Origin of the sequence: Pseudomonas sp. St29, assembly GCF_001547915.1 — a bacterium.
Lineage (GTDB): Bacteria > Pseudomonadota > Gammaproteobacteria > Pseudomonadales > Pseudomonadaceae > Aquipseudomonas.
In genome coordinates this window covers 3564302-3620877 of sequence record NZ_AP014628.1, presented here as the reverse complement: position 1 = coordinate 3620877, position 56576 = coordinate 3564302, and the positions used below count along the sequence as shown (strand labels likewise).

Genomic DNA, 56576 nt, shown 5'->3' with positions numbered 1-56576 from the left:
TTGTCCAGGCGTATCGGCTGGCGACGGCTACGCTTGCCCATGGCTGGCAGGAGCCCGGCGCCGCGGATGCCGCCCTGGCCCTGTTCAGCCTGGAGAAGGCCGCCTATGAGTTGGCCTATGAAGCGCAAAACCGGCCCACCTGGCTCCACGTGCCCCTGCACGGCCTGGTCGGGCTGTTGAGTGAGCTGCAAGCTTTTTCCGAACTTGAGCGTGGTGGAGAGCAGTCATGAGTGTCTCGAACAAGGAACAGGGAAAGCCCACAGCGGCATTGCTGCCCTCGGCCAAGGCCATCGAAGCCCTGGTACGGGCAGAACATCAGGACCCGTTCGCCATTCTCGGCCCCCACGGCGACGGCGCGGGCGGTCAGTTCATTCGCGCCTTTGTGCCCGGGGCACTGAGCGTGCAAGTGCTGGACCGGGACCAGCAGCAGGTCCTGGGCAGCCTGCAGGCCGCCGAGGCGCCGGGGCTGTTTGTCGGGCATTTCGACGAGTGCCGGGCCTATCTGCTACGGGTGCAGTGGGCCGGAGGCGAGCAGGTCAGCGAAGACCCCTACAGCTTCGGCCCGTTGCTGGGGGAGATGGACCTGTACCTGTTCGCCGAAGGCAATCACCGCGATCTGAGTGCATGCCTGGGCGCCCAGGTGATGTGCGTGGACGGCGTCGCCGGGGTGCGCTTCGCGGTCTGGGCGCCCAATGCCCGGCGCGTCTCGGTGGTGGGGGACTTCAATATCTGGGACGGGCGCCGCCATCCGATGCGCCTGCGCCATCCTTCCGGGGTCTGGGAGCTGTTCATCCCGCGGCTGCAGGCCGGCGAGGCCTACAAGTACGAGATTCTCGGGGCCCAGGGCATCCTGCCGCTCAAGGCCGATCCCATGGCCCTGGCCACGCAACTGCCGCCGGAGACCGCCTCGCGGGTCGCCGAACCGCTGGATTTCGACTGGCAGGACCAGTCGTGGATGGCGCAACGCAGCCAGCTGCAGCGGCCCGACGCGGCACTGTCGATCTACGAGCTGCACGCCGGCTCCTGGCAGTGCGAGGTGGACGACCTGGGGGAGGTGGCCCGCCAGTACAGCTGGGCCGAGCTGGCCGAGCGCCTGATTCCCTACGTCAAGGACCTGGGGTTCACCCATATCGAACTGATGCCGATCATGGAGCATCCCTTTGGCGGCTCCTGGGGCTACCAGCCGTTGTCGCAGTTCGCCCCCAGCGCCCGCTATGGCAGCCCGCGGGATTTCGCCGCCTTTGTCGACGCCTGCCACCGGGCGCAGCTCGGGGTGATCCTCGATTGGGTGCCGGCGCATTTTCCCACCGATGCCCACGGCCTGGCGCAATTCGACGGCACTGCGCTGTATGAATACGGCAATCCCCTGGAAGGCTTCCATCAGGACTGGGACACCCTGATCTACAACCTCGGGCGCACCGAAGTGCACGGTTTCATGCTGGCTTCGGCGCTGCACTGGCTCAAGCATTTCCACGTCGACGGCCTGCGGGTGGACGCCGTGGCCTCGATGCTCTACCGCGACTATTCGCGCAAGGCCGGGGAGTGGGTGCCCAACCGCCATGGCGGTCGCGAGAACCTGGAAGCCATCGATTTTCTGCGCCACCTCAACGACGTGGTGGCCCTGGAAGCGCCAGGGGCCCTGGTGATCGCCGAAGAGTCCACGGCCTGGCCCGGGGTCAGCCGGCCCACGGACCAGGGCGGCCTGGGCTTTGCCTACAAATGGAACATGGGCTGGATGCACGACTCGCTGCATTACATCCAGCAGGACCCGGTGTACCGCGCCCATCACCACAACGAGCTGAGTTTCGGCCTGGTGTATGCCTGGTCCGAACGCTTCATCCTGCCGATCTCCCACGACGAGGTGGTGCACGGCAAGCATTCGCTGATCGACAAGATGCCCGGCGACCGCTGGCAGAAGTTCGCCAACCTGCGGGCCTACCTGAGCTTCATGTGGACCCATCCGGGCAAGAAGCTGCTGTTCATGGGCTGCGAGTTCGGCCAGTGGCGCGAGTGGAACCACGATCAGCAACTGGACTGGTACCTGCTGCAATACCCCGAGCACCGCGGGGTGCAAAAGCTGGTGACGGACCTCAACCAGCTGTATCGCCAGTACCCGGCACTGCATGACCAGGACGACGTGCCCCAGGGCTTCCAATGGCTGATCGGCGATGACGCGATCAACAGCGTGTACGCCTGGTTGCGCTGGAGCCGCAGCGGCGAGCCGTTGCTGGTGGTGGCCAACTTCACCCCGGTGCCGCGCCAGGCCTACCGGGTCGGCGTGCCCCTGGCCGGGCGCTGGAGCGAACTGCTCAACAGCGATTCGCAGCTGTATGCCGGCTCCAACTACGGCAACGGCGGCGAGGCGTTCAGCCAAGAGCAGGGCAGCCATGGCCAGGCCCTGTCCCTGGTGCTCAACCTGCCGCCCCTGGCGGTCCTGGTGCTGCGCCCTGACCGTGGCGATGCCCCGTAGAAGCCGGCTTGCCGGCGAACCGTGCGCGGCGCCCGGTGCGGCCACGGTGCACGCCGTCGCTGGCCGGCCCGCACCTGCGGCGGTTGCCCGCGCACCCCTGGCGGGCCGGGCAGCGAGCCTCGGCTAGAGGTGCACTTCCACCGCCAGGGGCAGGTGGTCGGAGAGGTGGGTCCAGGGTTTGTTGCCGAGAATCTGCGGTCGATGGCTGCTGGCGTTGCGCAGGTAGATGCGGTCCAGGCGCAGCAACGGCCAGCGGGCCGGGTAGGTCTTGGCCGGGCGGCCGTGATGGCGCTCGAAGGCTTCGTGCAGGTCGTCCCGTCGCCCCAGGGTGACATTGCCGTGCATCTGCCAGTCGTTGAAGTCGCCGGCGATGATCACCGGCGCCTCGGCGGGCAGGGATTCGAGCAACTGGCACAGCAGGGCCAGTTGCTGTTGCCGATGGCTCTCCAGCAGGCTCAGGTGCACGCAGATGGCGTGCACTTCGGCGTGGCCCGGCACATCCAGTACGCAGTGCAGCAGGCCCCGGCGTTCGGGGCCGGTGATGGAGACATCAAGGTTGCGGTACTGGCGGATGGGAAACTTCGACAGCAGGGCGTTGCCGTGATGGCCGTCGGGGTACACCGCATTGCGCCCGTAGGCGTAATCGCTCCACATGCTGTCGGCGAGAAATTCGTATTGCGACTGCTCGGGCCAGTTGTTCAGGCGTGAGGCGTGGCGCTCATGCTCCCCCTGCACTTCCTGGAGAAACACCAGATCGGCCCGGGTGCTGCGTACCGCCTCGCGCAGCTCCGGAAGAATGAAGCGCCGGTTGAGGGCGGTGAAGCCCTTGTGAGTATTGACGGTCAGCACCCGCAGGCGGCTGATGCCTGGTGGGTCGGGCTGAGGGGGGCAATCGATGCTCACGCGGGCTCCTGTGTTTCCGTGGCGGTTACTGATGGGACTGACGGCAGGCGCTCGCGTTCAGCTGAATGTGCATCGGCCCCGGTCTACATCAGGATGATCTCGTAGGGCAGGCGCAAGCGCTCCAGCAGCACCGGAGACAGCGCCGGCTCCAGGCCGATCTCCGGCTCGCCCTGCAGCTGGCTGGCATAGGCGTGGGCAGCATGCCGCTTGCGGGCCACGGTCCAGGTGTCCAGGCGCAGCTTGCGGGCCCGCTGCCAGGGGATCTGATGCTCCTCCCGCGACGGCCAGTGCCAGGCCCACAGCGGAATTTCGTAGAAGCGTGCGCCCACCAGGGCCGTCGCCTTGGCCGTCGCCCGGCCCACCGCTTCGTGATCGAGGTTGCCGTCGGCGCGCCAGGTGCTGAACACCACGTCGCTGTCGCGCAGGTAGCGGCTGATGAAGGGCACCAGTTGCTGCTCGCGCTCGCTCAGGGCGTTGTCGGCAAAGCCGCCGCGAATCCACTTCAGGCTGTGCAGCGGCAAGCCCAGGCGACGCAGGGCCTCGGCGCTTTCCTGGGGGCGGAACACGCTGAGGCGGCGCTTGGGCCAGCGTTCCGAGCCCGGGTGGCTGGCACTGCCGTCGCTGATGGAGATCAACTGCAAAGGGTGGCCGTGGTGGGCCAGCACTTGCAGCAGTCCGCCGCTGGCGACCACCTCGTCACCGGGGTGGGGGGCGACGATCACCGCCCGTGAGCCTGGCGGAACCAGGCTGGCCAGGTTGATGGCCGGGACCTCGGCCAGTCGGCGGGCGGAGTTCCATATCTGGCTGGACCAGCTGTTGTCTACTGCGGGTATGGCTTTCATGAGGTGTCACGTCCCTGTTTGTCGGGTCGCGGCCTGGGCGGTGGAACCACCGTCGAGCCGCGCCCCTGGGTTTGTCCGCACGCTGATTCCGGCATCCGCCTCAGCGTGAAGTACCGGCGCTCCATCCCTTTGGGGCGCCGCGATGCGGGGCTCATCATACACAGCCTGGAACCGTCCACGCAGGGGCGGCCCAAGCTTTGTTCAAGCATTACGAACCCTGTCACAGGGTAGACGGCAATTGCTCCCCGGGGGAGGCCACAAGACGAAAGTCGTGCGCTACTTCCTCGCCCTTCAAGGTTCGACCAGGCTTTGCAGGTAATCGCCAAAGCCGCCCCGGGCCCGGCTGTCCAGGCGCCCGCTGGTAATCACCTGCGGGTGCCGGCTCCAGGCGATGCTGGCGCCGCTGCGCTGCAGCTGTCGCACCAGTTGCACGTCCTCGTGACACGGCAGGGCTTCAAAACCGCCGGCGCGAACATAGGCCGCGGCGCTGATGCCCAGGTTGGCGCCATGGACATGCCGATGCTCATCGGCGCTCTGGTAGGCATCGTGGTAGCGGGCCTGGGCCTGGGGCGCGAAGCCTTCGCTCCAGCAGTCGACGGTGACCGTGCCGCAGACGGCGTCGGTGCCCTGGGCCAGCTGGGCCACCAACCAGTCCGCGGGCACCCGGCTGTCGGCGTCGGTGCACGACAGCCAGCGTGCCCCGGCCTGCAGCAGCCATTGCGCGCCGGCGGCGCGCGCCCGTCCGACATTGCGCACCTGCAATTGCAGGTGCTGTACGGCGTACTGGCGGGCGATGCTCAGGGAGCGGTCGGAACAGCTGTCGAGCACCACCAGGATCAGCACGTCCTCCTTCAGGTCGGGGTGGCTGGCGGCTGTCAGGGCGCATTGCAGGCAGTCGGCCAGCAGTTGCTCTTCGTTATGGGCGGGAATCACCACACCGATCATCGCAGGCCCTCCAGGGTCGCGACCGAATCCGCGTCGCGGCCCCAGAGGTCGAGGAGAAAATCCGCATCCTGATGTTCCAGCAGGCGTGGCAGCTGCAACTGCCGGTGGAGCATTGCATGCACTTGCCCGCCCTCCAGGGGACAGCCAGCGATGGGCGGACGCCAATGACAGGCCAGCAACTGACCGTCGGCGGCCAGGGAGTCCAGGGCCCGAGTCACCAGGCGCGCCAGATCCCCAGGGTCCAGGTAGTAGCCAAGCTCGCTGATGACAATCAGCTCGAAGGGGCCGTCGGGCCAGTCCTCGGGCAGGCGCGCGCATTCCACCCGGGCCTGGGGCATCGAGCGCAGGCGTTGCCGGGCCAGGCTGACCGCAGTCTGTGCGGTGTCGCAGCACAGCAGGCTGTCGCAACGGGTCGCCAGTTCGGCGCTGAGTTCGCCGTTGGCGCATCCGGGTTCGAAAATGCTCCGGTAATGGCGCCGCGGCAGGCTGGCCAGGGTGATGGCGCGCTTGCGCTGTTCGTACCAGCGTCGGCGAAAGGCCCAGGGATCCTGGTCCCGGGCGAACAGCCCTTCGAAATAGTGACTGTCGACGCTCATAGGAATACCACCTCGAAGGGTTGCAGCAGACGCTCGATGATGTGTGGCGCCAGTACCGGTGCCAGGCCAATGTCCGGGTCGCCCTCCAGCTGGCTGGCGAAGGCCTGGATGGCGTGACGCTTGCGTGCCACCTGGGCGGGGCTGAGCAGCACCTTGCGGGCGCGCTCCCAGGGCAACTGGCGGCCCTCGGGGTCGGCCCAGTGCCAGCCCCAGATGGGTAGCTCCCTGAGGCGCGCACCCGCGGCCCGGGCGGCCAGGGCGCTGGCCCGGCCCACGGCCTCGTGGTCGCAATGGCCGTCCTCGCACCAGGTGCTGAACAGCACATCGTCCGGCCGCAGGCGCGCCTGGATGTAGCGCGCTAGGGCCGCTTCGTCCCGGGCCACGCGGCTGTCTTCGAAGCCGCCGCGCAGCCATGTGATCCGCGCCAGTGGCAGGTCCAGGCGGCGCAGGCCTTCGGCGGACTCCTGGGGCCGCACCAGGCTCAGGCGCTCGATGGGCCAGCGCGGTGAGCCGGGATGGCTGGCGCTGCCATCGGTGACCGAAATCAGCAACAGTTCCCGTCCCGCGGCCGCCAGCAATTGCAGGAGGCCGCCGCAGCCGAGGATTTCGTCGTCCGGGTGCGGGGCCACGATCACCGCCCGCGAACCGGGCGCAACCAGGGTCTGGATATCCACGCAGGCCATCGCCCGCAGGTGCGAGGAGGCCTGCCAGGCCTTCAGTGAAGTGCCGCGGCCGACAATCGGATTGGCTTTCACAGGCACCATCCTCCCCGGTCCGCCGCAGCGGCTTCGCCGGCCAGCTGTTGGCCGAGCTGGGCCAGGTCGCGTTCGGCATGGCTCTGGCGGATAAACACCGGCAGGTCGGCCAGCAGCCGGGCGAAGTGTCGGTCCAGGCAGTAGGGGCCCGCGCCCAGGGCCCGACCGACATGCCGCAGCAGGCTGTCGACGCTGGCTTCGGTCACGGCCCGGGTGCGCCGGGCCAGCAGTTGGCAATCGGCGTCGGGGGCCTGGTCCAGCTGCCGGGCACTGTGGCGCAGGACGCAGGCGGCCTGATGCAGGGCGCTGTCCACCGCCCCCAGATGCGCCTGGGCGTGGGGCTCGTCGTGCTTGGCGCAGTGTTCGCGCAGCGGCAGCGCGATGGCCTGGGCCGCGCCCAGCCAGCAGGCGGCGATGCCCATGGCGCCCTGCCAGAAACCCGGGCGCTGCAGGTAGTCGTCCGGCCCGCCGACCCAATGGCCCCGTGCCTGGTCGAACCGCACCTGTCGGCTGTCGGTATTGGCCATGCCCACCGCCTGCCAGCCGCCGCGCTCGACCTGCACCCCGGGCTGGTCCAGGGCCACCGCCACCAGGCGCTGGCGCCCCGCGCTGTCCCAGGCGGTGAGCAGGGCATGGCTGAGCACCGCGGCTCCCGAGCACCAGGCCTTGGTCCCGCGCAAGCGGCAGTGCGGGCCGTCGGCGTCGGCCTGAACCCGTGCCCGGGGCGGTTCGGCGGCCCAGGTGCCCCAGGTGGTGCCGGGGGCGACGGTGCAGTCCAGCTCTTGCATGATCGCCAGGGCATCGGTGTGTCCCTCGTAGAGCTTGCACAGGCCCAAGTCATGTCCGGCGACCCGGGCCAGGGCCTGCCAACGCTGCAGGGTGGCACCGCCCGCCGGCCGCGGCAGGCGATCCAGGCCGGCGGCCACCAGAGCCTCCAGGCACAGGCCCAGCGCCGGGGCATCGGCGTGCCCCAGGTCGGGGTAATGGCGCAGGAAGGCTTGCAGGTCCATTTCAGTCTTCTTCCTCATGCTGCAACTCGAACAGCAGCAGCGAACGCCCGGTCACCGAGTAGCTGTGGCCGAAGGCGAAGCGCTCCTGGCCGCGCACCGCCGGCTGGTTGGTGTCGAGCATGCAGCTCCAGAACTCGCCGGCCGGCACCTCGGGCAGGCGGAAATTGACGATGTCGTGATGGGCATTGACCACCAGCAGCACCGTGGCGTCGGCCCCGGGGCGCAGGATCCCGGTTTCCTGGGCGCGGCCGTCCAGCAGCATGCCCAGGCAACGGCCGTGGGGGTCTTGCCATTGTTCGGTGCTCATCTCGTTGCCGTCCGGGGCCAGCCAGGTGACGTCCTTGACCCCGAGGTCCTCGTTGTAGCTGCCGACCAGGAAGCGCCCGCGGCGCAGGATCGGGTAGTTCAGGCGCAGCTTGATCAGGCGCTTGACGAACTTGAGCAGCGCCTTGCCGTCGGCATCCAGCTCCCAGTTGACCCAGCCGATCTCGCTGTCCTGGCAGTAGGCGTTGTTGTTGCCGTGCTGGGTGCGGGCGAATTCGTCGCCGGCCACCAGCATCGGCGTGCCCTGGGCCAGCAGCAGGGTGGCGAAGAAGTTGCGCATCTGGCGCAGGCGCAGGGCGTTGATCTCGGGGTCGTCGGTGGGGCCTTCGACGCCATGGTTCCAGGACAGGTTGTTGTCGCTGCCGTCCTGGTTGTTCTCGTCGTTGGCCTGGTTGTGCTTGTCGTTGTAGGACACCAGGTCGCGCAGGGTGAAGCCGTCGTGGGCGGTGACGAAGTTGACCGACGCATAGGGCCGCCGGCCGCGCTGGTTGAACATCTCGCCGGAGGCGGTCATGCGCCCGGCGAAGTCCGCCAACTGGCCGTCGTCGCCTTTCCAGAAGGCCCGCACGGTATCGCGGAAACGGTCGTTCCATTCCACCCAGCCCGGCGGAAAGCGCCCCACCTGGTAGCCGCCGGGGCCGCAGTCCCAAGGTTCGGCGATCAGCTTCACCTGGCGCAGCACCGGGTCCTGGCGGCAGGCCACGAGGAAGCTGTGGCGCTCGTCGAAACCATCGTGGTAGCGGCCGAGGATGGTCGCCAGGTCGAAGCGGAAACCGTCCACGTGCATTTCCGTGGCCCAGTAGCGCAGGGAGTCGGTGACCATCTGCAGCACGCAGGGATGACTCAGGTCCAGGGTGTTGCCGGTGCCGGAATCGTTGATGTAGAAGCGCTTGTCGTCGGGCATCAGGCGGTAGTAGGAGGCGTTGTCGATGCCGCGCATGGACAGGGTCGGGCCTTGTTCGTTGCCTTCGGCGGTGTGGTTGTAGACCACGTCCAGCAGCACCTCCAGCCCGGCTTCGTGCAGGTGCGCGACCATTTCCTTGAATTCGGCGATCTTGCCGCTGGCCAGGTAGCGCGGGTCCGGGGCGAAGAAGGCGATGCTGTTGTAGCCCCAGTAATTGGTCATGCCCTTGTGCAGCAGGTGCTGATCGTTGACGAAGGCGTGGATCGGCAACAGCTCCACCGACGACACCCCCAGCTTGCGAATGTGCTCCAGCACGTCGTCGACCATCAGCCCGGCAAAGCTGCCCCGCAGGTTTTCCGGCACCGCGGGATGGCGCATGGTGAAGCCGCGCACGTGGGTCTCGTAGATGACCGTCTTGTCCCAGGGCACGTTGATCTGCTGGTCGTGGCCCCAGGTGTGGGCCGGATCGATGACCTTGCACTTGGGCACGAAGGGCGCGCTGTCACGCTCATCGAAGCTCAGGTCGGCATCCGGGTGGCCGATGGTGTAGCCGAACAGCGCCTCGGACCATTTCAGTTCCCCCACCAGTTGCTTGGCATAGGGGTCGATCAGCAGTTTGTTGGGGTTGAAGCGGTGGCCGTTGGCCGGGTCGTAGGGGCCGTACACCCGGTAGCCGTAGATCAGCCCGGGGTGGGCATCGGGCAGGTAGCCGTGGAAGATCTCGTCGGTGTATTCCGGCAGTTCGATGCGCTCCAGTTCCACTTCGCCGGTGGCGTCGAACAGGCACAGTTCGACCCGGGTGGCGTTGGCCGAGAACAGCGCGAAGTTGACGCCCAGGCCATCCCAGGTGGCGCCCAGCGGGAAGGGCAGGCCTTCACGGATGCGCGAGGGTTCGTGCTCGGGAGTCTGCTTGGATCGGCTCATGGTTGCTCCTGCAGGTCTGATGACAAGTGCTGATACCCGTGTTGCTCCGGTTTTTTCCGGGCGAGACAAACCCTTGTGGCGCCATGACGCGCCACGGGTCGGCGGTGATCAACGGGTGGGGAAGGGCGTCAGTGGGCGGGCGGCTTGCGCGGGGCCCGGGGTTTCTTCGGCGCCGGCTTCTCGCCCGGAGGCAGGACCACGGCGGCGGCCGGCTTGGCCTTGGGCTTGGCGGCGGCGGTGCGGGTCCTGGGCTTGGCGACCTTGGCCGGGGGCGGCGGCGCCAGGGCTTCGGCTTCGGCCAGCTTGCGCGCCATGTCCCAGTGCCGGGCTTCCTGGCCCTGGGGTTTGCCTTCCGATTCCCAGATCTGATAGGCGAATTCACGAATGCGTTTGTCGTCGGTACTCATCGCAATGCTCCTGGACTGGATTCAATGTTGAATCAAAAGATTGAGCGGAAAGTCTTGCAATACGGCACTGATCAGCAACTCCTTATGGGGTGTGACTGCTCCGGTTGAAAAAAGTCCATTCAGGTTGCGGCGCGAGGCGGTGAACGGTAGTTGCACCCGGGTATCGCCCCATCGTTGTGCATCGACCTTGGGCACTGCGCTGTCCTCCAGCAGCGCGGCGACCCGGATCGGCACTACCACCACCAACCGTTGTTCCCGGTATTCACGCATGAAGGCCAGAACCCGTCCCGCCTCCTGGCCGAGCACCGGCAAGGGCCGGTAGTGGCCGCGCCGGAACAGCTCCGGGTACTGGCTGCGCAGGCCCAGGGTCCGGGCGATCAGGCCTTGCTTGATGCGCCCGTCGCGCCAACCTGTGAGCCATTCGCGGGGATCGCGCAGGCGGTTCAGCGCCTGTTGCCGGGCCCCGTAGTCCACCGGCCGGCGGTTGTCCGGATCCACCAGGCTGAAGTCCCAGAACTCGTTGCCCTGATACAGATCCGGCACCCCCGGCACTGTCATGCGCAGCAAAGTTTGCGCCAGGCTGTTGAGGGCGCCGGCGGGGGCGATGGCATTCACCGCATCGGCGATCGAGCGACGCAAGGGCAGGCCCTCGGGTGCGCACAGCAGGCGCTGGATAAACCCTTGCGCGGCCTCTTCGTACTCCGGGTTCGGCGCGGCCCAACTGCTGTGCAGCTTGGCCTCGCGCAGGGCCTTGAGTTGCCACTGCCCGATCCGCCGGGCGTAGTCGGCCAGGGCCGGTTGATCATCTGCCTGCAGGTCCAGGGGCCAACTGCCCAGTAGGGTCTGGTAGAGGATCAGCTCATCCGCCGCCGATGGCCCGTCGCGGCCTTGGCGCAGCGGCTCGGCCAGCGGCCGCCATGCCTGCACCTGGCGCACGTACCAGGCGGCGCGCTCGCTGAGCACCGCCAGGCGCGCGCGACTGTCCTCGCCGCGCTTGTGGTCGTGGGTGGCGCTGGTCAGCAGGTTGTCGGGGAACCGCTCCAGGCGCTGTTCGCAGGCGCTTTGGAAGGCCGCGGGCGGCGCGCTGAACTGCTCGGTGTCGAAGCCCACGTCATTGCGCGCCAGGAGCACCGCCGAGCGATAGAAGGCGGTGTCCTCCACCGCCTTGGCCGCCGCCGGCGAGGTCAGTTGCTGGAAGCGCACACAGGCGTGGCGCAGCAGTTTGCGTGGGCGACCCGCCGGCTGTTGCCGCCAGCCCTGGCCGCCGAGCCAGCGCTCCAGGTAATCGAGCACCGGCCAGTCGGCTTCGCCCAGGCTGGCCCGGGCCCCCTGCATGGCCTGCTGGAAGAACCGCTGGTCCTGGGGGCCGCGGCCGCGGGCGCTGATGTAGGTGCGATACACCGGGAAGTGCACGATCAGTTCCTGCAGCGCCCGGCGAATGGCGCCCAGGGTCAGGTCGCGGCTCATCAGGTCCAGGCGCGCCACTTGCAGCAGGGCCTGGGCCACGCTTTCAAAGTCGCCGGCCAGAGAACCGTTGAGGATCTGCTGACGGGCCAGCAGCGCCTCCCGGGCAAACTGCGCCGGCCGCCGACTGTACCGGCTCCAGAGTTCGGCCAGCAGTGGCCGGCCCGTGGCGGCCTGTTGCAGCAGCGACAGCTGGTTCATGAATTCGTAGCCGGTGCTGCCGTCCACCTGCCAGTCGCGGGCCAGGGTTTCTTCGGCGCCGAGGATCTTTTCGACGTAGATTGGCAGGTGCTGGCCGGGGCGCAGGCGCTCGACCCGGCGCCGCAGCTTGCGGCAGTAGGCCCGGGGATCGGCCAGGCCGTCGATATGGTCGATGCGCAGGCCGTCCACCAGGCCTACTTCGATCAGCTGGAAGATCTTGGCGTGAGTGGCCTCGAACACCGCCGGGCGCTCGACCCGCAGGCCGCCCAGCTCGTTGACGTCGAAGAAGCGCCGCCAGTTGATGTCATCGGCGGCGGTGCGCCAGCTGGCCAGTCGGTAGCTCTGGCGCTCCAGCAATTGATGCAGACGGCTCAGGCCTTCGGGCTGACGCCCGTCGTAGCCTTGCAAGTGCTCGGCGACCGCTTGGCGCAGCGCCGGCTGTTGCAGCAGGCGCGCCAGGGCCTGTTGCAGGGGCCGGGCCTGGGCCTGGGCATCGCTGTGCAAGCGCAGGGCGTCGAAGGCGTCGGCCAGGGCCTTGAGTTCGCCCGCGGCCGCCAGCGCCAGGGGCGATTCGATCCGCAACAGCTCCCCGTAGTCGGCAGGGCAGATGGGAAAACGATGCTCGTGGTGCTGCACATGAAAGCCCGTCAGATCCTCGTCCAGCTGCAAGGGCAGGCTGCCTTGCTGCAGTGCCACGCCGTAGTCACTGGCCAGAAAGGGCACCAACAGCTGGCCTTGCATCAGCGGGTCGGTGGAGTGCCACTGGATATCGAAGAATTCGCCATAGGGGCTCAGGCGCCCCCACTGCAACAGGTCCAGCCACCAGGGGTTGTCACTGCCGCCCACCGCCATGTGGTTGGAGACGATGTCCAGGATCAGACCCATGCCCTGGGCGCGCAAGGCACTCACCAGGCGTCTGAGGGCCGCTTCGCCGCCCAGTTCCGGGTTGACCCGGGTCGGGTCCACCACGTCGTAGCCGTGCATCGATCCGGCCCGGGCGCACAGCAGCGGCGAGGCATAGAGGTGGCTGATGCCCAGGCGGGCGAAGTAGGGCACCAAAGGCACGGCGTCGTCGAGGCTGAACCCCCGGTGGAACTGCAGGCGCAGGCTGGCCCGCAACAGGGGCAGGGGCTGGGGCAGGGTGCTGGAGTTCATCGGTCACGCTCTAGGGCTTGCTGGCGGGCGCAGGCCAGCAGTTCCAGACGCCGGGCGGCGTCGCTGTCCTCCAGCAGGCGGCGGCTCGCGCTGGCCAGGCGCCGGCGCCAGTTGGGGTGGCTGTCGAGGGTGCCGGGCAGGTTGGCCTGTTCATCGATGCCCAGGGCGTCTTCCAGGGGCAGCAGCACCAGTGGCGCCCGGGTGTGGCCGAGAAAGCGCACGGCAGCGTCGATCACCTGCTCGGTTTCCTGGCAGTCCTGGCGAAAGTTCTGCGGGTCCCGGGCCAGGGCCTGGCGCAGGCCGTCACGCTCGCGCTGGCGGTGTTCGGCCCATTGCCGGGCGCCGTGTTCGTCCACCATGCCCAGGCGCAGGTTCCAGTCGATGTCGCGGCCCTGCCACCAGCCATTGAGGGTCGGCAGGTCGTGGGTGCTGGTGGTGGCCAGGGCGTTGTCCGGCCAGTCGAGGATCGGCCTGAAGTGGCAGCCGTGGTCCTGTTCGAACAGCAGCACGCGCATGCCGAGCATGGCCCGGGCGGCGAGCTTGTCCCGCAGGCCGTCGGGCACCGTGCCCAGGTCTTCGCCGAGAACGATGGCCTGATGGCGGTGGGACTCCAGGGTCAGCAGGCGCAGCAGGTCGTCCACCGGGTAATTGAGGTAGGCGCCGTCGCTGGGCGGCGCGCCTAGGGGAATCACCCACAGGCGTTGCAGGCCCATGACATGGTCGATGCGCAGGCCGCCGGCGTGGGCGAAGTTGGCCCGCAGCATTTCGATAAAGGCACGAAAGCCATGGCGCTGCAGGCCCTCGGGGGAGAAGGCGCAGATGCCCCAGCCCTGGCCCTGGCGATTGAGCACGTCCGGTGGCGCGCCCACGGTCAGGGACGCCAGCAGTTGCTCCTGGCGGCTCCAGGCCTGGCTGCCGCCGCCGTCGGCGCCCACCGCCAGGTCGGCGATCAGGCCGATGCCCATGCCGCCGCTGCGGGCCGCGCTCTGGGCCCGTTCCAGGCCGCGGGCAATCAGCCACTGGCAGAAGGCATGAAAGCCGATTTCCTCGGCCTGCTCCTGGGCAAAGCGGGCCAGGGCCGGGCTGGCCGGGTTGCGCCATTGTTCTGGCCAGTGGCGCCAGTCCAGGTCTTCGCCACGGGCCGCCCGCTGGGCCTGGATGGCTTCGAAGCGGCAGTGGTTTTCCAGGGCTTCGCCGGCGGCCCGGCGATAGCTGGCGAAGTCCTCGTGCAGTGGGTGCTGGCCGTGACAGAAGCCCGCATACAGGGCCCGCAATGCCAACTGCTTGGCCTTGGCGGCCTGGGGCCAGTCGATCAGCGGTTCATGCTCCAGGGCCTGCAGCTGTTCGCCGACCCCGCAGGACTGGATGGCGGTGCGCCAGGCCCGGTCCCCGAGAATGGCCGCCGGCGCGGCGTACAGACTGTTGAGAAACAGCCGGCTGGAGGGCGAGTAGGGGCTGTAGCGCTGGGGATCCGCGGCGAACATGGCGTGCAGCGGGCTGATGGCCAGGGCGTCGGCACCGCGCTCGGCGGCTTGGCGGGCCAGATCCTCCAGGGCCTGGGTGTCGCCAAAGCCGCCATCCCCGGGACGCCGCAGGGCATACAGCTGCACCGTCAGGCCCCAGGCGCGGGGCGTGGCCTGGTCCACGGCGTCGGCCACGCTGTAGCAGCGTTCGGGGGCCACGGCGAGGACGAAGTGTTCGTCGTTCACCTGTATCCCGTGGTAGCCCACGGGCAGCACGCCGGGCAGCACGCTGGCCTGATCCAGGGACAGGGACAGCGGGTTGCCGTCTTCCAGCTGGATGGCGCAGACCGTGTGCGCCGGAAAGTAGCGGGCCAGATCCAGCCCCTGGCCGACGTCGACAGTGAGCAGCGGCGGCAGGTGGCGACTGTGTTGCAGTTCCTCCAGTTGCTGCAGGCTGTGCCGGATTTCCTGGTCGTTGTCGGCAGGGTGGCCCAGGCCCGCCAGCACTGCCCGCAGGACCCGGGGCTCGACCTTCTGCCCACGGCCGTTGGCATCGATCCAATCCACGGCCAGGCCGGCGCGGCTGGCCAGCAGTTCCAGTTGCGCATCGCTCATAGGCGTTCTCCATCAGGGGCTGTCGGGGCATGTATGTCGTCCAGCTGGACCACCACGCTGAAGGCCGGCAGCCAGCCTTGGCGCCAGTGGTCGAGGCTGTGGGGCGGGTGTTCGAACCAGAGTTGCCCCGGAGGCTCGGGCGCCAGCTCGACCCGGTGCGGGCTCAGGTTGAGGTCGATGCGCAGGCGGCTGCCATCCCCCAGGCGCCAGTGCGCGCTGAGGGCGCCCTCGGCCAGCACCCGCGTGCCCAGGGCCTGGGCGGCGGGCAGGCGCGGGAGCAACTGGCGGTGACGGATCTGCAGCAGGCTCTGGTACAGCGCCCGGGGCGCGGCGGCCTGGTCGGAGCGCGGCTGTGGCCGCGAGGCCTGGAAGGTCGAAAGGGCATTGGGGTCGGGGATGCCCTGGTGCTGCCGGGCATCGGCAAAGGCCCTGAAGGCGGCGAACTCGTTGCGCCGGCCCTCGCGCACCGCCTCGGCCAGTGGTCCCTGATGACTGGTGAAGAACAGGAAGGGTTCCTCGGCGGCGACCTCGTCGCCCATGAACAGCAGCGGAATCATCGGGGACAGCAGCAACAGCGCGGTTGCGGCGTGCAGGGCCTGGGGCGGTGCCAGCTGGTTGAGGCGCTCGCCGAAGGCCCGGTTGCCGATCTGGTCGTGGTTCTGCAGGAACAGCACGAAAGCGCTGGGGGGCAGGTGGCCGCTGGGTTCGCCCCGGGCCTTGCCGTGGCGGTCGACATGGCCCTGGAAGGCGAAGCCCTGGCTCAAGCAGCGGGCCAGTTGCGTGGTCGGGTCGTCGGCGAAGTCGGCGTAGTAGGCCTCGGTTTCGCCGGTCAGCAGCACGTGCAGGGCGTTGTGGCCATCATCGTTCCACTGGGCATCGAAGCCCTGTTGCAGCAGGCTGGCCTGATTGCGTTCGTTCTCCAGGTTGAGCCACACATGGCGCTCGGGAGGCACGGCCTGGCGCACCCGCCGGGCCAGTTCGAGGAGAAAGTCCGGGTCGTCGATGGCGTGCACCGCATCCAGGCGCAGGCCGTCGAAGCGGTATTCCAGGAGCCACATCAGCGCGTTGTCGATAAAGAAGTCGCGCACCGGGCGGCGGCGAAAGTCGATGGCCGCGCCCCAGGGCGTGTGCAGGTCCTGGCGAAAGAAGCCCTTGGCGTAGTGCGGCAGGTAGTTGCCGTCGGGGCCGAAGTGGTTGTAGACCACGTCGAGAATGACCGCCAGGCCCAGGCCGTGGGCGCAGTCGATCAGCGCCTTGAGCGCTTCGGGCGGGCCGTAGGAGGCTTCCGGCGCATAGGGCAGAACCCCGTCGTAACCCCAGTTGCGCGCGCCGGGGAATTCCGCCAGGGGCATCAGCTCGATGGCGGTCACACCCAGTTCCACCAGGCCCGGCAAGGCCTGTTGCACCGCCTGGTAGCCGCCCATGACGCCCACATGCAGCTCGTAGATCACCGCCTCGTGCCAGGGCCGGCCAGCCCAGGCCGGGTGCTGCCATTGATAGGCGTCGGCGGCGACCACCAGGCTCGGGCCGTGGATGTCGCCGTCCTGGGCCCGGGACGCCGGGTCCGGCACCTGCAGCTGTTGGTCGATCTTGAAGCGGTAGCGGCTGCCCGGAGGACAGGGCGCCTGGAGCACGAACCAGCCATCGGCCTCGGCCTGCATGGGCAGCGACCGGCCCTGGTCGAGTTCGAGACTGACGCTGCGCGCATCCGGGGCCCAGAGGGCGAAGCGGGTGCGCGCAGCGTCCAGGACAACCGCGCCGTGGCTCGCGGGGGGGCTGAGTGACATGGGGCCGGCCCCTACGGCCTCACGGCCTGCCCCAGGGCCTTGGCCACCAACTGTTCATAGAGCTCGGCGTAAGGTTCCACCGCCTTGCACCAGTTGAACGGCGCCGCCATGGCCCGGCAGCGCATGGCGTTGAGCAGCGCCGGGTAGGCAAACACCTTGAACGCCCGGGTCAGGGCCTCCTGGTAGCTGGGGACCGTGGATTCGTCGAAGAGGAACCCGGTGACGCCATTGTCGATGGTGTCCGCCAGGCCGCCGGTGTTGCGCGCCACCGGCAGCGAGCCGAAACGCTGGGCGTACATCTGGCTCAGGCCGCAGGGCTCGTAGCGCGAGGGCATGAGCAGGAAGTCGCTGCCGGCGAACATGCGCCGGGCGTCGGTTTCGTTGAAGCCGATATGCACCCCGATGCGCCCGGGGAAGCGCCGGGCCAGGGCGCGCATGGATTGCTCCTCTTCCGGTTCGCCGCGGCCGATGATGGCGATCTGGCCACCTGCTTGCACGATGAACTCGGCCACCGCCTCGGTGAGGTCCAGGCCCTTCTGGTAGACCAGCCGCGAGACCACCGCGAACAACGGGCCGTTGCTGGGGTCGAGGCCGAACATCTGCCGCACATAGGCGGCATTGGCCGCCTTGCCTTCCCAGTCGCCGATGCTGAAGGGGCGGAACAGATGGCTGTCGGTGGCGGCGTCCCAGCTCTCGTCGATGCCGTTGGGAATGCCGCTGAGCAGGCCCTGTTGGGTCTTGCTGGCAAGGAAGCCGTCCAGCCCGCAACCGAAGGCCGGGGTGGTGATTTCCTGGGCATAGGTGGCGCTGACCGTGGTGATGTGGCTGGCGTAGGCCATGCCGGCCTTGAGGAACGACAGCTTGCCGTAGAACTCCATGCCTTCCTGTTGCAGGGCGTGTTCAGGAATGCCCAGCTCCGGGCAGGAGGCCAGGCTGACCACGCCCTGGTAGGCCAGGTTGTGGATGGTGAACAGGGTCGGCGTGCGTTGTCCGCGCCAGTGCATGTAGGCCGGGGCCAGGCCGGCGGGCCAGTCGTGGGCGTGCACCAGATCGGGGCACCAGTGGATCTGCGCCAGGTTGGCGGCGATATCGGCGGCGGCCAGTCCCAGGCGGGCGAAGCGAATATGGTTGTCGGGCCAGTCGCGGCCATTGTTGGCGCCGTAGGGCGTGCCTTCGCGCTCATAGAGCTCCGGGCAGATCAGCACGTAGATCACCAGGCCGTCGGGCATGTCCATGCGCCCGATCTTGCACGCCGGCAGCGCCGCGTGGCCGCCCAGCTCGCCGATGATGTGAATGGGGTTCTCGCTGTGCAGCACCTGGGGATAGCCGGGGATCAGCACCCGCACATCGTGCAGGTGGGCCATGGCTCGGGGCAGGGCCGCGGAGACATCGCCCAGGCCGCCGGTCTTGACCAGATCGGCGATTTCCGAAGTGACGAACAGCACCCGCTTGCGGTTGGGATTGTGCCGGGCCAGCGGCAGCACCGTCTTGCTCCCCGAAGTCGGCTGGGCGGTGCGTTCACCGGCCTGTGGTTGAGGATGCTCTCCCTGAGTATTCAATACGGCGCTGATCATGGGTCTCTCCCGTTTTTATTGAAGTGCTGTCGGCCAATTCCTGTGGCCGGGCGCAAACGCGCCACACATCGATCAGCCTGAGCTGCTCGAGCGCTGAAGCAGAAAGGGTGGATCAGCCGCTGCAAGGAATGCACCAGTGGCAGCGGCCCTACCTTTAACCTGACCCTGGGCCGAAGCGAAAAGTTTCGACTTTTTCAGTGTCAAAGTGACCGGCCGGTCACGGGGCGAAATTCAGTCTAGGACAGAACCTAGAGCGTCGCCGTGGGCCCCGGGGTTTTCCCCCGGAGGGCTGGCGGGAGCCACGACATCTCCCGACGAAAGGTCGTGGCTGCACCGTCGGCGAGCGTGGCCGTGCAGCCCTCGGCGCGAAAACGGTGAGGCCCTGCCAGCCGCTGGTGCAGGGCCTGGGGCGCGCTGCCCGAAAATGGGCCGGGGAGGCGGCGGGTCAGTTGAGCAGACGGATCGGCCGGCCGGCGTGCCAGGCCTGCAGGTCCTCGATCATCTGGCTGAAGAACAGTCGGTAGTTCTGCTCAGTGACATACCCGATATGGGGCGTGGCCAGGACATTGGGCAGGTGCCGGAACGGATGCCCGGCGGGCAAGGGCTCTTCGGCGAACACGTCGAGGGCGGCTCCGGCCAGCCGGCCCTGTTCCAGGGCGGCGATCAACGCCGCCTCGTCGACGATTGGCCCCCGGGCGGTGTTGACCAGCAGGGCGTCGGGCTTCATCCAGGCCAGGGCTTGGGCGTCCACCAGGTGGCGGCTGCGTTCACTGAGCACCAGGTGCACCGAGAGCACATCGGCCTGTTCGAACAGGGCCTGCTTGCTGACGTGGATCACCCCCGCGGCGGCCGCGCGCTCGGCGCTGAGGTGCTCGCTCCAGGCAATCACCCGCATGCCGAACACCTGACCGAACTGCGCCACCCGCTGGCCGATGTTGCCCAGGCCGAGCAGGCCCAGGGTCTTGCCGTACAGATCGCCGCCCAGGCCCTGTTGCCAGTGGCCGGCACGCAGGGCATTGGCCTCGTTGAGCAGGTTGCGGGTCAGGGCCATGAGCAGGGCCCAGGTCAGTTCCGGGGCGGCCTGCCGGTAGCTGTCGCTGCCGCAGACCTGGATCCCCAGGGCCTTGGCGGCTTCAAGGTCGATGGCGGCGTTGCGCATGCCGCCGGTCAGCAGCAACTTGAGTTGGGGCAGGCGTTGCAGCAGATCGGCGTCGAACAGGGTGCGCTCGCGCATCACGCAGATCACCTGGTACGGCAGCAGGCGCTGCACCAGAAGCTCGCGCTCGCCAGGGTAGTCATGCAGGAAGCTGACCTGGCCGATGCTCTGCAGCACCGACCAGTCGACCACCTCGCGGGCCACGTCTTGCCAATCGTCGATTACCGCAATCTGCAGCGTCATGTACGGGCTCCTGATTCGGGGGGGGCGGATCAAGCGGCCCGGCGGGGCCTGCTGAGGCTGCCGATCATGGCGCAGATCCGCCGCCCCGCGCACGCAGATTTCGCTGGCGTCGGCTGCTCGGCGAGCAGGTCCCAGGAGGCGCATGGTCCTGGCCGTACCCTGGCTGGCCAGCCCACTACGGGTGTCAGTCAGGCGCCCGGGCCGGTCAGCCAGCCCAGGGTCAGCCACACCAATACGGCGTAGCGCGCGCCCTTGGCCAGACTGACCAGCAACAGGAAACGCTTGAGGGGCTCGCCCATGACGCCGGCCACCAGGGTCAGCGGGTCGCCGATCAGAGGCATCCAGCTCAGCAGCAGCGACCAGTGGCCGTAGCGCTGGTAGTGCTGGCGGGCCCGCTCCAGATGCCGCGGGCCGACCGGGAACCAGCGGCGCTCCTTGTATTGCTCCAGGCGGCGTCCCAGCCACCAGTTGACCAGGGAGCCCAGGACATTGCCCAGGGTCGCCACCAGCCACAGCCCGAGCACGCTCAGTTGGCCGTTGTGCAGCAGGCCCACCAGCAGGGCTTCCGATTGCAGGGGCAGCAGGGTGGCGGCGGCGAAGGCCGCCAGGAACAGCCCGAGGTAGGCGCCGAGGATCAACGGGCCGGGTAGTCCGCCACCAGCACATCACGGCCGTCGCGGGTCAGGCCGATGATCTGGAAGGCTTCGGCGCCCATGCCGTCCATCTCCATGCCGGGGGAGCCCATGGGCATGCCGGGGGCCGCGATGCCCAGCAGGTCATCGCGGTTGCGCAGGGCCAGCACCTGCTCGGCCGGTACGTGGCCCTCGACGAACTTGCCGTCGATGACCGCGGTGTGGCAGGAGCTCAGGCGCGGTGCCACGCCCAGGCGCTGCTTGACCGGGCTCATGTCGGCCTCGACATGATCGCGGACGTTGAAGCCGTTGGCCTGCAAATGCTCGATCCACTTCTTGCAGCAGCCACAGTTGGCGTCCCGGTGGACATCGATGTCGATGCTGCCGGCGGCCTGGGCCAGGGAGGTGAGGAACAGGGCGGACAGGGCCGCCAGACGCAGTGTGTGTTTCATGGAATATCTCGTGTGGATGCGCGGGCCATTGCCGGGTGCCGCGCATTTTTGCGGTTTTTGCCGGTTTGTGGCGCCCGTGTATGTATCAAGGTGATACAAAGCCGCTGCCCGGGCACCACCGGCTGCGGACCTGATGCACCGATGGCTTGTTGCAGGGCCCTGCATGCCGATAGAGTCCTGCGGGTTTGGCACAGCCTAAGCGGCGCTGGCTGTCAGCAACCTGAGGCCTGGGTTACAGATTTGTCAGGTGGGCTGGCGGCCAGGGCGAACATTCTTATACAGGGCCGGGCGCACGGCCCGCGGCACACAAGCGAGGTTCCATGAAACCCTACCTGACGTTGTTCCTGCTGTTGTTGGCCACTCCGGCGCTGGCCGGGTACAGCGCCCAGGAGCAGGAGAACCGGCGCAATGTGCTGGCGTTCTATCAACTGGCCCTGAACGACAAGGACTTCGCCGCTGCCCGACCTTATCTGGGCGCGCACTACATTCAGCACAATCCGGCCGTGGCGGACGGCATCGAGGGATTCAAGACCTTTATCGAGTTTCTCAAGCAGCACTACCCGCAATCGCGCAGCGAGATCAAACGCCTGTTCGTCGATGGCGACTTTGTGATCGTGCATGTGCGCAACACCGGCCGCGAACCGGGGGTGGTCAAGTCGATCATCGATATCTATCGCCTGGAGCAGGGCAAGATCGTCGAGCATTGGGACACCAGCCAGGTGCTGCCGGACCAGGCCGCCAATGCCAACGGCGCCTTCTGATCAGCCGGTCGCGGCTTCCAGGCGCTGCTTGAGATTGCCCAGGGCCTGGGCCGACAGCTGCTCCATGCGCAGGCGCAGGCCGTTCAGATGCAGGTCGGTGGAGAACGCCAGGGTCCGGCGCAGCAGTGTGCCGTCACCCTGTTTGCTCAACTGGTAGTGAATCGAGCCGTCCAGCGCGGCGGAGCTGAACACGGCCTTGAACTCCTTGGGAAACTGCGCGACCAGCACCCGGTAGCTCATGGGGATCTGCACCCCCAGCAGGTCCATGGTTTCGCTGAAGCGGTGGCCGGCCGGCAGCGAGCCGCCGAGCCCGGTGTCGGCCCGCAGGCTGCAAGGGTGCCATTCCGGCCAGCGGTCCGGCTGGGTCACGTAGTAGTAGACGGTGTCGATACCGGCATGGATGTACAGCTCGTGGCGGATCTGTTCCTGCAACAGATGTGATTGGCGCTGGCCCATGACGCACTCCACTTCCTTGTGACCGGAGCCTCCAATATAGTCCCGCCGCCCTGGGCTGCCAGCGGCGGCGGGTGACCGTTCAGCGGACTTTGAAGCGGCTCATCAGGTGGCTGACCTGGGCGTTGGCCTGCAGCAGGCTCTGGGTATTGCTTTGGCCGGCCCGGGCGCTCTCCACCAGTTCCTCGACCATGTGTCGGATGCTCACCATGCTGCGGTTGATCTCCTCGGTCACCGCGCTCTGCTGTTCGGCGGCGGTGGCGATCTGGGTGCTGAGGCTGTTGATCTGGTTCACCGAATCGGCCATTTGGTCAAGGCCGGTGTTGACCCGCGCGGTGGCGTCCGCCGCCGACTGGCAACTGGCCTGGGTGTTTTCCATGGCGCTGACCGAGGAGCTGACGCCCTGGCTCAGGCGGCTGAGCATTTCGTTGATCTGCGAGGTGCTGTCCTGGGTCCGCGCCGCCAGTGCCCGGACTTCGTCGGCGACCACCGCGAAGCCGCGTCCCTGCTCTCCGGCCCGGGCCGCTTCGATGGCGGCGTTGAGGGCCAGCAGGTTGGTCTGTCCGGCGATGTCGCCGATCACCCCGAGGATTTCGGTGATGCGCTGAGCGTCGGCCTGCATGGCTTCGACTTTGTGGGTGGCATCGGCCACTTCGTCGATCAGGGCGATGACGCTGCCCGAGGCCTGGCCCACCACCACTCGCGAATGCTCGGCATGCTCGTTGGCGCGGCGGGTGAAGTCCGCGGTCTGCGCGGCGTTGGCCGCGACGCTGTCGGCGGTGCTGCTCATCTGCGTGATGGCGGTCACGGTCTGGTCGGTTTCCGAAGCGTGACGCAGCAGGATCTGCTGGCTGTGGGCCGAACTCTGTTGCAACTGCGCCAGGCTGCCGGCCATGGCGTCGGTGGCCTGGGTCACTTCGCCGATCATCGTCTGCAGGTACTGGATGAAGTGGTTGACCGAATGGCCGATGGCGCCGAGCTCGTCTTCGGCGCGGATCACGATGCGCCGGGTCAGGTCGGCGTCGCCGGTGGCCAGGGCATCGATGTTGCCCTTGAGGATCTTCATGCGTTGCACCAGCTGACGGATCGCATAGACCTGCAGCAGCACCAGCAGGATCACCATGGGGATCTGCAACAGGCTCAGGGTGCTCAGCACATCGTCGCGCTGGGCGGTGATCTGCTGGGTGGGCAGGGTGCTGGCGAGGAACCAGGGGGTGCCTTCGATGGCGCGCATGAAGAAGGTGCTGGGCACCCCGGCGTTATCGAATTCGATGCGCTGGCTGCCCTTGTCGCGTTGCTCCAGCGCGGCCTGGATCCGGGCGGCGAAGGGCGAGGCGGAGGCCAGTTCGCGAATGTTCTTGAGGACGATCGGGCCGCTGATGCGCGAGCTGTTGCTGATGATCTTGCCGTCGGCCTCGACGATCAGCATCTGCGCGTTGAGTTCCTTTTCCTGGCGGGCCACCAGGTCGTTGAAGAAGCCCAGGGTCACGTCGATGGTGGCCACGCCCCAGGGCTGGCCGTCACGGCGGATGGCCATGGCGCAGTTGGTCCGCGGTTCGGCGCTGGCGTCGTCCTTGTAGGCCGCGGCCCAGGCGCACTGGCCGGGAGCGGTCTGCATGCCGCCCTTGTACCAGGACTGGTCGTAGTAGTTGGGGGCCGGGTCGCTGTTCCAGAACGTGTTGACCACCAGCTTGCCGGAGGCGTCGCGGTGCCAGAAGGTGCTGTGCTTGTTGCGGCCCGGGGTGCGCTGGCCCGGCAGGGGCCAGATGCCGCCACCGAAGACTTTCTGCTCGCCGTACTGGTCCACCAGCCCCGGCAGGACCCGGTCGATGCTGTCGCTGTCGAGCAGGGGAATGGTCTGGGTGATGCTGCGCTGCTGGGCCTGGACCTTGTTCAGTTCGCCCTGGATGCGTTCCGCCACTTCGGCGATGCGATTGAGGGCCACCTGTTCTTCGGTGTGGCGCAGCTTGGGCGCGACCAGCTGACTGATGCCCACGACGGTGAGTATCAGCATCAAGACAATGAACAGGACCAGAAACAGCGTGTAGCGGGCTTGAATGGTGCGCAAAGCGGGCATGGGACCTGTCCTTACCGAGCGTTTTTTATTATTCGGGGGGATGAGCCGTGTCAGGGCATCCACAGGATGTCGGCGCGGTTTTTCAGCTCTTTAGTACGATCGTCCAAAAAAATCGCGACGGGTTTGAAAACCGCCATGAGCGCGGCTCGGCCAAGGCCCCGGGCAGGGGCGCAAAGCCTCGATCAGACCAGGAAAAGATGACGGTTGGAGCAGGGGCGATCCTCTGTCCACCCTGTAAATCAAGCCTTTGGGCGAATTGTGTCGAGTTTGTACAAAAATTGTAAATTGTGGAAATAAAGCGTTGTTGCCGAGCTCCCCCGGCGTTGATACTGGCGCCCATTCAGATGATTCAACACGGCTTCCACCCAGTTTCAGGTCCCTTATCAGAGCTTTCAGGGGCTGGCGCTAGCAAGCGCAACAGGGGGATCGGCAAGCCGGACTACAGGAGTGTCAGCATGGCAATCGGATACGTTGGAGGCTGGACCAGCAAGGCGGGTCTGTTGGTGCAGGACGGCGGTGGCAGTTCCTCCAAACCGGTTTCGCAGAGCGCCAAGGTGCGGCAGATGTTGAGCCTGGTGGGAAGCAACCCCACGGTGCTGGACATCCGCAAGATGGACCAGTTGAAACTGCACAAGCAGATCAAGGGCTTTGATCCGACCAACGTGACCACCAAGTCCCTGGGCGGCATGAGCACTTTCTTGAAGAACAACGGGCTGATTTCCGACGTCACCGCGCTGAATCTGCTCAACGCCGGCGACAAGTTCGACCGCTTCGGCATTCCGAAGAACCCGGACGAGCCCTTCAATGCCCTGGAATACTTCGCCATGAAGCTCGATGACATCCAGAACAACAACATCAAGGGCAACAAGTACGCCAACTACCTGGTGCCCGAGTACAAGAAGGCCATCTACGTGCTGCAGAGCCTGCAGAACTACGGCAAGGGCAACGGCACCACGGTGACCGACAAGAACGTCTCCACCAAAGCCTGATTGCGCGACGCTTGTGCGCTCGCCCGGCGAGCGCGCAAGCCGCTTGCTTCAACGCGTCAGCAGCGCCATGACCTCTTCGGGATAGCGATTGCCCGCCGTGTTGCCCGGGCTGAAGATCTGCTCCAGCGACGCCAGTTCCTGCGCACTCAAGCGCACCTCCAGTGCCCCCAGGTTTTCCTCCAGATAGCGCCGTTGCTTGGTTCCGGGAATCGGAATCAGGTAGTCGCCCTGTGCCAGCACCCAGGCCAGGGCCAGTTGCCCGGCACTGACCTGCTTGTCCGCCGCCAGTTGCTGCACCTGTTGCACCAGTTGCAGGTTGCGCTGGAAGTTCTGCCCCTGGAAACGCGGGCTCAGGCGCCGGTAGTCATCAGCGGCGAAATCGTCCGGGCTTTGCAGGGCACCGGTGAGAAAACCCCGGCCCAGGGGGCTGTAGGGCACGAAGGCGATCCCCAGGCGCTGGCAGGCGGCGAGGCAGCCGTTGTCTTCCTGATCCCGGCTCCACAACGAATATTCGCTTTGCAGGGCGCTGATGGGATGCACCTTGTGCGCCCGCTCCAGGGTCGCGGCCGAGGCTTCGCTGAGGCCCAGGTAGCGCACCTTGCCGGCCTGGACCAGCTCGGCCATGGCGCCGACCGTCTCCTCGATGGCCACTTGCGGATCGACCCGGTGCAGGTAGTACAGGTCCAGGGTGTCCACGCCGAGGCGACGCAGGCTGCCGTCGATGGAGGCGCGCACGTATTCCGGGCGGCCATTGACGCCGCGGGCCGTGGCGTCGCCCGGATCGCGGACGATGCCGAACTTGCTGGCCAGGAACACCTGCTGGCGCTTGCCGCGAATCGCCTGGCCGATCAGTTCTTCGTTGCTGTGGGGGCCATACATGTCGGCGGTGTCCAACAGGTTGATCCCCAGTTCCAGGGCGCGGTGCAGGGTGGCGATGGCTTCCCGGGGATCGCTGTCGGGGGTGTAGAAGTCGCTCATGCCCATGCAGCCCAGGCCAATGGCGGAAACCTGCGGACCGTTGTGACCCAGTTGTCGAGTATGCATCGGTGATTACTCCGGTGAGTGGGGAAGAGCGTGCAGTTTGCTACTCGACAAAAAACCGATAAACAGGCTAAAAACGCTATCACTATTGGTATTTTCTAAATAATCGCGAGCCTGTATTCCATGGACCGTTTCAACGCCATGCGCGTCTTCACCCGCATCGTCGAGCTTGGCGGCTTTGCCCGGGCCGCCGACGACCTGCAACTGCCCCGGGCTTCGGTGACCATCCTGATCAAGCAATTGGAAGCCCACCTGGGGGTGCAACTGCTGCACCGCACCACCCGCCAGGTCAGCCCGACCCTGGACGGCGCCGCCTATTACCGGCGCTGCGTGCAACTGCTGGCGGACCTGGAGGAAACCGAGGCGGCGTTTTCCCTGACCCGGCACCATCCCCGGGGGCTGTTGCGCATCGACATGCCGGTGGGCATCGGTCGCCTGATGGTGATTCCGGCATTGCCGGAGTTCTCCGCCCGCTACCCGTTGATCGAGCTGGAAATCGGCCTCAATGACCGTCCGGTGGACCTGATCCGCGAAGGCGTCGATTGCGCCCTGCGTGGCGGCCCGACGCTGGACGAGAGCCTGGTGGCGCGGCCGCTGGTGCAATTGCAGCAGGTGACGTGCGCCAGCCCCGGCTACCTGCGCCAGCGGGGGATTCCACGGTCCCCGGCGGAGCTGGAGGGGCATCAGATGGTGGAGTACTTCTCCAGCGTCAGCGGCAAGCGCTATGGCCTGGAGTTCTTCGTCGACGGCCAGTTGCGCCAGATGCAGTTGCCCAAGCAGGTGGCGGTCAACAGCGCCGACGGTTACCTGGCGGCCTGCGAGGCCGGTTACGGGCTGGTGCAGACCCCGTACTACAACGTTGCCCGGCAGTTGCAGGCCGGCCTTCTGCAGGAGGTGCTGCAGGACTGCCCGGCGCCGACGCTGCCCTTGACCGCGCTGTATCCGCCCCAGCGCCACCTGTCGACCCGGGTACGGGTGCTGGTCGACTGGTTGGTGGAGCTGTTCGCCCGTCCCGGCAACCTGACTTCGCGCCCCTGAAACCGCCACCCCTGGCAGCAAAACGCCCGCGACGGGGCGGGCGTTGGTGGTAGGCGATGCGCTGCGGCCGATGGATTGGCCGCACGTTTCAGCGGTGGTAGTAGCCGGGACCGCCGTCGTAGTAACGATGATGGCCGCCATCGCGGGGCATGATGATGCAGCCTGACAGGGTCAGGATGGCCAGCAGGGGAATCAGCAGCGTGATTCGACGAAACATTTATCAATCCTCAAAGGGCACGGAAAACGCAACAGGCCGTCAAGTAAGCAAAATCTCCTTGGCGCCTGTACCATGTGACCCCGATTTCCCCGGCTCATCCCCAAAACCTGGTAGGTGCTTGGCATCGACCTTGATACACAGCGGATACATTTTCAGCTTCAGGACCCCGCAATGACCCAGTCACAACGCTTGAAATACTCGATTCTGATTTCCCTGGTGGTACTGGGGATCATGCTTGGCCTTTCCTACCTGCAGAACCACGGTGTGATCAGCGAAAAACTGTTCCAGTACATCGCCATTGGCGTGGCGGTGGTCGTGGTGGTGATCAATGGCGTGATGCGTCGCAAGGTCAAGCCCTGAGCCGCCGGCGGCCTCAGGAGAGGCCGTCGAGTACCGCTGCGGCCCGCTGGTGCAGGCTGTAGCTCTTGTCCGCATTGAGGGTCAGCACGCCCTCGCTGCACAGGCGTTTCAACACTTCCCGGACACTGAGAAACGACAGCGGAATGTCCAGTTCCAGCAATTGGCTGTGGATTCCGCGCACGCCCAGGGAGCGTTCGCTCTGGGCGGCGGTGAGCAGGGCGTCGATGACTTTCAGGCGAATCAGGCTGGTGCGCAGGCCAAAGCTCTTCAGCAGCTGCTTGATGCGCTCGTTGCTGGTGCGCTCGGCGCTGCGGCCGAAGACGCCGGCGCCGGCATTCAGCGCAGGCGGGTTGTTCATGGTGGTGCCATCCATTGGCAGTTGCGGGTTGTACATGCAAGAACTCCTTATCAGAGCCTGATCAGGAAAAGAATGATGGGTGCTCTAGTACTAGACGAGCGAGCGTGCCCAATCATGAGGCCCGGGATGTAGAAAAATTGTCAGTATCGAGTCACTGACATGTCATGACCGCGGCGGCCGCGGCGATGGGAGTAAATTTTTTTCCCGCTCTTCGTCCTTATGGGCAGGCAGGCGCCGGTTGATCCGTGCGCGGCTGGATTCCCAGACTGGCGGCATCGCCGTACCCCGCCTGCGCACCAGTCCTGGTTGTGTTCTTTTGTATCAGGAGTCGGTGTGATCATTTCCAGGCAGTTCCCGCATTTTGCCCTTGCCGCCGTGTTGCTGAGCCTCGGTTGTGGGGTTCACGCACAGGCGCAGCCGGACCCGGTCCAGGCCGAGATCCGCCGCACCAGCTTTGGTGTCCCGCATATCCGTGCCGCCGATGAGCGCGGACTGGGCTACGGCATCGGTTACGCCTATGCCCAGGACAATCTGTGCCTGATGGCCAATGAAGTGCTGACGGTCAACGCCGAGCGCTCCAGGTATTTCGGTCCGGAGGGCCAGACCCTGGAGCAGCGCGACAATCTGGCCAGCGACCTGTTCTTCAGCTGGCTGAACTCGCCCCAGGCGGTGGCGGCGTTCTGGCAGGCGCAGACCCCGGCGCTGCGCGAGCGCATGCAGGGCTATGTCGAAGGCTTCAACCGGCAATTGCTCGAGCGCCGCGCCCAGGGCCTGCCGGAGCAGTGCCAGGGCGACTGGGTGCGGCCGCTGACCAGCGCCGACCTGGTGAAGCTGACCCGGCGCCTGCTGGTCGAAGGCGGTGCCGGCCAGTTCGTCGAGGCCCTGGCCCTGGCCGCGCCTCCGGGAGACGCCGCCCAGGCGGCCTTGAGCCCCAGGCAGTGGCAACTGGCGGCGAACCGGCAACAGGCTTTTGCCCTGGACCGGGGCAGCAACGCCGTGGCGGTGGGCGGCGAGCGTTCCTTCAATGGGCGCGGTCTGCTGCTGGCCAATCCGCACTTTCCCTGGGTCGGCGGCATGCGCTTCTATCAGATGCACCTGACCATTCCCGGTCAGCTGGATGTGATGGGCGCTGCCTTGCCCGGTCTGCCGCTGATCAATATCGGCTTCAACCAGCACCTGGCCTGGACCCACACCGTGGATACGTCCAAGCACTTCACCCTGTACCGCCTGCAACTGGACCCCAAGGACCCGACCCGCTACCTGCTGGATGGCCGCTCGCTGCCATTGCAGCGTCAGGTGGTGACGGTGCAGGGCAAGACCGCGGACGGGCGCTTGCAGCCCCAGTCGCGCACCCTCTACAGCTCGGTGTTCGGCCCCGTGGTGCAATGGCCGGGGGAGCTGGACTGGAACCGCCAGTACGCCTACAGCCTGCGTGACGCCAACCTCGACAACAGCCGCGTGCTGGCCCAGTGGTACGCGATGAATCAGGCCGGCAGCGTCAGCGACCTGCAAGCCAGCGTGCACCGGTTGCAGGGCATTCCCTGGGTCAACACCCTGGCGGTGGATGACCAGGGCCGCGGCTTGTACATGAACCAGTCGGTGGTGCCCAACGTGACCCAGGCCAAGCTGGCGCAGTGCAGCGATCCGCGGGCCGGTACCCAGGTGATCGTTCTCGACGGATCGCGCAGCGCCTGCGCCTGGGATATCGATCCGGCCGCGGCGCAGCCGGGTATCTTCGCCGCCAGCCAGTTGCCGCAGCTGGCGCGCAACGACTACCTGCAGCACGCCAACGACTCGGCCTGGATGGTCAACCCGGCGTCGCCGCTGCAAGGCTTCTCGCCGGTGATCAGCCAGCAGGACGTACCGTTGAAGATGCGTGCGCGTTTCGCCCTGGAGCGCCTGGGCCGGATGCAGCAGATCAAGGCTGCCGATCTGCTGCACATGGTCAGCGACAACCAGGTGTACCTGGCCGGCCTGGTGATGCCGGACCTGCTGCAGTTCTGTGCACAGGACCTGGGCGCCGATGCCCGGCGCCTGGCGCGGCTGTGTGGCAGCCTCAGGTCCTGGGATCGCACTGCCGGCCTGCACAGCGGCCTGGGCCTGGTGTATTTCCAGGGCATCATGCAGCCGCTGCTGCATGACCCGGACATCTGGCGGGTGGCGTTCGATGCCAGGGACCCGCAGCACACGCCGCGGGGCCTGGCCATCGGCCGCGAACCGGTGGCCCGGGCCCTGCGTGCGGCCATGCTGGCGGCGGCGCAGGTGGTGGACGAGGCCGGGTTGGCCGATGACGTGCGCTGGGGCGAGCTGCAGCAGGTGAGCCGGGGCGGCCGACCGACCCCGGTGCCCGGCGGCCCGGAAAGCCTGGGGGTGTACAACGCCATCCAGAGCGTGCCGGGGGACGGCGGCAAGCGGGAGGTGGTGAGCGGCACCAGCTACCTGAATGTGGTCAGCTTCGATGAGCAGGGGCCACGGGCCCTGGGGTTGCTGGCGTTCTCCCTGTCCAGCGACCCGGCCTCGGCGCATTTTCGCGACCAGACCGAGGCGTTCGCTGCCAAGCAGTGGCAGGTGCTGCCCTTTACCGAGGCGCAGATCCGCGCCGATGGCCAGTATCAGGTGCAACGGATCCAGGAGCCGCGCCGGGAACCTTAGCCATTGGCGGCGCTGTGAAGGTCGGTGGGATCATCTGGGCCGCCCGGGCAACCGGGCGGCCTTCAGCTGTTTGGCGGGGACTGGGGCAGGGCGTTGATCACCGGGTTGCCCTGGCGATTGCGCGTCAGGTAGACCGGCAGCACCTTGGGCAGCGAGGTCAGCAGGCTCTTGATCTCCCGGGTGTTGTAGATGCCGCCGACGCGAATGCTGCCGGTCTGGCTGTCAGCCAGCTGTACCGGGCTATCCAGATAGCGATTGATCAGCGGCAGGGCCTCGTTGAGGGACAGGTTGTCCAGCACCAGCTTGCCGTTGCGCCAGGCCAGGGAACTGTCGTTGCTGTAGGTCTGGCTGATCTGGGGCGCGTAGTCGCCTTCCTGGTAGCGGGCCTGCATGCCGGGCTCCAGGCGGAAGCCTTCGCCAGGCTGGGCGGTATCGCTGTTGACCAGCACCGAGCCCTGCAGCAGGGTGACCCGCACCTGATCTTCATACATCCACACGTTGAACTGGGTGCCGGTGACCTTGACCTGGCCCCGGGCGGCCTTGACCACGAAAGGATGGGCGCTGTCATGGCTGACCTTGAAGAAGGCCTCGCCCTTGTTCAGGGTGACCCGGCGCTGGTCCTTGTAGTTGCTGTAGGTCAGGGCGCTGCCCAGGTTCAGCTCGACCTGGCTGCCGTCGGCCAGGGTCACGCTGCGCAGGCTGTCGCCGGCTTCGAAGCGTTCGTAGGATGAGGGCAGCCAACCCAGTTCCCAGCCGCTGTAGGCGGCCAGGGGCAGGGCGCACAGGGCAATGGCTGCCGCCACGCCGTAGCGTTGCCAGCTGCGCCGTGGCGCAGGCTGGGGCGCCGGGGTCGACAGGGCGGAGGGTGGCAGTTGGTCGGCCACTTCCCAGATTTCCCGCATGGCCTGGTATTCGAAGGCGTGCAGTGGGTCGGCATCGTGCCATTGCTGAAAGGCCAGGCGTTCGGCATCGCTGCAGTCTGCTTCGTGCAGGCGCATGCACCATTGCGCCGCAGCCTGGGTAATGGCGTCGTACTCGGCTTCTGAGAGGATCTGTTGGCTCATTGACTCTTCCTGATTTCGCGCATTCTACCCTTCGCGACAAGCCTTGGAGAACAACCATGATGGCGATTGCCCAGTAACCGGTGGTTATTTTCATCCGCGACGGCCCTTGGCAGGCGCTGGGGCAGGGTGGCGCATGCCGCCGCGAGGGGGATCCTGGCACCTTCCCTGCAAGCTTCAGGCAGTGGTTGACAGGGTTGCGGCTCGGCGTTGTTTAATCGCGGGTCACGCGCTGTTGCCCCCTCCAATAACTACTCTGGAGCTTCAGATGTCTGCCTCGTACCCGGTTGTTGATACCCCCTCCGAATACCTGTCGTTCCCGGCTCTGGTGCAGTTGCTGGAGACGATCTTCCTGGGCCACGGCTGTCGCGCCGACGTCGCCCGGTGCCTGGCCGAGAACTGCGCCGGCGCTGAGCGTGACGGCGCCCACAGTCATGGCGTGTTCCGTATTCCAGGTTATGTCTCGACCCTGGCCAGTGGCTGGGTCAATGGCCAGGCGCAGCCGCGGGTGGAAGACGTGGCCGCCGCCTTTGTCCGGGTCGATGCCGACAACGGGTTTGCCCAGCCGGCCCTGGCGGCGGCCCGCGAGCTGCTGGTGCACAAGGCCCGCGAGGCCGGGATCGCCGTCCTGGCCATCCGCAACTCGCACCATTTCGCGGCACTCTGGCCGGATGTCGAACCCTTTGCCGAAGAAGGGCTGGTGGCCCTGAGCGTGGTCAACAGCATGACCTGCGTGGTGCCCCATGGGGCCGACCGGCCGTTGTTCGGCACCAACCCGATCGCCTTCGCTGCGCCCCAGGCCCAGGGCCAGCCGATTGTCTTCGACCTGGCCACCAGCGCCATTGCCCATGGCGATGTGCAGATTGCTGCACGGGAAGGCCAGCGCCTGCCCCTGGGCATGGGGGTCGACAGCCTGGGGCAGCCGACCCAGGACCCCAAGGCGATCCTCGAAGGCGGGGCGCTGCTGCCCTTTGGCGGGCACAAGGGCTCGGCGCTGTCGATGATGGTGGAGTTGCTGGCCGCGGCGCTGACTGGCGGGCATTTCTCTTTCGAATTCGACTGGTCCAATCATCCCGGGGCCAAGACGCCCTGGACCGGGCAGTTGCTGATCGTCATCGATCCGAGCAAGGCCGCCGGACAGAGTTTCGCCGAGCGCAGCCAGGAACTGGTGCGGCAGATGCACGCGGTGGGACTCAAGCGCCTGCCCGGGGAACGCCGGCATCAGCAGCGCGAGCGTTCACTGCAACAAGGGATTGCCATCGGCGCTGCGCAACTGCAGCAGTTGCGGGATCTGGCGCGGGGCTGAGGGATGCACAGATGCAGGCCAGGCCCACCAGGGGCCCGGCCTGCAGGGGCGGTCAGGAACGACGGCCCAGCAACAGGCCGATCACCAGCCCGACACCGGCGGAGATGGCCACGGTCTGCCACGGATGACCACCGATGTACTGTTCGGTGGCATCCACCACCGGCTTGCTGCGTTCGCGCACATGGCTCACCGAGTCCAGCGCCTGCTTGAGCTTGAGGCTCACTTGCCGGCGCAGGCTTTCACCTTCTTCGCCCACCAGGGTGGCGCTGCCCTTGAGCAGTTTTTCCGATTCTTCGATCAGCGCCTGCAACTCGCTGAAGGCCTGATCCTTGATTTGATCGTTTTCCGCTTGCGCGGCTGATTTACGAGCCATGAAGTTTTTCCTTGGACAATGTGAACGGTGGTGCATGAGCGCGCCTTCCGGAGCGGGAGGCCGGCTCAAGCCGATTGCAGTCTGCGGCAGCGGCTGCAGTGATCGGGTACCTGCAATGGAGTCCGCTGCCGGGGCAAAAGTTGCAGCCATTTTGCTCCTTGCTCGCCAGTCCGGGGTAAACCCGTCAGCCCCTACAGTGTAAGATGTCGCCTATTTTACGCAGCAGGAATTTCCCATGAGTTTCAATCTGGCTAACAAGCCCCTGGCCGAGCGCGCCGCCATCGAGGACGAGAAGTCCCGTCTGTTCGAACTGTGGCAGAGCAACCTGGGCAAGGCCAAGGGCGAGGCCGCGCGGTTGTTCGGCGAGCGTGGTAAGCGCAAGGGCAAGTGGGCCGAGTGGGTCCGCGCCGAGCTCGACGGCATGTCGCCGCCGGAGTTCTCCAACATGGTGCGCAGCGAAGTCAATCGCCTGATGGCGGCGAACAAGTAAGTGCGAAACTCTCGACGATCGCCTCGCGTACCTTCACCAGCAGCGGATCGGTCTGCGGGCTGGTGCGCCAGCCCAGTTCGATCGGATAACGCGGTAGCGCCAGGGGGCAGGGCAGCAGTTGCAGGCTGGTGAGCTCGGCGATGCGCCGGGCGGCATGGTCGGGAATGGTTGCCACCGCCTGGCTGCCCTTGAGCAGAAAGGGCAGCGCGGCAAAGTGCGTGGTCGAGGCGCACACCCGGCGACTGAGGCCCAGGTTCGCCAATCCTTCATCGGTGATGCCGATAAAGCCCTGGGACGACACCAGCAGGTGCTCCCGCTCGACGAACTCTTCAAGGCTGATGCGTTGCTGCCCGGGAGCCAGGCTGGCCGGGTCGGCCAGGCACAGGTAAGCCCCTTCTCCCAGCACCTGGCGGCTGAGCAGGCGTTCGGCAAAACCGCCGGCACTGATGGCCAGGTCGACGCTGCGCTGCAACAGCGCCTCGGCGACGATCTGGCTGTGGGTCTGGCGGAAAATCAGCCGCAGCTTGGGCGCCCGCCGGGCCACGGCCTCGATCATCTGCCGGCCATAGGCAATCTCGAAATCATCCGACAGCCCGACCGTCACCGAGCGCCCCTGATAATCGCCGGTGTCCGGAGCGACCATGGCCAGGCTCTGCCGGCATTTGTTCAGGGCATCGCTGACCACCGGCTTCAACTGATTGGCCTTGAGGGTCGGTGCCAAGCCGCGCCCGGTGCGCACGAACAGCGGATCGCCATACAGCTCCCGCAGCCGGCGCAAGGCCGCGCTCATGGCCGATTGGGTGACCCCCAGGCGCAGGGCGGCGCGGCTGGCGCTGGACTCGTCATGCAAGGCTTCGAAGGCCTTGAGCAGGTTGAGATCGACGCTGGCGATATTCATCTGATTCATATCATTAAGCACTGAGTTGGGGTTTATCGATGATCGGCGGCGCCCGCAGAATGCGCAACACCTGATCGTTCGAGGAAACACGTCATGCCCAAGTCCATCGTCGCTGCCCTGCAAATCGGTGCCCTGCCTGAAGGCAAGGCGGCCACCCTGGAGCAGATCCTGTCCTACGAAGCCGCCATCATCGAGGCCGGTGCGCACCTGGTGGTGATGCCCGAAGCGCTGTTGGGGGGCTACCCCAAGGGTGAAGGCTTCGGCACTCAACTGGGCTATCGCCTGCCGGAAGGGCGCGAGGCCTTCGCCCGCTACTTTGCCAATGCCATCGATGTCCCCGGGGCCGAAACCGAGGCCCTGGCCGGGCTGTCGGCGCGGACCGGGGCCAACCTGGTCCTGGGGGTGATCGAGCGCAGCGGCAGCACCCTGTATTGCACGGCGCTGTATTTCGACCCGCAGGCGGGGCTTGTGGGCAAGCATCGCAAATTGATGCCCACCGGCACCGAGCGGCTGATCTGGGGCAAGGGTGACGGCTCGACCCTGCCGGTGCTGGACACCCAGGTCGGCCGGGTCGGCGCGGTGATCTGCTGGGAAAACATGATGCCGTTGCTGCGCACCGCGATGTATGCCCAGGGCATCGAAGTCTGGTGCGCGCCGACGGTGGACGAGCGGGAAATGTGGCAAGTGAGCATGCGCCATATCGCCCACGAGGGCCGCTGCTTCGTGGTCAGCGCCTGTCAGGTGCAGGCCTCGCCCGAGGAACTGGGGCTGGAGATTGCCAACTGGCCGGCGCAGCGGCCGTTGATTGCCGGCGGCAGCGTGATCGTCGGGCCCATGGGCGATGTGCTGGCCGGGCCGCTGGTGGGCCGCGCCGGGCTGATCAGCGCCGAGATCGACACCGCCGACCTGGTGCGTGCGCGTTATGACTACGACGTGGTCGGCCATTACGCCCGCCCGGATGTGTTTGAACTAACCGTGGACCAGCGCGCCCGCCCCGGAGTGCGCTTTACCTGAGCCGGCGCCACTCTTCGCGGGTGATTTCCCACAGCTCCACGGGGAACCGCCCGCTGACGAATTCGCCGTCCCGGGAGTCGATCAGGCGCATGCCGCCACGCTCGGAAATCCGCCGCGATCCCTGGTTCGGCGCCGCCTTGGGCACGCGCATCAAGGGCCGTTGCAGCACCTCGAACCAATAGTGGTCCACCGCCTTGCAGGCTTCGCTCATGTAGCCCTGGCCCTGCCATGGCGGGGCCAGCCAGAAGCCGCGGTTGTCGTCCACCTGGTCCATCAGGCTGATGCAGCCGATCATCTGGCCCGGGTCGCTGCGCCGGCGCAGGGTCCAGTGCCATTCCGTGCCCCGGGCCATGGCCGGCAGGGCCAGGTCGCGCACGTAGCTCAAGGCACCGTCGGCCGGGTAGGGCCAGGGCACCAGGGCGTTGAGGTAGCGCACCACTTCCCAATGTGGAAACAGCTGCTGGATGGCGTCGGCATCCGCCAGTTCCAGGGGCCGCAGCAACAGGCGCTCGGTGTGCAGGGTGGGCAGGTTGCCAATCATCGTCAGGACTCCTTGTGAGGTTTGCCGAGCAGCAGATGCTCGCCGAGAAAGTCGACGAACACCCGCAGCTTGGGCAGCAGGTGCCGGCTGCTGGGCCAGAGTATGGAGAACTTGCCGCGCTCTTGCTGGAAGTCGTCCAGCACCGACACCAGGCTGCCATCGGCCAGGGCGCCACCGACCACGAAATCCGGCACGTAGGCGATGCCCAGGCCCTGGGTCGCGGCATGGATCAGCGACTCCAGGTTGTTGCTGGTCAGGGCGCTGCCCAGCACCAGCGGCGCTGTGCTGTCGGCCAGGTGCAGGCGCCACGGCTGCAGCTGGGTGCCACCGGGAAACTTGTAGCGCAGGCAGGCGTGGTGCTCCAGGTCCCTGGGCGTCTGGGGCGTGCCGCGGCGCTCGAAGTAGCCGGGCGCGCCGACCAGCACGAAGCCGAAGGGCCCGAGGCTGCGGGACCTGAGCTGTGAGTCCGGCAACTCGCCGCTGCGAATCACCGCATCCACCCCTTCGGCGATCACGTCGATCAGCCGGTCGTTGAAATCCAGGTCCAGTTCGATGTCCGGATAGCGCGCGGAGAACGCCGGAAGGATCGGCAGCAACATGCGGTAGCCGATGGCCGGCAGGCTGACCCGCAAGCGCCCCCGTGGCGCATCACTGATCCGCGCCAGTTCGGCTTCCGCTTCCTGTACCTGATCGACGATGCGCTGGCCGCGTTCGTAGAACAGCGTGCCTTCGTCGGTCAGGCTGATGCGCCGGGTGCTGCGGTTGAGCAGGCGCACGCCGAGCCGTTGTTCCAGGCGTGACAGGGCCTTGCCCACCGCCGAGGCGGACAGCCCCAGGCGTTCACCGGCGGCCACCAGGCTGCCGCTCTGGACCACGCAGACAAACACTTGCAGGCCGTTCAGATTGTCCATGGCGCTCCTCGATTGCAGCGTTTTTGTCCGTAAAGAGCGGAATAATGCCCTGTTTTTTACCGATTGCGGCCTGCCTATCCTGGGTTTTTCTTCCAAGAGCCCTGATGACCGGGGCGTAGAGGTGTCCGTGAATCCTGAACTCGACCTATCCCTTGGGCTGCCGGCCCGTACCCGCGAGCGGGGTGCCTACGGCGTATTGGCGGCGGTGTGCCTGGCGGCGCTGATGCTGCCCCTGACCTTTGTCGGGGTGGCCGTGGCAACCCCGGCCATCGCCCGCGAACTGGGGGGCAGCCCCCTGGCCCTGAGCTGGACCACCAACGCCTTCATGCTGACCTTTGGCAGTGTGTTGATGGCCGCCGGGACCCTGGCCGACGAGTACGGTCGCAAGCGCCTGTTCAGCCTGGGGGTGGCGCTGTTCGGCCTGAGCTCCCTGGCCCTGGTGTTCGTGCCGTCGCTGCTGTGGCTCAACCTGCTGCGCGGGGTCCAGGGACTGGCCGGGGCCGCCGCCCTGGCCGGTGGTTCGGCGGCCCTGGCCCAGGCCTTCGACGGCCCCGGGCGGACCCGGGCCTTCAGCCTGCTGGGCACCACCTTTGGCGTCGGCCTGGCCTTTGGCCCGATCCTCGCCGGGGTCCTGGTGGAACACAGCGGCTGGCGCGGGATCTTCGTCTCCGGAGCGCTGATCGGCGGCCTGTCCCTGGCCTTTGGCGTGCCGCGCATGCAGGAGTCCAGGGATCCCGAGGCCCGGGGCGTCGACTGGCCCGGGACCTTGAGCTTCACCCTGGCCCTGGTGCTGCTGACCTGGGGCATTCTGCAGGCGCCGCAAAGCGGCTGGGGCAGCCCCTGGGTTCTGGCGCTGCTGCTGGGAGCGCTGCTGGCGCTGGGGCTGTTCGTCGTCGTGGAGCGGCGGGCGGTCCGGCCGATGCTCGACCTGTCGCTGTTTCGCTACCCGCGCTTTGTCGGGGTGCAAGTGCTGCCTATCGCTACCTGCTATTGCTACGTGGTGCTGCTGATCCTGCTACCGATCCGCTTTATCGGCGTCGAAGGCTACAGCGAGATCGACGCCGGGCTGCTGATGCTGGCGCTGTCCGCGCCGATGCTGGTGGTGCCGTTGGCTGCGGGCTGGCTCAACCGCTGGTTCAGCGCCGGCAATCTGTCGAGCCTGGGGCTGGTGGTGGCCGCCGGCGGACTCTGGTGGCTCAGTCGCCTGGCGCCGGGGCAGGGCAGCAGCGAACGGGTCTGGCCGTTGCTGGTGATCGGCCTGGGCAGCGGCCTGCCCTGGGGCTTGATGGACGGTCTGTCGGTGAGCGTGGTGCCCAAGGAGCGGGCCGGCATGGCCAGTGGCATCTTCAGCACCACCCGGGTGGCGGGCGAGGGCATTGCCCTGGCCCTGATGGTGGCCTTGCTGGCGGCACTGCTGCAACAGACCCTGGGCGCCCAGGGGGCCACGGGCGAGTCCCTGGTGCTGGCGGCCCGGCAACTGGCCGGGGGGGATCTGGCGGCCAGTGCCGGGGCTTTGCCGAGCGGGTCCCGGGAGGCGTTGCTGCAGGGCTATGCCCAGGCCTTCAGCCAGCTGTTGCAGGTGCTGATGGTCATCACCCTGGTGGCGGCCCTGGTGGTGAAGGTGGCGTTGCATGAGCCGCGCCACCCGCGTCGCTTGCGGAGCTGATCAGCGGAACTCGAAGAACTCGTAGTGCAGGTTGGCTTCGGGAATCCGGTACTGGTGCATCAGCTCGCGGACCTGGGCCAGCAGACCCTTGGGGCCGCAGAAACTGATGCGGATCTGCTGCGGATCGGTTTGCGCCGCGCTGCGTTGCAGGGTTTGCGCCAGGAACTCGGTGCCGCCGCTGTTGGCGACGAAGTCCACGCCGCGAGCCTGGGCCATGCCCTGCAGGGTGTCGACGCTGGGAAAGGCCCGGGACGGGTTGTAGCAATACACCAGGGTGGCCTTGTCGAACTCCCCGGCGGCCGCGTCCTGCAGCCAGGAAATGAACGGCGAGATGCCCACTCCGCCGCCGATCCAGATCTCCCGGGCCGCCGCCTCGGGCCGCTTGAAGCGGCCATAAGGCGCGTAGAGATCAGCACGCATGCCGACCTTGACCTGCTTGCGCAGCCGTTGGGTGTAGTCGCCCAGGGCGCGGATGACGAACTCGATGCGCCCGTCCTCGGCCTGGGCACTGGCGATGGTGAAGGGGTGCGGCTCGCGCAGGCCCTTTTCCTGCATCGACAGAAACGCGAACTGCCCGGCCTTGAAGGGAAAGCCGCGGCCCAGGGGGCGCAGTTCCAGGTGCAGGGAGTTCTTCTCCACCCTGACCGCGCTCACCTGATACTCGCCGGCCTTGGCCACCAAGGGGTAGAGCAGCAGTTTGTACAGGGCGCCCAGCACCCCGAGGATGCACAGCGCGCCAAGCCACAGGCCCGATGGCGAGTCCAGGGTGATCGGCGACTTGAAGCTCAAGCCGTGCAGGATGACGATCAGGAACAGCGGCCCGGACAGCTTGTGCCACCAGCGCCACTGGTTGTAGGGAATGTTGCGGTTCAGTGCCAGGAGCACGATCAGGCCCAGGGCCACGTAGCTCAACTGGCGCACCAGACGCGTCCAGTACTTGGACAGTTCGAGGATCGGCACGCTGTTCCATTCGTCCAGGTTGGCCTTGAACACCAGGTGATAGCTGGCGAACGCCAGGGCCCAGATCCCCAGCCATTTATGCACCTCGTAGACCCGGTCAAGGCCGCCGAACAGGCGCTCGACAACGCCCCAGCGGGCGGCCAGCAGGCAGGACAGGGCCATGTAGGCCAGGGCGGTGCTGCCCAGGACCATGCTCAGGGTGGCGGAGGTCAGCCAGGTGGTGGAAGGGATCTCCAGCAGGAGGGTGAACGTGGTGATCAGCAGAACGCCGATTATCGTGTGCCAGGTTTTCAAGGGTGCATGACTCCGCTCAGGAAATGCCGTCATGGCATGAACATCGACTGCCGCAAAGGTCCCGTTGCAAGGGGGGCAAGGCCATAAGGCGCGATGCATGGGGTGGTGTGGCGCTGGGGTATAGCGGGATATGACAGCTTTGTTCGCGCGTAACCGGAGGCCATTCTAGCGCCTGAACCTTAATTCAAGCTGATGCGGGTCATCGACAGCGTGTTTTTGTGATTGCTGGAAATGATCGAATCTCAATTGCATTTCGATTTCGTGTGCCGGGCCTGCCGCGCTGTTGCTGGCCTCTCGGCACCTGCGCGATGGCGTGGGCCCTGCCGGCGAAGGGGGCCTGGAGACCGGTACAGGGCCTGGGCGTGCTTTCGCAGACCTGCCAGCGCCGGCAAAAGTGCCGGCAAAAGTGCCGGCGGATGTGCACTCGGGTGTGCTGCGCAGGGCCTGGCGTGCGTCTAGCAGCCATAGCCCCGCAGCCGTACCGGGGCCCGTGATGATGAGCCTGAACATGCAAGCCCTGTTGAACCAGATTCTCGATGAAGTCCGCCCCCTGATCGGCCAAGGCCGGGTCGCCAACTACATACCGGCCCTGGCCGACGTGCCGGCCAACCAGCTGGGGATTGCCGTATATGGCAACGATGGCCAGGTATTCAGCGCCGGTGACGCCGACACGCCATTCTCGGTGCAAAGCATTTCCAAGGTCTTCAGCCTGGTGCAGGCCATCGGCCATTCCGGCGAAGCGATCTGGGAACGCCTGGGCCACGAGCCCTCGGGACAACCCTTCAACTCCCTGGTGCAACTGGAGTTCGAGCGCGGCCGCCCGCGCAATCCCTTCATCAATGCCGGCGCCCTGGTGATCTGCGACATCAATCAGTCGCGTTTCGCCGCACCGGCCTTGTCCATGCGCGATTTCGTCCGGCGCCTGTCGGGCAACCATCAGGTGCTGGTGGATGGCCGGGTGGCGGAGTCGGAATATCAGCACCGGGCGCGCAACGCGGCCATGGCCTACCTGATGCAGTCCTTCGGCAACTTCCATAACGATGTCGAGGCGGTGCTGCGCAACTATTTCAGCCATTGCGCGCTGCGCATGAGCTGCGTCGATCTGGCCCGGGCGTTCTGCTTTCTGGCCAACGACGGCTTCTGCAAGCACAGCGGCGAGCAGATTCTCACTCGGCGCCAGACCCAGCAGGTCAATTCGATCATGGCCACCAGCGGCCTGTACGACGAGGCTGGCAACTTCGCCTATCGAGTTGGCCTGCCGGGCAAGAGCGGGGTCGGTGGGGGGATTGTCGCCGTGGTGCCGGGGCAGTTCACGGTGTGCGTGTGGTCGCCGGAACTCAACGCCGCCGGCAACTCGCTGGTGGGCATGGCGGCCCTGGAACTGCTCAGCCAGCGCATAGGCTGGTCAGTGTTCTAGGCTTTGTACGAACAGCCTTGATACTCGGTGATGCTGCGTTGAAAACGGTCTCGTGCGCGAGTCCGATCGGAATGCTCATTGACACCCCGTAAAGTCGAACGCGACCCCGGTCGTTCCTCGACCGTTTTCGCCTTGCCTGCCCTTCGTCGCAAAACCTTTGGTACAGAGCCCAGGGCTTACCAGACGCCGGGGTTGTTCAGGCTGATCTGCCCGCGATCGATGAAGCGCTGGGTGCCGAACAGCCCGCCGGCCAGCTTGCCGCGCAGCACGTAGGGCAGGTTGTCCAGGCTCTGGGTCTGGCTCAGGCCCAGGGTCTGGCGCAGCACCGCAAAGGCCGAGACGCTGACCGGAATCACCAGGATGTCTTCCGAGTAGCGGCCGATGTGCCCCTGCTGGTCGCTGACCCCGGAGGCCAGCGGGCGGCCGTTGACCTCCAGGTCCAGGGCCACGCCGTTGTAGTCGATGGGGCTTTCGTTGGGGTTCTGCAGGCGCAGTTTCACCGCAAAGCGCATTTCCAGGTCCTGGCTCGGCAGCGGCTCGATGCCCACCACGTTGATCGCCAGCGGATCGCGGTTGGGCAACAGCGCGCAGGCGCCGAGGCTGAGCAGTACCAGGGTCAAGGCGATCAATCTACGCATGCAATACCTGTCAACAATGGAAATGAATGACGGACCGGCACCTTGTAGCCGCTGCCGAGCCTGCGAGGCTGCGACAAGGCCCCCAGGGCCTTGCAACATTCAAAGCCGAGAGCCCGACACCCGCGCACGCAGCATAGACGCCCGCCAGCCTCAGGAGTTCGCTTTAGCGCTCATGTCCGGGTCTTGCATGACCTTGAGGGTCGCCGCTTCCGGGTCGAACTCATCCTCTTCCAGTTCGAGGAATTCTTCCGGCAGGAAGAGGTTGAGCAAGATCGCGCAGAAAGCCCCCACGGTGATCGGCGACTCGAAGATGTTGTGCAGGGCCTTGGGCAGCTCGCGCAGCACCTCCGGCACCGCCGCCACCCCCAGGCCCATGCCCAGGGAAATGGCCACGATCAGCACGTTGCGCCGGTGCAGCCCGGCCTCGGCGAGAATCTTGATCCCGGCCACCGCCACGGTGCCGAACATGATCAGGGTGGCGCCGCCCAGCACCGGCTTGGGCATCAGTTGCAGCACCGCGCCGATCACCGGGAACAGGCCCAGCAGCACCAGCAGCCCGGCAATGAAGTAGGCCACGTAGCGGCTGGCCACGCCGGTCAGTTGGATCACCCCGTTGTTCTGGGCAAAGGTCACCATCGGCAGGCTGTTGAACACCGCCGCCACCGCCGAGTTGAAACCGTCCGCCAGCAGTCCGGACTTGATGCGCTTGATGTACAGCGGGCCCTTGACCGGCTGCTGGGAAATCATCGAGTTGGCGGTCAGGTCGCCGGCCGCCTCCAGGGGCGAAATCAGGAAGATCACCGCCAGCGGGATAAAGGCAATCAGGTCGAAGGAAAAGCCGTACTTGAACGGCACCGGCACGCTCACCAGCGGCACCTCGGGCAGGGCCGCCAGGTCCACCCGGCCAAGCATCCAGGCCACCACGAAGCCCAGGGTCAGGCCGATGACGATCGAGCCCAGGCGCAGCATCGGGTGGTTGAAGCGGTTGAGTATCACGATGGTCAGCAGCACCAGCGCCGCCAGGCCCAGGTTGCTCGCCGCGCCCAGGTCGCTGGCGCCGTAGCCGCCGGCCATGTCGGTGACCGCCACCTTGATCAGCGACAGGCCCATCAGGGTGATGATGGTGCCGGTCACCACCGGGGTGATCAGCTTGCGCAGCTTGCCGATGAACTGGCTGAGGAACATCTCGATAAAGGCCGCGACAAAACAGATGCCGAAGATGGTGGAGAGGATGTCGTCGGTGCTGCCGCCCCGGCCCTTGACCATGAAGCCGGCGCTGAGCAGCACGCTGATAAAGGAAAAGCTGGTGCCCTGCACGCACAGCAGGCCGGAACCGATCGGCCCCAGGCGCCGGGCCTGGACGAAGGTGCCCAGGCCCGAGACGAACAGCGCCATGCTGATCAGGTAGGGCAGCTCGCTTTCCAAGCCCAGCACGCCGCCGAAGATCAGGGTCGGGCTGATGATGCCGACAAAGCTGGCCAGCACATGCTGCAGGGCGGCGAAGATCGCCGCGCTGAAGTGCGGACGGTCGTCGAGGCCGTAGATCAGGTCGGACGTGTAGCGGGGCGGGGAACGATCAGGTGCGGTCATGGGAAAAGGCCTGCCAGTGGCGTGTGCAAACAACGGGAACACACGTCGGAAAGTGGACGGGACTTGGGCCGCACAGCCATGGCATGGACAAGACTTGCGCACCCGGTCAGAAAAAAGGAGGCGCAGGATGCCAGAAAGGCGCCGCTGTCAGAAGGGCAGGCCGGTGGATAAAGGCAATTTGCCAGGGATACGAAAGATACTGTTTCTCATTTGCCTTTGTGGAATAATCCGCCTCCCCGATCCGCGGACCGCCTTCCGATGCTGCCCACCCCCAGCCTGCTGCGCAGCTTTCAAGAGCATTACAACGACCTGCTGAAGTTTCTCACCCGGCGCATGAGCGATCGCCAGCGGGCGGCGGACGTGGCCCAGGAAACCTACCTCAAGCTGCTCAAGGTCGACCAGCAGACGCTGGAGGTGCACGACGATCGCCGCTTCATCTTCCGCGTGGCCGGCAACCTGGCCATCGACACCCTGCGCCGCGAGCAGCGCCTGGCGGCCAACCTCAGCGACGGCGAGCCACACAATGACGCGGTGGACCCGGCCCCGGCGCCGGAAGCGGTGCTGCTGGCCAAGGAGCGCCTGGCGCTGCTCGACCAGGCCCTGGCGCAGCTCTCGGACAACGCCCGCCAGGCCTTGCTGCTCAATCGTCTGGAAGGCCTGACCCAGGCGCAGATCGCCGTGCGCCTGGGTGTTTCCGAAAGCATGGTGGCAAAATACATCGGCCAGGCCCTGCGCCATTGCCGCGATTGGCTGAAGGTCCACCATGAATAATTCCCTGCCAGCGGCTGCCGACGCCATGACCGACCACCCCGAAAACCTGGAAGACGCCGCCATCGACTGGCTGGTGCTGCTGCATTCCGGCCACGCCACGCCAGCCCAGCGTCTGGCGTTCCAGCAGTGGCGCCAGCGCAGCCCGGCGCACGCCGCGGCTGCCGCCGAGGCCCAACAGTTGTGGGGCGATCTGGGGCACACCGAGGCCGCGCAGCAGCATCAGGCGCCGGTGGCGCGCCGTCCGCGGCGCTTCTGGCCGGCCCTGGCGGCTTCGCTGCTGCTGGCAGTGGGTGCTGGCATCGGCTGGCAGCAGTGGCCGGCCTTGAGCTCGGACTACCACACCGGGGTCGGCCAGCAACAGCGCATCACCCTGGCGGATGGCTCCCGGGTCACCCTCAACAGTGGCAGTGCGTTGTCGGTGGCCTATTCGCTGGACGAGCGCCGGGTGATCCTGCGCGCGGGCGAGGCGCTGTTCGAACCGCTGGCCGACCCGCAGCGACCGTTCGTGGTCCAGGCCCAGGCTCAGCAACTGCAAGGCGCTGCTGGTGCCTTCAGCGTGCGCCGCGAGGGCGAGCAACTGACGGTCGTGGTGCGCGAGGGCCAGGTGCAGTTCAGCGGCGACCACGCGCCGGTGCTGCTCCAGGCCGACCAGCGCCTGCAATACCGGGCCGGCCAGCCGCTGCTGGCCCAGCAGCGCGTGGATGCTGCCAGCCTGACCGCCTGGCAGCGCGGCAAGCTGATCTTCAACGGTCGGCCGCTGGGGGAGGTGATCGCTGAGCTGGAGCGCTACCAGCATGGGCGCATCCTGATTTCCGATGGCCCATTGGCGGCCCTGCCGATCAGTGGGGTGTTCGACCTGAACGACCCGCGTGGCTCGCTCAACGCCTTGCAGCAGCGCTATCCGCTGCACGTCACCTACCTGCCCTGGCTGGCGCTGTTGCACTGAGGCAAATTTTTTTGCCCGGTGCACTGCAAGTTCCGCTGCGGGAAATCGTCGTAGTGAGACTGAGAAGAAAATCATTCTCATTGACGTCATTTCAACCGGCTGGGAAGGAACACGTGAAAGCTATGTTCAAGCTGTCGACACTGGGGCGCGGTCAACACATCATGCGCCGCACATTACTGGCTCAGGCGCTGTTCGCCGGAGCCTTGAGCCCGGTTCTGGCGCTGGCCGACGAGGCCGCCACACTCACCCAGGCCAGCGCTGCCGAGGCGCGTCGGGTTTCGCTGAACCTGCCGGCCCAGCCACTGGACCAGGCGCTGACCCGCTTCGCCGACCAGGCCGATGTGCGCCTGCTGTACACCACCAGCGATGTCGCGGGCCTGCAATCCACCGCGCTCAACGGAGAACTGACCCTGGCCCAGGCCCTGCACAGCCTGCTGGCCGGCAGCGGCATGAGCTGGTCGTTCAGCGATGGTCGCACCGTGATCCTGCGCCGCGCGGCGGCTCCGGCAGCAAGCCTGGACCTCAAGCCGACCCAGGTCAGCGTGGCCTCGCGCACCAGTGCCGCGATCAGCGAGATCCCCGGCACGGTGTGGGTGGTGGAGCAGAGCCAGCTGCGCGAGCAGTTGAGCACTGGGGTCAGCCTCAAGGAAGCCATCGGCAAGCTGGTGCCGGGCCTCGATCTGGCGCCGGAAGGGCGCACCAACTATGGCCAGAACATGCGTGGGCGCAACGTCCTGGTGATGATCGACGGGGTCAGCCAGAACAGCTCCCGGGGCCTGTCCCGGCAGTTCGACAGCATTTCGCCGTTCAACGTCGAGCGGGTTGAAGTGCTGTCCGGGGCCAGCGCCATCTACGGCGGCGGCGCCACCGGCGGCATCATCAACATCGTCACCAAGAAAGGCGAGCCGGGCCCGGCGCGTTTCGAGACGCAACTGGGCGCCAGCAGCGGCTTCAACAACAGCGACGACCTGACCACCCGCATCGCTCAGTCGGTGAGTGGCGGCAACGACGCCATCAGCGGCCGGCTGGCGGTGGCGGGGGAGCAGAACCGGGCGTTCTATGACGGCGCCGGCCAGCAGATCTTCATCGACAACACCCAGACCGACCTGCAGTACAACCGCACCCTGGACCTGATGGGCAGCCTGGCCCTGCAGTTCAACGAAGAGCAGAGCCTGGACCTGCTGGCCCAGTACTACGACTCGGGCAACCACGGCAGCACCGGGATCTACTTCCCCAACCTCAGGTACAAGGCGCCGTCCAACCTGGAGGACGCCGAGCTGCGCAGCGGCTACTCCACGGACCTGGAACCGCGCACCAAGCGCCTGCTGCTCAACGCCAACTACCACCACAGCGACGTGCTGGGCCAGGACTTCTACCTGCAGGCCTCGTACCGCAAGGAAGACGACAACTTCTTCCCGTTTCCCTACTACAACAGCGGCAGCCCGGCAGGTTCCAAGGGCGTGTATTTCGCCGCTTCGCAGCAGAACTTCGAGGTCACCAGCCTCAAGGCGCTGTTCGCCAAGGAATTCGAAGCGTTCAAGCTGACCTACGGCGTGGACCTGGACCGGGAGCGTTTCAACGCCGAACAGAGCACCTTCGACCAGGGCCTGTCCTCGGGCAGCGGCGGCCTCGACCTGGTGACCCAGAGCAAGGCGCCGCGCTATCCCAGCTACCGGGTCGACGGCCTGTCCGGCTACGCCCAACTGGACTGGCACGCCACCGACAACCTGACGGTGTCCGGCGGCTACCGGCGCCAGCAGATGGACGTGGATGTCGACCAGTTCAAGAACGTGCCTGGGGGCAGCAACGACTATGCGGTCAACCTCTACAACCTGGGCAGCATCTATGACTTCAAGAACGGCCATCAGCTGTGGGTCAACTACGGCGAGGGCTTCGATCTGCCGGACCCGGCCAAGTTCTACGGCAAGCCGGGGTTGAGCGTCGACGACAACCCGCTGGCCGGGATCAAGAGCCGCCAGGTGGAAACCGGCTGGCGTTTTTCTGACAGCGACTGGGACGCCCAGGCGGCGCTGTACTACATCTGGTCGGACAAGGTGATCACCACCGACCAGGCCACCCTGACCATCGACGTCAAGGATCAGAAGAGCCGCGACTACGGTTTCGAGAGCGCCCTGACCCGGCATTTGCAGAACGGCTGGGAGCTGGGAGGCACCCTGCACGCGGTGCGTTCCGAGGAGGAGGGCAAGAACGGCGGCTGGAAGAAGCGCGACGCCCGTTATGCATCCCTGTCCAAGTTGACCGCCTTCGTCGGCTGGAAGGACGACAGCAGCAGTGTGCGCCTGCAGGGCAACCACGCCTTCAGCCTCAAGGACGACGCGGCCAGGCAGATCGACGCCACCCACAGCGTCGATGCGCCCAACACCATCGACGGCTACACCACCTTCGACCTGCTGGGCAGCCACGACACAGCCTTCGGCACCTTCAGCGGCGGCATCCAGAACCTTCTGGACAAGCAATACAGCACGGTCTGGGGCCAGCGCGCCAAGCTGTTCTATTCGCCGACCTACGGCCCGGACTACCTCTATGACTACCAGGGCCGTGGCCGCACCTACACCCTGACCTGGACCATGGCCTACTGACGCTGCTGCGGTCGCCGCTGCCGGCCCCCGGCGAGGCAGCGCCTAGTCCCGCGGGGCCTTGTTTGGCGATCCCCGGCCGGCCCTTGGAGGGCGGCCGGGATCCTGCGTCCCCGGGGCCGTTCGCAGCCTGCGGCAGCGGCAACACAATCCCCCGCCAGCACTCAGCCTCCTGACAGAAACTGTCAGGAGGCTTTGGTAATCTGCGCCGGTGTTTTTTTCCGGAGTCCGTCCAAGGTGTCGCGAGCCAGCCGTTTACTCACCCTGTTGCAGATGCTGCGAGGCAAGAGCCGTCCCGTTACCGCCGCTACCCTGGCGGCGGAGCTGGAGGTGTCCGAGCGCACCCTGTACCGCGACATTGCCGAGCTGACCTCCCTCGGCGCGCCGATCTACGGCGAGGCCGGCATCGGCTATGTGCTGCGCAGCGGGCTGTTCCTGCCGCCGTTGATGCTCAACGCCGATGAAACCGAGGCCGTGGTGTTGGGCCTGCGTTACGTCGATCAGCGTGGCGACGAGGTGCTGAGCAAGGTCGCCGCCGACGCCATGGCCAAGATCGCCGCGGTGCTGGCCCCGGCGGCCCAGGATGCCTTGCGCAACCCGACCCTGCTGCCGGGCCCGGCGGGCTGGGGCTTTCCGGACAACCCGGTGTCGCTCAACGTGTTCCGCCAGGCGATCCGTCATCAGGCCAAGCTGTTGATCGACTATGCCGACGTCAACCGCACCCCCAGCCAGCGGCTGATCTGGCCGCTGGCCCTGGGTTTTCTCAACGAGGCCCGGGTGATCGTGGCTTGGTGCGAGCTGCGGGGCGATTACCGGACCTTTCGCACCGACCGCATCGCCGCCGCCCAGGAGCAGGGCGAGCTGTATCCGGGGCGGCGCAGCGACTGGCTGCGAGCCTGGCGCAAACGCCTGCAGAGCGATGAGCAGGGCCGATTCACTGCTGACAGGAAATGACGCAAGGGGGCTTTAGCATGGCGCCCTCATTCAACAGCAAGGAGCTTTTGTCATGTCGGCCACAGACCCTTCCCTGGCCCCGGCCATCGCCGCTTATGTCGCGGCGGTCAACAGCGGCGACAGCACGCTGGTGGCGTCGATCTTCGCTGCCCGGGCGCAGATTTTCGATGAGCGTGAGCACTGCGTGGGGCCCCAGCAGATTGCCCGCTGGATGGGCGCAGGCGCGCGTCGCCTGGAAGTCCTCGGGGTTCAGCAGCGTACCGGAAAGATCTTGCTCGACAGCCGGGTGTGCGGTGATTTCCCCGGCAGCCCCCAGGCGTTGCGCCACACCTTCCGCCTGGACGACCAGGGCCGCATCGAGCGCCTGGACATCTCGCGCTGATGCAGCCGCGGCCGCAGGCCGCCAACGGCCGGCAGGGGCGCAAAGGGCCTGGGCGCGGCCCAGGCCCTGGCGCTCCCTGGCGCCGCTCGCGGGTTTGGCGGCGGCCACGGATCAGGCCCGGCGCGGCGGGTGATGGCATACTGCGGCTCTTTGCCAGGAGGCCAGCGGCCCATGCCATTCGATTCCCCCATGAGCGCTTACCGGCATGCCCTGGAGCAGGACGGCTTTGTCGCCGATCCCGCCCAGGCGCGTGCGGTGCAAGCTTTGCAGCAATGTCATGAGGCGCTGCATCAGGGGCGCAAGCCGGTGCAGGGGGTCTACCTGTGGGGCGCGGTCGGGCGCGGCAAGACCTGGCTCATGGATCAGTTCTACCAGAGCCTCAGGGTGCCGGCCCGGCGTCAGCATTTTCATCACTTCATGGGCTGGGTGCACCAGCGCTCGTTCCAGCTCACCGGCACCGCCGATCCCTTGCAGGCCCTGGCCCGGGAGCTTGCCGAAGAGGTGCGGGTGCTGTGTTTCGATGAGTTGTTCGTCAACGACATCGGCGATGCGATCATTCTCGGGCGCCTGTTCCAGGTGATGTTCGAACAGGGGGTGGTGATGGTCTGCACCTCCAACCAGCCCCCCGAACAGTTGTATGCCGATGGCTTCAATCGCGAGCGCTTCCTGCCGGCCATCGACGCCATCCGCCAGCACCTGCAGGTGCTGGCGGTGGACGGCGAGCAGGACCACCGCCTGCACCCCGGCGCCGCCACGCAGCGCTATTGGCTGAGCGTCGAGGGCCAGCCCAGTGCCCTGGAACCGCTGTTTCGCGAGTTGAGTGCGGGGCAGGCGGTGTCCAGCGAGCCGCTGTTGATCGGCTATCGAACGGTATCGGTGGTCAAGGCGGCGACGACGGTGATCTGGTGCCGCTTTGCCGACCTTTGCGAGCAGCCGTTCTCGGCCATGGATTTCATGGCCCTGTGCGACCGCTACCGGGCGATCCTCCTCAGCGAGGTGCCCAATCTCAGTGCCCGGCAACGTCCGGGGCGCATTGCCCGGGGCACCGAGGATGGGGCCCAGCGGGTGGTGGCGGGCGATCGGGAACTGCCGCAACTGTCGATCCACGACGACAGCGTGCGGCGCTTCATCGCCCTGGTGGACGAATGCTACGACCGTGGAGTGCCGCTGTACCTGGAGGCCCGGGTGCCGATGGAGCAGCTGTACACCGAGGGCTACCTGGAGTTTGCCTTCCGCCGCACCCTCAGCCGCCTGCGGGAGATGCAGTTGCAGCGTTTTGCCCGGCAGCCGGGTGCTTGACTGGGAAGTGCTTGCCGCTGATGCGAGTCGTTTCCATTGCCTAGGATTTTTCTCTGGCAAGTGGCGGGAATATCTTCGTTTGGTCAAATCCACCGGCCTACAATCCAGGCTGCCCGAGCCCTGAGCGCTCTCTTCCAATGCGTTGATCGAGGATGAACATGGACGTTGCCGATGTCGTGGTGCTGCAAGCTAGCTACAGCAATCCGGTGCATGCCGAAGCCATAGGGGTACTGCTCAACCACTATGCCGAGGACCCCATGGGGGGTGGTCGGCCCCTGGAGCAGGACCTGCTCCGGCAACTGCCGGCGGAACTGGCCAAGCGGCCTCAGGCGTTCAGTGTGCTGGCCTTTGCCGGGGGGCAGCCGGTGGGGCTGGTGAACTGCTTCGAGGGTTTTTCCACCTTTGCCTGTCGGCCCCTGGTGAATGTCCACGATGTGCTGGTGCTCGACGGCTTTCGCGGTCAGGGCCTGAGCCGGCGGATGCTGCAGAAGGTCGAGGACATCGCCCGGCAACGGGGCTGCTGCAAGATCACCCTGGAGGTGCTGGAGGGCAATGCCCGGGCTCAGGCGGCCTACCAGGCCTGCGGTTTCGCCGACGCCAAGCTCGATCCGGCCCATGGCCGCATGCTGTTCTGGAGTAAAGCCTTGTAATGTCCGCTGTCAGCCCGGCGTCCGAGCCTTGCGCGTCCAGGGAAAGTCCCTGGCAGATTTTCCTGATGTTCCTGCGCCTGGGGCTGACGTCGTTCGGTGGGCCGGTGGCGCACCTGGGGTATTTCCGTCAGGAGTTCGTCCAGCGCCGCCGCTGGCTGGGGGAGGCGGCCTACGCCGAGCTGGTCGCCCTGTGCCAGTTTCTTCCGGGACCGGCCAGCAGCAAGGTCGGCATTGTCCTGGGGGTGTCACGGGCGGGCCTGCCCGGTGCCTTGTGCGCCTGGCTCGGTTTCACCTTGCCGTCGGCGCTGGCCCTGGCCTTGCTGGCGCTGGGAATCGGCAGTGGGGTGCCTCCCGGGGTGCTCAAGGGCTTGCAGATTGTGGCGGTCGCCGTGGTCGCCCTGGCGCTGTGGGGAATGGCCCGCAGCCTGTGTCGTGGTGCCTTGCGTATCGCCATTGCCCTGCTCGCCGCGTGGCTGGTGCTGCGCTGGCCGGGCCTGAGCGGACAGTTGCTGGTGATGCTGCTGGCGGCACTGGTGGGGGGTGTGCTGATCACCCCGGCCGCCCGGACCGAGGTCGATGCGCTCGCCCCCTGGGGCAGTCGGCGCCTGGGTGCGCTGCTACTGGCGGTGGCTGCCTTGCTATTGCTGGTGCTGCCCTGGCTGTCGGCGCTGTGGCCACACACCTGGCTGCGCCTGTTCGACGCTTTCTATCGCATCGGCGCCCTGGTCTTTGGCGGCGGGCATGTGGTGTTGCCGCTGTTGCAGAGTCAGGTCGTGGAGTCCGGCTGGATCAGCGATCCCCTGTTCATGACCGGCTATGCCAGCGCCCAGGCGGTGCCGGGGCCGTTGTTCAGTGTCGCGGCGTTCATCGGGGCGGCCATCGACGGTTGGCCCGGGGCCCTGATCTGTCTGTTGGCGATCTTCTTGCCGGGTTTTTTGCTGGTGATCGGCGTGCTGCCTTTCTGGCAGACCTTGCGCCAACGTCGGCGCATCCAGGCGGCGCTGGCCGGGGTCAATGCCGCGGTGGTGGGGGTACTGGCGGCCGCGCTGTACCAGCCGCTGGGGACCAGCAGCGTGACCGGGCCCACAGAACTGCTGGCGGTGCTGCTGGCCCTGGTGATGCTGCGCAGCGGCCGGGTACCGCCCTGGGCCCTGGTGCTGCTGGGGGCGGCGCTGGGCGGCTGGCTGCTCTAGGCATCGTGCAAGGCCGGATCGGGCTTGGGGAACACCAGGCGGAACTCGGTGAGGTGCTGTGGATCGCTGGCGACCTCGGTGCGTCCTTGATGCAGGTTCATGATTGAGCGAACGATCGCCAGGCCCAATCCGGTCCCGCCTTCGGCCCGGGTGCGACTGCTGTCGACCCGGTAGAAGCGCTCGAACAGATGGGGCAGGTGGCAGGCGGCGATGCCCGGTCCCGGGTTGCCCACGGCCAGGCTGACGTCCTGCAGTTGGCGTTCGATCCGCAGGGTGATCCGTCCCTGTTCCGGGCAATGGCGAATGGCATTGGACAGCAGGTTGGAAATCGCCCGCTGGATCATCAGGCGATCGCCCTGCACCCAGGCGTCGCCGCTCAACTCAAGTGCCAGCTGCTTGTCCTCGGCACTGAGGGCGAACAGGTCCATGACCCGGCGTGCCTCCTCGGCCAGGGATACCCGGGTGAAGCGGGCCTGGGAGGCCGGCTGGCTGACCTGGGCCAGGAACAGCATATCGGCGACGATCCGGGTGACCCGCTCCAGTTCCTCGATGCTCGATTCCAGCACGGCCTTGTATTCCTCCGGCGGGCGTTCCCGGGACAGGGTCACCTGGGCCTTGCCCATCAGGTTGCTGATGGGCGAGCGCAGTTCATGGGCCAGGTCGTCGGAGAACTGCGACAGGCGCTGCACCCCGCCATCCAGGCGGTGCAGCATGACGTTGAAGCCCTGGCCCAGTTCCGCCAGCTCCCGGGGCAACCGCTCCAGGTTCAAGCGATGGGTCAGGTCCTGGGTGGTGACCTTGGCGGCCACCCGGGTGAACTGCTGCAGGGGCAGCAGGCCGCGCTGCACCAGGCGCCAGGCGCCGATGCCGATCAGCAGCAGCAACAGCGGCAGGGCAATCACCGTGGAGCGCAGATAGGCGCTGAGCAGGGCCTGATCGTTGCTGCGGTCCAGGCTCAGGATCACCCGCACCTGTTCGCCGTTGCGCAGGCTCATCGCTCGGGCGGCGCCGAGCAACTGGGTGCCGCGGTGGTCGCGCCAGTCGAAGTAACCGCTGTCGGGCACCTTCTTCAGGGCCTCGGGCAGCGATCGCTGCAGATCGCCGCCGACATTGAGCAGGGGCTCGGCCAGCGGGTCGCTGCCCAGGATGCTCAATTGCAGGTTGTCGTGGCCCAGCACCAGGTCCAGCAGGGAGTGGGGGCGGGCGGCCAGGTCGCTGCTCTTGAGGTCGCTGGTCAGGCTGTGGCGGATCTGTTCCAGCTTGCTGTCCAGGCCCTTGCGCGCCAGGTTGTCCAGCTCGTGGCTCAGGGCCAGGTAGGCCAGGCTCGCCAGCAGCAGCACCAGCGCCGCCCCCATCAGGCTGACGGTCAGCCCCAGGCGCATGGACAGGCTGCTATTGCTGGCGGGGGCGGGCGGGGTTTTCATGGGCGCACTTCCAGGACATAACCGACACCGCGCAGGGTGTGGATCAACCGCACCTCGTGGGCTTCGTCGATCTTGGCCCGCAGGCGGCTGATGGACACTTCCACCACGTTGGTGTCGCAGTCGAAGTTCATGTCCCAGACCAGGGAAATGATTTGCGTGCGGGTCAGTACTTCTCCTGAATGACGCATCAATACATGTAGCAGGGTGAATTCCTTGGTGGTCAGGTCAATACGCCGATCGCCGCGATAAGCCCGATGACGTCGCGGATCAAGTTGCAGATCGGCCACTTGCAATACTTGCGAAGGGGCTGCAGGTTCAGCGCGCCGTATCAGGGTGCGCACCCGTGCCAACAACTCGGGAAACTGAAAGGGTTTGACCAGATAATCATCGGCGCCCATGTCCAGTCCCTTGACCTTGTCTTCCAGACGACCGCGAGCGGTCAACATCATGACCCGTGCCTGAGATTGTCCGCGCATATCTTGCAACACTTGCCAGCCATCTTTGCCCGGCAGGTTTATATCCAGGATGACCAACTCGTAAGGCTGCTGTTGAATCAGGTGCAAACCGTCCACGCCATTGTTGGCGCGATCGACCACATAACCACTTTCACTCAGGCCTTGGTGCAAGTAGTCCGCTGTTTTGGGTTCGTCTTCAACCACCAGGATGCGCATTGCCGGATTCTCTTCAAAGTGCTTGGGAAGTATCGAATGAGGGGGAGGATGAAGCCTGTAGTAGCTACAGGGTCAACAGAAATAATCAATTAATTCAGATGATTAGACGCTGAGTCGATGAATGGTGTGTGATCGGACGAAGGCATCCTAATTCAATCGGCACGCGCGCAGTGGCAGATGACAGAGTTGTAATGCAGGGGTCATTGTGGTGACAGAAAGTTGTTTTAAGCGGATATAAAAAAGGCGCCCAACAGGGCGCCAAACGTCCATCTCTGTCACAGGAGCACAATGTCCAGAGTGGGTATTGCGTTGAACATGGATCAAGCGTCGGGCTGTTGTTTCTTGGCGTCCGGCGCGGAATAGTGAGTACCGGCCTTGTCTTGCTCGGTCTTGGCGAGGTTCTGATTCTTATCGCCGTGAATCTGTTGCTGATTGACCCGGAAGTTCTCGTAGAAGCGTTGCATATGCTCGGCTCCGCCTTCGGCAAAGGCTGCACTGGAAGTGGCTAGGATCAAACCGCTAAATACCAAAGTTGAAAGTTTCATACTGCGTTTCCTACTTAAGAGTGTTCGGTCACTTGTTTCGTCCCTGTACAAGAAGTGATAGGGCAAGTTTCAGCGAAGTGAATTAAGTGAGGGTTAACGTCAGCCTGAATGCACAATTGCATTCTTGACAACATGTGTCCGTTGCCAAGTGCAGGCCGCTATGAGCCGCTGTGCCGACAGAGGCATTGATCAGGCCGGGCGCTGGCGCTTTCGTCGACCAGCAGGCTTCTACGGGGGCAGGGGGAAGGGGGAAGGGCTGTTGCGTATTGGCGCGGATGGGGGCCGTTGCGGCCCCCGGTGTGGATTCTTACTGCTGCACCACGGCGGCGTCGGTCGGCGGCTTGGGCTTCATCAGGCTGAAGTCGATCAGCGGCTTGCTCTGGCGCGAGTAGGGGTTGCCAATCAGCAGGGGACGAGGCTTGAAGCTGTCGCTGATCAGGCTGCGGCTAGGGTCCAGCTGATCGAAGCTCAGGCCGGCCAGTTCGGCCCAGGTATGCACCAGCTGGGAGCTGATGTAGGGCCGGCTGAGGTCGGAAGCAAAGTTCCAGTCATGGGTTTCGCGCCATTTCGGCGAGGCCCAGGCCATGAACGGAATGGTGTACATCGGCGCGGTGGGCTTGCCTTCGTTGCGTCCCAGGGTGTCGTGGCCGGCAGAGTCGAAGACGTCTTCGCCGTGGTCCGACAGGTACAGCAGGAAGCCGTTGGGGTCGGTCTTGGCGTAGTCCTTGATCAGGCTGGACACCACGAAGTCGTTGTACAGCACGGCGTTGTCATAGCTGTTGTAGGTCGGCACCTGGTCGTCGTGCACGCCGGCCGGCACGCCCTGGCGATCGGTGAATTTTTCAAAGGTCGGCGGGTAGCGGTACTGGTAGCTCATGTGGGTGCCCAGCAGGTGCACCACGATGAACTTGCGCGGGGCGCTGTCGGCCAGGGCCTTGGAGAAGGGCTCCAGGACGTCGCCATCGTACTGGCGGGCGTTCTGGTTGCGGTTGTTGTTCAGGTAAACCTGCTCGTCCGCCTGTTCAGAGAAGGTGGTGAGCATGGTGTTGCGCTTGGTCATGGTCTGCTGGTTGGTGATCCAGTAGGTCTTGTAGCCGGCCTGCTTCATCACGCTGACCAGGGAGGGGGTCTTGAGATACAGGTCGGGGTTTTCTTCATCGGCGAAGGTCAGTACCTGTTGCAAGGCCTCGATGGTATAGGGGCGCGGGGTGATGACG

52 protein-coding genes (2 of these 52 running past the window's edge) are annotated in these 56576 nt (G+C 66.3%); 20 read left to right on the top strand and 32 right to left on the bottom strand.

Translation table 11 applies throughout. The features are described from left to right. Window positions 1–230, top strand: the 3' portion of a protein-coding gene (gene treS / locus PST29_RS16190; RefSeq protein WP_060843686.1) for a maltose alpha-D-glucosyltransferase. It extends 3121 nt beyond the left edge of the window; the window shows 230 of its 3351 coding nt (coding positions 3122–3351); its start codon lies beyond the left edge, outside the window; the stop codon is at window positions 228–230. Next, window positions 227–2470, top strand: coding sequence for a 1,4-alpha-glucan branching protein GlgB (gene glgB / locus PST29_RS16185; protein ID WP_060843685.1), 2244 nt, complete (start codon window positions 227–229; stop codon window positions 2468–2470). The genes treS and glgB overlap by 4 nt, the downstream gene beginning before the upstream one ends. 123 nt (window positions 2471–2593) lie before the next feature. Here glgB and PST29_RS16180 read toward each other — a convergent pair whose 3' ends face one another. The 15 genes from PST29_RS16180 to PST29_RS16110 form a co-directional block, all read right to left on the bottom strand. After that, the gene (locus PST29_RS16180) at window positions 2594–3373 is read right to left on the bottom strand and encodes an endonuclease/exonuclease/phosphatase family protein (protein WP_060843684.1); all 780 of its coding nucleotides are present in this window, start codon (window positions 3371–3373) and stop codon (window positions 2594–2596) included. An 83-nt stretch (window positions 3374–3456) separates the two neighbouring features. Beyond that, window positions 3457–4215, bottom strand: coding sequence for a PIG-L deacetylase family protein (locus tag PST29_RS16175; protein ID WP_060843683.1), 759 nt, complete (start codon window positions 4213–4215; stop codon window positions 3457–3459). 291 nt (window positions 4216–4506) lie between these two features. Next, window positions 4507–5160, bottom strand: a complete 654-nt coding sequence (locus tag PST29_RS16170) for a glycosyltransferase (protein WP_060843682.1) — start codon at window positions 5158–5160, stop codon at window positions 4507–4509. Then, window positions 5157–5756 (bottom strand): class I SAM-dependent methyltransferase, encoded by a 600-nt coding sequence (locus tag PST29_RS16165; protein WP_060843681.1) that lies wholly within the window; start codon window positions 5754–5756, stop codon window positions 5157–5159. Before PST29_RS16165 ends, PST29_RS16170 begins: the two co-directional genes overlap by 4 nt. Further along, window positions 5753–6511 (bottom strand): PIG-L deacetylase family protein, encoded by a 759-nt coding sequence (locus PST29_RS16160; RefSeq protein ID WP_060843680.1) that lies wholly within the window; start codon window positions 6509–6511, stop codon window positions 5753–5755. The genes PST29_RS16165 and PST29_RS16160 overlap by 4 nt, the downstream gene beginning before the upstream one ends. Then, entirely contained in the window at window positions 6508–7521 is a 1014-nt protein-coding gene (locus PST29_RS16155) for an acyl-CoA dehydrogenase family protein (protein ID WP_060843679.1), read from the bottom strand. Before PST29_RS16155 ends, PST29_RS16160 begins: the two co-directional genes overlap by 4 nt. Window position 7522: 1 nt before the next feature. Beyond that, window positions 7523–9673 carry a glycogen debranching protein GlgX gene (gene glgX, locus PST29_RS16150; protein WP_060839438.1) on the bottom strand — a complete coding sequence of 717 codons (2151 nt, stop codon included), beginning with the start codon at window positions 9671–9673 and terminating at the stop codon, window positions 7523–7525. Between the two features lie 128 nt (window positions 9674–9801). After that, a complete protein-coding gene (locus PST29_RS16145) occupies window positions 9802–10080 on the bottom strand; it encodes a DUF2934 domain-containing protein (RefSeq protein ID WP_060843678.1) in 279 nt (92 codons plus the stop codon). 21 nt (window positions 10081–10101) lie between these two features. Further along, window positions 10102–12900, bottom strand: coding sequence for a malto-oligosyltrehalose synthase (locus PST29_RS16140; protein WP_060843677.1), 2799 nt, complete (start codon window positions 12898–12900; stop codon window positions 10102–10104). Beyond that, window positions 12897–14978 (bottom strand): 4-alpha-glucanotransferase, encoded by a 2082-nt coding sequence (gene malQ / locus PST29_RS16135; protein WP_060839435.1) that lies wholly within the window; start codon window positions 14976–14978, stop codon window positions 12897–12899. Before malQ ends, PST29_RS16140 begins: the two co-directional genes overlap by 4 nt. Then, complete coding sequence (treZ, locus tag PST29_RS16130; RefSeq protein ID WP_060843676.1) at window positions 14975–16765, bottom strand: malto-oligosyltrehalose trehalohydrolase; 1791 nt, start codon at window positions 16763–16765, stop codon at window positions 14975–14977. Before treZ ends, malQ begins: the two co-directional genes overlap by 4 nt. Window positions 16766–16776: 11 nt before the next feature. Beyond that, on the bottom strand, window positions 16777–18339 hold the full coding sequence (glgA, locus tag PST29_RS16125; RefSeq protein ID WP_060839433.1) for a glycogen synthase GlgA: 1563 nt from the start codon (window positions 18337–18339) through the stop codon (window positions 16777–16779). A gap of 445 nt (window positions 18340–18784) precedes the next feature. Beyond that, window positions 18785–19738, bottom strand: coding sequence for a D-2-hydroxyacid dehydrogenase family protein (locus tag PST29_RS16120; RefSeq protein ID WP_060843675.1), 954 nt, complete (start codon window positions 19736–19738; stop codon window positions 18785–18787). A gap of 188 nt (window positions 19739–19926) precedes the next feature. Further along, entirely contained in the window at window positions 19927–20376 is a 450-nt protein-coding gene (locus PST29_RS16115; RefSeq protein ID WP_060843674.1) for a YqaA family protein, read from the bottom strand. Then, window positions 20373–20822, bottom strand: a complete 450-nt coding sequence (locus PST29_RS16110) for a DUF411 domain-containing protein (protein ID WP_060843673.1) — start codon at window positions 20820–20822, stop codon at window positions 20373–20375. The genes PST29_RS16115 and PST29_RS16110 overlap by 4 nt, the downstream gene beginning before the upstream one ends. A gap of 320 nt (window positions 20823–21142) precedes the next feature. Here PST29_RS16110 and PST29_RS16105 point away from each other — a divergent pair, with 320 nt between their 5' ends. After that, window positions 21143–21583 carry a nuclear transport factor 2 family protein gene (locus PST29_RS16105; RefSeq protein ID WP_060843672.1) on the top strand — a complete coding sequence of 147 codons (441 nt, stop codon included), beginning with the start codon at window positions 21143–21145 and terminating at the stop codon, window positions 21581–21583. On the opposite strand, the gene PST29_RS16100 is transcribed toward PST29_RS16105, so the two are convergent. Next, window positions 21584–22039: an SRPBCC family protein gene (locus tag PST29_RS16100; protein ID WP_060843671.1), complete on the bottom strand. Its 456-nt coding sequence runs from the start codon at window positions 22037–22039 to the stop codon at window positions 21584–21586. 79 nt (window positions 22040–22118) lie between these two features. After that, a complete protein-coding gene (locus PST29_RS16095) occupies window positions 22119–24113 on the bottom strand; it encodes a methyl-accepting chemotaxis protein (RefSeq protein ID WP_060843670.1) in 1995 nt (664 codons plus the stop codon). A gap of 455 nt (window positions 24114–24568) precedes the next feature. On the opposite strand from PST29_RS16095, the gene PST29_RS16090 reads away from it, so the two are divergent. After that, window positions 24569–25102, top strand: coding sequence for a hypothetical protein (locus PST29_RS16090; RefSeq protein WP_060839426.1), 534 nt, complete (start codon window positions 24569–24571; stop codon window positions 25100–25102). A 48-nt stretch (window positions 25103–25150) separates the two neighbouring features. Here the strand turns inward: PST29_RS16090 and PST29_RS16085 are convergent, their stop codons facing one another. Then, window positions 25151–26146: an aldo/keto reductase gene (locus tag PST29_RS16085; protein WP_060843669.1), complete on the bottom strand. Its 996-nt coding sequence runs from the start codon at window positions 26144–26146 to the stop codon at window positions 25151–25153. A 120-nt stretch (window positions 26147–26266) separates the two neighbouring features. On the opposite strand from PST29_RS16085, the gene PST29_RS16080 reads away from it, so the two are divergent. Next, the gene (locus tag PST29_RS16080) at window positions 26267–27181 is read left to right on the top strand and encodes a LysR family transcriptional regulator (protein ID WP_060839424.1); all 915 of its coding nucleotides are present in this window, start codon (window positions 26267–26269) and stop codon (window positions 27179–27181) included. Window positions 27182–27269: 88 nt separating this feature from the next. Here PST29_RS16080 and PST29_RS32530 read toward each other — a convergent pair whose 3' ends face one another. Beyond that, a complete protein-coding gene (locus PST29_RS32530; protein WP_256596732.1) occupies window positions 27270–27398 on the bottom strand; it encodes a hypothetical protein in 129 nt (42 codons plus the stop codon). 171 nt (window positions 27399–27569) lie between these two features. On the opposite strand from PST29_RS32530, the gene PST29_RS16075 reads away from it, so the two are divergent. Then, window positions 27570–27758, top strand: a complete 189-nt coding sequence (locus tag PST29_RS16075; protein ID WP_042941707.1) for a hypothetical protein — start codon at window positions 27570–27572, stop codon at window positions 27756–27758. A 13-nt stretch (window positions 27759–27771) separates the two neighbouring features. Here the strand turns inward: PST29_RS16075 and PST29_RS16070 are convergent, their stop codons facing one another. Further along, the gene (locus PST29_RS16070) at window positions 27772–28152 is read right to left on the bottom strand and encodes a fe2+ zn2+ uptake regulation protein (protein ID WP_060839423.1); all 381 of its coding nucleotides are present in this window, start codon (window positions 28150–28152) and stop codon (window positions 27772–27774) included. A gap of 297 nt (window positions 28153–28449) precedes the next feature. On the opposite strand from PST29_RS16070, the gene pvdQ reads away from it, so the two are divergent. Next, window positions 28450–30768 carry a bifunctional acylase PvdQ gene (gene pvdQ, locus PST29_RS16065; RefSeq protein WP_060843668.1) on the top strand — a complete coding sequence of 773 codons (2319 nt, stop codon included), beginning with the start codon at window positions 28450–28452 and terminating at the stop codon, window positions 30766–30768. A gap of 62 nt (window positions 30769–30830) precedes the next feature. On the opposite strand, the gene PST29_RS16060 is transcribed toward pvdQ, so the two are convergent. Beyond that, a complete protein-coding gene (locus tag PST29_RS16060) occupies window positions 30831–31832 on the bottom strand; it encodes a FecR family protein (protein ID WP_060839421.1) in 1002 nt (333 codons plus the stop codon). A gap of 265 nt (window positions 31833–32097) precedes the next feature. On the opposite strand from PST29_RS16060, the gene PST29_RS16055 reads away from it, so the two are divergent. Then, entirely contained in the window at window positions 32098–33135 is a 1038-nt protein-coding gene (locus tag PST29_RS16055; protein ID WP_060843667.1) for an Ldh family oxidoreductase, read from the top strand. Between the two features lie 52 nt (window positions 33136–33187). On the opposite strand, the gene PST29_RS16050 is transcribed toward PST29_RS16055, so the two are convergent. Next, on the bottom strand, window positions 33188–33508 hold the full coding sequence (locus PST29_RS16050) for a DUF883 family protein (protein WP_060843666.1): 321 nt from the start codon (window positions 33506–33508) through the stop codon (window positions 33188–33190). Between the two features lie 235 nt (window positions 33509–33743). Between PST29_RS16050 and PST29_RS16045 the strand changes: the two genes are divergently transcribed. Then, complete coding sequence (locus PST29_RS16045; protein WP_016962601.1) at window positions 33744–33998, top strand: hypothetical protein; 255 nt, start codon at window positions 33744–33746, stop codon at window positions 33996–33998. On the opposite strand, the gene PST29_RS16040 is transcribed toward PST29_RS16045, so the two are convergent. Then, window positions 33970–34905 carry a LysR family transcriptional regulator gene (locus PST29_RS16040; protein WP_060843665.1) on the bottom strand — a complete coding sequence of 312 codons (936 nt, stop codon included), beginning with the start codon at window positions 34903–34905 and terminating at the stop codon, window positions 33970–33972. The two genes, PST29_RS16045 and PST29_RS16040, sit on opposite strands and share 29 nt — an antisense overlap. Before the next feature lie 84 nt (window positions 34906–34989). Between PST29_RS16040 and PST29_RS16035 the strand changes: the two genes are divergently transcribed. Beyond that, the gene (locus tag PST29_RS16035) at window positions 34990–35910 is read left to right on the top strand and encodes a carbon-nitrogen hydrolase family protein (protein WP_060839417.1); all 921 of its coding nucleotides are present in this window, start codon (window positions 34990–34992) and stop codon (window positions 35908–35910) included. Here the strand turns inward: PST29_RS16035 and PST29_RS16030 are convergent. Together PST29_RS16030 and PST29_RS16025 are read right to left on the bottom strand one after the other, a co-directional pair. Continuing rightward, window positions 35903–36451, bottom strand: a complete 549-nt coding sequence (locus PST29_RS16030; protein ID WP_060839416.1) for a GNAT family N-acetyltransferase — start codon at window positions 36449–36451, stop codon at window positions 35903–35905. The genes PST29_RS16035 and PST29_RS16030 overlap by 8 nt on opposite strands. A 2-nt stretch (window positions 36452–36453) precedes the next feature. After that, window positions 36454–37362, bottom strand: a complete 909-nt coding sequence (locus PST29_RS16025) for a LysR family transcriptional regulator (protein ID WP_060843664.1) — start codon at window positions 37360–37362, stop codon at window positions 36454–36456. Window positions 37363–37489: 127 nt separating this feature from the next. Here PST29_RS16025 and PST29_RS16020 point away from each other — a divergent pair, with 127 nt between their 5' ends. After that, window positions 37490–39028, top strand: a complete 1539-nt coding sequence (locus PST29_RS16020; protein ID WP_060843663.1) for an MFS transporter — start codon at window positions 37490–37492, stop codon at window positions 39026–39028. On the opposite strand, the gene PST29_RS16015 is transcribed toward PST29_RS16020, so the two are convergent. Then, entirely contained in the window at window positions 39029–40282 is a 1254-nt protein-coding gene (locus PST29_RS16015; protein WP_060839413.1) for a ferredoxin reductase family protein, read from the bottom strand. Window positions 40283–40790: 508 nt separating this feature from the next. Between PST29_RS16015 and glsB the strand changes: the two genes are divergently transcribed. Next, complete coding sequence (glsB, locus tag PST29_RS16010) at window positions 40791–41699, top strand: glutaminase B (RefSeq protein ID WP_060843662.1); 909 nt, start codon at window positions 40791–40793, stop codon at window positions 41697–41699. Between the two features lie 176 nt (window positions 41700–41875). On the opposite strand, the gene PST29_RS16005 is transcribed toward glsB, so the two are convergent. Then, window positions 41876–42337, bottom strand: coding sequence for an LEA type 2 family protein (locus PST29_RS16005; RefSeq protein WP_060843661.1), 462 nt, complete (start codon window positions 42335–42337; stop codon window positions 41876–41878). A 150-nt stretch (window positions 42338–42487) separates the two neighbouring features. Continuing rightward, the gene (locus PST29_RS16000) at window positions 42488–43927 is read right to left on the bottom strand and encodes a nucleobase:cation symporter-2 family protein (RefSeq protein WP_060839410.1); all 1440 of its coding nucleotides are present in this window, start codon (window positions 43925–43927) and stop codon (window positions 42488–42490) included. 258 nt (window positions 43928–44185) lie between these two features. Here PST29_RS16000 and PST29_RS15995 point away from each other — a divergent pair, with 258 nt between their 5' ends. The 8 genes from PST29_RS15995 (at window position 44186) to chrA (ending at window position 52719) form a co-directional block, all read left to right on the top strand. After that, window positions 44186–44698 carry an RNA polymerase sigma factor gene (locus tag PST29_RS15995; RefSeq protein ID WP_060839409.1) on the top strand — a complete coding sequence of 171 codons (513 nt, stop codon included), beginning with the start codon at window positions 44186–44188 and terminating at the stop codon, window positions 44696–44698. Continuing rightward, complete coding sequence (locus PST29_RS15990; RefSeq protein ID WP_060839408.1) at window positions 44691–45644, top strand: FecR family protein; 954 nt, start codon at window positions 44691–44693, stop codon at window positions 45642–45644. Before PST29_RS15995 ends, PST29_RS15990 begins: the two co-directional genes overlap by 8 nt. Window positions 45645–45766: 122 nt before the next feature. Beyond that, window positions 45767–48244 (top strand): TonB-dependent siderophore receptor, encoded by a 2478-nt coding sequence (locus tag PST29_RS15985; protein ID WP_060843660.1) that lies wholly within the window; start codon window positions 45767–45769, stop codon window positions 48242–48244. A gap of 234 nt (window positions 48245–48478) precedes the next feature. Beyond that, on the top strand, window positions 48479–49195 hold the full coding sequence (locus PST29_RS15980) for a helix-turn-helix transcriptional regulator (protein WP_060843659.1): 717 nt from the start codon (window positions 48479–48481) through the stop codon (window positions 49193–49195). Window positions 49196–49247: 52 nt separating this feature from the next. Then, a complete protein-coding gene (locus PST29_RS15975; RefSeq protein WP_060843658.1) occupies window positions 49248–49577 on the top strand; it encodes a ketosteroid isomerase in 330 nt (109 codons plus the stop codon). A 171-nt stretch (window positions 49578–49748) separates the two neighbouring features. Further along, complete coding sequence (gene zapE, locus PST29_RS15970) at window positions 49749–50876, top strand: cell division protein ZapE (RefSeq protein ID WP_060839404.1); 1128 nt, start codon at window positions 49749–49751, stop codon at window positions 50874–50876. A 158-nt stretch (window positions 50877–51034) separates the two neighbouring features. After that, window positions 51035–51526 (top strand): GNAT family N-acetyltransferase, encoded by a 492-nt coding sequence (locus PST29_RS15965; RefSeq protein ID WP_060839403.1) that lies wholly within the window; start codon window positions 51035–51037, stop codon window positions 51524–51526. Next, window positions 51526–52719, top strand: a complete 1194-nt coding sequence (gene chrA / locus PST29_RS15960; RefSeq protein ID WP_060843657.1) for a chromate efflux transporter — start codon at window positions 51526–51528, stop codon at window positions 52717–52719. The genes PST29_RS15965 and chrA overlap by 1 nt, the downstream gene beginning before the upstream one ends. Here chrA and PST29_RS15955 read toward each other — a convergent pair. The 4 genes from PST29_RS15955 to PST29_RS15940 form a co-directional block, all read right to left on the bottom strand. Then, complete coding sequence (locus PST29_RS15955; RefSeq protein ID WP_060843656.1) at window positions 52716–54143, bottom strand: heavy metal sensor histidine kinase; 1428 nt, start codon at window positions 54141–54143, stop codon at window positions 52716–52718. The two genes, chrA and PST29_RS15955, sit on opposite strands and share 4 nt — an antisense overlap. Beyond that, a complete protein-coding gene (locus PST29_RS15950; protein ID WP_060839400.1) occupies window positions 54140–54814 on the bottom strand; it encodes a heavy metal response regulator transcription factor in 675 nt (224 codons plus the stop codon). The genes PST29_RS15955 and PST29_RS15950 overlap by 4 nt, the downstream gene beginning before the upstream one ends. A gap of 320 nt (window positions 54815–55134) precedes the next feature. Continuing rightward, on the bottom strand, window positions 55135–55359 hold the full coding sequence (locus tag PST29_RS15945; protein ID WP_016963250.1) for a hypothetical protein: 225 nt from the start codon (window positions 55357–55359) through the stop codon (window positions 55135–55137). 307 nt (window positions 55360–55666) lie between these two features. After that, window positions 55667–56576 carry the 3' portion of a phosphoethanolamine transferase CptA gene (locus PST29_RS15940; RefSeq protein WP_060843655.1) on the bottom strand. It continues 833 nt past the right edge of the window, so the window shows 910 of its 1743 coding nt (coding positions 834–1743); its start codon lies off the right edge, out of view; the stop codon is at window positions 55667–55669.

Bases quoted from the DNA above. Each gene is read 5' to 3' on its own strand.
- glgB (WP_060843685.1), top strand. From the start codon at position 227: ATGAGTGTCTCGAACAAGGAACAGGGAAAGCCCACAGCGGCATTGCTG.
- PST29_RS16175 (WP_060843683.1), bottom strand. From the start codon at position 4,215: ATGAAAGCCATACCCGCAGTAGACAACAGCTGGTCCAGCCAGATATGG.
- PST29_RS16170 (WP_060843682.1), bottom strand. From the start codon at position 5,160: ATGATCGGTGTGGTGATTCCCGCCCATAACGAAGAGCAACTGCTGGCC.
- PST29_RS16165 (WP_060843681.1), bottom strand. From the start codon at position 5,756: ATGAGCGTCGACAGTCACTATTTCGAAGGGCTGTTCGCCCGGGACCAG.
- PST29_RS16155 (WP_060843679.1), bottom strand. From the start codon at position 7,521: ATGGACCTGCAAGCCTTCCTGCGCCATTACCCCGACCTGGGGCACGCC.
- glgX (WP_060839438.1), bottom strand. From the start codon at position 9,673: ATGAGCCGATCCAAGCAGACTCCCGAGCACGAACCCTCGCGCATCCGT.
- PST29_RS16145 (WP_060843678.1), bottom strand. From the start codon at position 10,080: ATGAGTACCGACGACAAACGCATTCGTGAATTCGCCTATCAGATCTGG.
- PST29_RS16140 (WP_060843677.1), bottom strand. From the start codon at position 12,900: ATGAACTCCAGCACCCTGCCCCAGCCCCTGCCCCTGTTGCGGGCCAGC.
- malQ (WP_060839435.1), bottom strand. From the start codon at position 14,978: ATGAGCGATGCGCAACTGGAACTGCTGGCCAGCCGCGCCGGCCTGGCC.
- treZ (WP_060843676.1), bottom strand. From the start codon at position 16,765: ATGTCACTCAGCCCCCCCGCGAGCCACGGCGCGGTTGTCCTGGACGCT.
- glgA (WP_060839433.1), bottom strand. From the start codon at position 18,339: ATGATCAGCGCCGTATTGAATACTCAGGGAGAGCATCCTCAACCACAG.
- PST29_RS16120 (WP_060843675.1), bottom strand. From the start codon at position 19,738: ATGACGCTGCAGATTGCGGTAATCGACGATTGGCAAGACGTGGCCCGC.
- PST29_RS16110 (WP_060843673.1), bottom strand. From the start codon at position 20,822: ATGAAACACACACTGCGTCTGGCGGCCCTGTCCGCCCTGTTCCTCACC.
- PST29_RS16105 (WP_060843672.1), top strand. From the start codon at position 21,143: ATGAAACCCTACCTGACGTTGTTCCTGCTGTTGTTGGCCACTCCGGCG.
- PST29_RS16100 (WP_060843671.1), bottom strand. From the start codon at position 22,039: ATGGGCCAGCGCCAATCACATCTGTTGCAGGAACAGATCCGCCACGAG.
- PST29_RS16095 (WP_060843670.1), bottom strand. From the start codon at position 24,113: ATGCCCGCTTTGCGCACCATTCAAGCCCGCTACACGCTGTTTCTGGTC.
- PST29_RS16090 (WP_060839426.1), top strand. From the start codon at position 24,569: ATGGCAATCGGATACGTTGGAGGCTGGACCAGCAAGGCGGGTCTGTTG.
- PST29_RS16085 (WP_060843669.1), bottom strand. From the start codon at position 26,146: ATGCATACTCGACAACTGGGTCACAACGGTCCGCAGGTTTCCGCCATT.
- PST29_RS16080 (WP_060839424.1), top strand. From the start codon at position 26,267: ATGGACCGTTTCAACGCCATGCGCGTCTTCACCCGCATCGTCGAGCTT.
- PST29_RS32530 (WP_256596732.1), bottom strand. From the start codon at position 27,398: ATGTTTCGTCGAATCACGCTGCTGATTCCCCTGCTGGCCATCCTGACC.
- PST29_RS16075 (WP_042941707.1), top strand. From the start codon at position 27,570: ATGACCCAGTCACAACGCTTGAAATACTCGATTCTGATTTCCCTGGTG.
- PST29_RS16070 (WP_060839423.1), bottom strand. From the start codon at position 28,152: ATGTACAACCCGCAACTGCCAATGGATGGCACCACCATGAACAACCCG.
- PST29_RS16060 (WP_060839421.1), bottom strand. From the start codon at position 31,832: ATGAGCCAACAGATCCTCTCAGAAGCCGAGTACGACGCCATTACCCAG.
- PST29_RS16055 (WP_060843667.1), top strand. From the start codon at position 32,098: ATGTCTGCCTCGTACCCGGTTGTTGATACCCCCTCCGAATACCTGTCG.
- PST29_RS16050 (WP_060843666.1), bottom strand. From the start codon at position 33,508: ATGGCTCGTAAATCAGCCGCGCAAGCGGAAAACGATCAAATCAAGGAT.
- PST29_RS16045 (WP_016962601.1), top strand. From the start codon at position 33,744: ATGAGTTTCAATCTGGCTAACAAGCCCCTGGCCGAGCGCGCCGCCATC.
- PST29_RS16040 (WP_060843665.1), bottom strand. From the start codon at position 34,905: ATGAATCAGATGAATATCGCCAGCGTCGATCTCAACCTGCTCAAGGCC.
- PST29_RS16035 (WP_060839417.1), top strand. From the start codon at position 34,990: ATGCCCAAGTCCATCGTCGCTGCCCTGCAAATCGGTGCCCTGCCTGAA.
- PST29_RS16030 (WP_060839416.1), bottom strand. From the start codon at position 36,451: ATGATTGGCAACCTGCCCACCCTGCACACCGAGCGCCTGTTGCTGCGG.
- PST29_RS16025 (WP_060843664.1), bottom strand. From the start codon at position 37,362: ATGGACAATCTGAACGGCCTGCAAGTGTTTGTCTGCGTGGTCCAGAGC.
- glsB (WP_060843662.1), top strand. From the start codon at position 40,791: ATGCAAGCCCTGTTGAACCAGATTCTCGATGAAGTCCGCCCCCTGATC.
- PST29_RS16005 (WP_060843661.1), bottom strand. From the start codon at position 42,337: ATGCGTAGATTGATCGCCTTGACCCTGGTACTGCTCAGCCTCGGCGCC.
- PST29_RS16000 (WP_060839410.1), bottom strand. From the start codon at position 43,927: ATGACCGCACCTGATCGTTCCCCGCCCCGCTACACGTCCGACCTGATC.
- PST29_RS15995 (WP_060839409.1), top strand. From the start codon at position 44,186: ATGCTGCCCACCCCCAGCCTGCTGCGCAGCTTTCAAGAGCATTACAAC.
- PST29_RS15990 (WP_060839408.1), top strand. From the start codon at position 44,691: ATGAATAATTCCCTGCCAGCGGCTGCCGACGCCATGACCGACCACCCC.
- PST29_RS15985 (WP_060843660.1), top strand. From the start codon at position 45,767: ATGTTCAAGCTGTCGACACTGGGGCGCGGTCAACACATCATGCGCCGC.
- PST29_RS15975 (WP_060843658.1), top strand. From the start codon at position 49,248: ATGTCGGCCACAGACCCTTCCCTGGCCCCGGCCATCGCCGCTTATGTC.
- zapE (WP_060839404.1), top strand. From the start codon at position 49,749: ATGCCATTCGATTCCCCCATGAGCGCTTACCGGCATGCCCTGGAGCAG.
- PST29_RS15965 (WP_060839403.1), top strand. From the start codon at position 51,035: ATGGACGTTGCCGATGTCGTGGTGCTGCAAGCTAGCTACAGCAATCCG.
- chrA (WP_060843657.1), top strand. From the start codon at position 51,526: ATGTCCGCTGTCAGCCCGGCGTCCGAGCCTTGCGCGTCCAGGGAAAGT.
- PST29_RS15955 (WP_060843656.1), bottom strand. From the start codon at position 54,143: ATGAAAACCCCGCCCGCCCCCGCCAGCAATAGCAGCCTGTCCATGCGC.
- PST29_RS15950 (WP_060839400.1), bottom strand. From the start codon at position 54,814: ATGCGCATCCTGGTGGTTGAAGACGAACCCAAAACAGCGGACTACTTG.
- PST29_RS15945 (WP_016963250.1), bottom strand. From the start codon at position 55,359: ATGAAACTTTCAACTTTGGTATTTAGCGGTTTGATCCTAGCCACTTCC.